Origin of the sequence: Methylobacterium sp. Leaf469, assembly GCF_001424745.1 — a bacterium.
Lineage (GTDB): Bacteria > Pseudomonadota > Alphaproteobacteria > Rhizobiales > Beijerinckiaceae > Methylobacterium.
This window is the reverse complement of the sequence record NZ_LMRE01000009.1, coordinates 1-57,321: the sequence shown is the minus strand read 5'-3', so window position 1 is coordinate 57,321 and position 57,321 is coordinate 1. Positions and strand designations below refer to the sequence as shown.

At 69.1% G+C, this 57,321-nt stretch carries 46 protein-coding genes, 1 tRNA gene, 1 pseudogene and 2 riboswitches (1 of these 50 only partly in view); of the genes and pseudogenes, 32 read left to right on the top strand and 16 right to left on the bottom strand.

The genetic code is table 11. The features are described from left to right. The 3 genes from ASG60_RS07240 to ASG60_RS07230 form a co-directional block, all read right to left on the bottom strand. A protein-coding gene (locus ASG60_RS07240) for a PAS domain-containing protein (RefSeq protein ID WP_244476602.1) crosses the window boundary here: on the bottom strand, positions 1-333 show its beginning. It extends 1,959 nt beyond the left edge of the window; 333 of the gene's 2,292 nt are visible here — the first part of the coding sequence; its start codon is at positions 331-333; the stop codon falls past the left edge of the window. Positions 334-477: 144 nt separating this feature from the next. Continuing rightward, on the bottom strand, positions 478-1,284 hold the full coding sequence (locus ASG60_RS07235; RefSeq protein WP_056169184.1) for a Crp/Fnr family transcriptional regulator: 807 nt from the start codon (positions 1,282-1,284) through the stop codon (positions 478-480). 224 nt (positions 1,285-1,508) lie between these two features. Then, positions 1,509-1,757 (bottom strand): hypothetical protein, encoded by a 249-nt coding sequence (locus tag ASG60_RS07230; protein WP_082478859.1) that lies wholly within the window; start codon positions 1,755-1,757, stop codon positions 1,509-1,511. A gap of 254 nt (positions 1,758-2,011) precedes the next feature. On the opposite strand from ASG60_RS07230, the gene ASG60_RS07225 reads away from it, so the two are divergent. Then, positions 2,012-2,230: a hypothetical protein gene (locus ASG60_RS07225; RefSeq protein ID WP_056169178.1), complete on the top strand. Its 219-nt coding sequence runs from the start codon at positions 2,012-2,014 to the stop codon at positions 2,228-2,230. A 53-nt stretch (positions 2,231-2,283) separates the two neighbouring features. Here the strand turns inward: ASG60_RS07225 and ASG60_RS07220 are convergent, their stop codons facing one another. The 4 genes from ASG60_RS07220 to ASG60_RS07205 all read right to left on the bottom strand — a co-directional run bounded on the left by ASG60_RS07220 (position 2,284) and on the right by ASG60_RS07205 (position 9,182). Further along, positions 2,284-3,057 carry an SH3 domain-containing protein gene (locus ASG60_RS07220; protein WP_244476601.1) on the bottom strand — a complete coding sequence of 258 codons (774 nt, stop codon included), beginning with the start codon at positions 3,055-3,057 and terminating at the stop codon, positions 2,284-2,286. Between the two features lie 95 nt (positions 3,058-3,152). After that, a complete protein-coding gene (locus ASG60_RS07215; protein WP_244476600.1) occupies positions 3,153-4,127 on the bottom strand; it encodes a hypothetical protein in 975 nt (324 codons plus the stop codon). 220 nt (positions 4,128-4,347) lie between these two features. Beyond that, a complete protein-coding gene (locus tag ASG60_RS07210) occupies positions 4,348-7,404 on the bottom strand; it encodes a transglycosylase domain-containing protein (protein ID WP_056384745.1) in 3,057 nt (1,018 codons plus the stop codon). Between the two features lie 143 nt (positions 7,405-7,547). After that, positions 7,548-9,182, bottom strand: a complete 1,635-nt coding sequence (locus ASG60_RS07205) for an AarF/ABC1/UbiB kinase family protein (RefSeq protein WP_056169167.1) — start codon at positions 9,180-9,182, stop codon at positions 7,548-7,550. A gap of 248 nt (positions 9,183-9,430) precedes the next feature. On the opposite strand from ASG60_RS07205, the gene ASG60_RS07200 reads away from it, so the two are divergent. Both ASG60_RS07200 and gyrB read left to right on the top strand, forming a co-directional pair. After that, complete coding sequence (locus ASG60_RS07200) at positions 9,431-10,075, top strand: MBL fold metallo-hydrolase (RefSeq protein WP_056263755.1); 645 nt, start codon at positions 9,431-9,433, stop codon at positions 10,073-10,075. Positions 10,076-10,249: 174 nt separating this feature from the next. Then, a complete protein-coding gene (gene gyrB / locus ASG60_RS07195) occupies positions 10,250-12,718 on the top strand; it encodes a DNA topoisomerase (ATP-hydrolyzing) subunit B (protein WP_056169161.1) in 2,469 nt (822 codons plus the stop codon). A gap of 6 nt (positions 12,719-12,724) precedes the next feature. On the opposite strand, the gene ASG60_RS07190 is transcribed toward gyrB, so the two are convergent. Both ASG60_RS07190 and ASG60_RS07185 read right to left on the bottom strand, forming a co-directional pair. Continuing rightward, the gene (locus ASG60_RS07190; RefSeq protein ID WP_056384743.1) at positions 12,725-14,140 is read right to left on the bottom strand and encodes a peptidase; all 1,416 of its coding nucleotides are present in this window, start codon (positions 14,138-14,140) and stop codon (positions 12,725-12,727) included. A 27-nt stretch (positions 14,141-14,167) separates the two neighbouring features. Continuing rightward, on the bottom strand, positions 14,168-16,345 hold the full coding sequence (locus tag ASG60_RS07185) for a TonB-dependent siderophore receptor (protein WP_056384741.1): 2,178 nt from the start codon (positions 16,343-16,345) through the stop codon (positions 14,168-14,170). A gap of 315 nt (positions 16,346-16,660) precedes the next feature. Then, positions 16,661-16,877: riboswitch (cobalamin riboswitch) on the bottom strand. A gap of 189 nt (positions 16,878-17,066) precedes the next feature. Here ASG60_RS07185 and ASG60_RS07180 point away from each other — a divergent pair. Continuing rightward, positions 17,067-17,276 carry a hypothetical protein gene (locus tag ASG60_RS07180; protein ID WP_056263763.1) on the top strand — a complete coding sequence of 70 codons (210 nt, stop codon included), beginning with the start codon at positions 17,067-17,069 and terminating at the stop codon, positions 17,274-17,276. A gap of 274 nt (positions 17,277-17,550) precedes the next feature. Further along, a complete protein-coding gene (locus tag ASG60_RS07175) occupies positions 17,551-18,150 on the top strand; it encodes a DUF2147 domain-containing protein (protein WP_056263765.1) in 600 nt (199 codons plus the stop codon). 91 nt (positions 18,151-18,241) lie between these two features. On the opposite strand, the gene ASG60_RS07170 is transcribed toward ASG60_RS07175, so the two are convergent. Both ASG60_RS07170 and ASG60_RS07165 read right to left on the bottom strand, forming a co-directional pair. Beyond that, a complete protein-coding gene (locus tag ASG60_RS07170) occupies positions 18,242-19,468 on the bottom strand; it encodes a serine hydrolase domain-containing protein (RefSeq protein WP_056384740.1) in 1,227 nt (408 codons plus the stop codon). A gap of 70 nt (positions 19,469-19,538) precedes the next feature. Further along, the gene (locus tag ASG60_RS07165) at positions 19,539-20,033 is read right to left on the bottom strand and encodes a DUF427 domain-containing protein (protein ID WP_056384738.1); all 495 of its coding nucleotides are present in this window, start codon (positions 20,031-20,033) and stop codon (positions 19,539-19,541) included. A 137-nt stretch (positions 20,034-20,170) separates the two neighbouring features. Here ASG60_RS07165 and otsB point away from each other — a divergent pair, with 137 nt between their 5' ends. From otsB to ASG60_RS07140, 5 genes are all read left to right on the top strand, one after another. Next, positions 20,171-20,926 (top strand): trehalose-phosphatase, encoded by a 756-nt coding sequence (gene otsB / locus ASG60_RS07160; RefSeq protein ID WP_056263815.1) that lies wholly within the window; start codon positions 20,171-20,173, stop codon positions 20,924-20,926. Positions 20,927-21,001: 75 nt separating this feature from the next. Then, the gene (locus ASG60_RS07155; RefSeq protein ID WP_056304285.1) at positions 21,002-22,012 is read left to right on the top strand and encodes a glucokinase; all 1,011 of its coding nucleotides are present in this window, start codon (positions 21,002-21,004) and stop codon (positions 22,010-22,012) included. Between the two features lie 8 nt (positions 22,013-22,020). Then, positions 22,021-22,545, top strand: coding sequence for a hypothetical protein (locus tag ASG60_RS07150; protein WP_056169137.1), 525 nt, complete (start codon positions 22,021-22,023; stop codon positions 22,543-22,545). Positions 22,546-22,727: 182 nt separating this feature from the next. Then, a complete protein-coding gene (locus ASG60_RS07145; protein ID WP_244476599.1) occupies positions 22,728-23,057 on the top strand; it encodes a hypothetical protein in 330 nt (109 codons plus the stop codon). Positions 23,058-23,313: 256 nt separating this feature from the next. Continuing rightward, complete coding sequence (locus ASG60_RS07140; RefSeq protein WP_056384736.1) at positions 23,314-24,156, top strand: porin family protein; 843 nt, start codon at positions 23,314-23,316, stop codon at positions 24,154-24,156. 123 nt (positions 24,157-24,279) lie between these two features. On the opposite strand, the gene ASG60_RS07135 is transcribed toward ASG60_RS07140, so the two are convergent. Next, positions 24,280-25,182: a polysaccharide deacetylase family protein gene (locus ASG60_RS07135; protein ID WP_056384735.1), complete on the bottom strand. Its 903-nt coding sequence runs from the start codon at positions 25,180-25,182 to the stop codon at positions 24,280-24,282. 213 nt (positions 25,183-25,395) lie between these two features. Then, complete coding sequence (gene purD / locus ASG60_RS07130; protein ID WP_056384732.1) at positions 25,396-26,679, bottom strand: phosphoribosylamine--glycine ligase; 1,284 nt, start codon at positions 26,677-26,679, stop codon at positions 25,396-25,398. Positions 26,680-27,130: 451 nt separating this feature from the next. Between purD and xseA the strand changes: the two genes are divergently transcribed. From xseA to ASG60_RS07070, 12 genes are all read left to right on the top strand, one after another. Continuing rightward, on the top strand, positions 27,131-28,774 hold the full coding sequence (gene xseA / locus ASG60_RS07125) for an exodeoxyribonuclease VII large subunit (RefSeq protein WP_056384731.1): 1,644 nt from the start codon (positions 27,131-27,133) through the stop codon (positions 28,772-28,774). Between the two features lie 145 nt (positions 28,775-28,919). Next, positions 28,920-29,147 (top strand): DUF4170 domain-containing protein, encoded by a 228-nt coding sequence (locus ASG60_RS07120; RefSeq protein WP_056169122.1) that lies wholly within the window; start codon positions 28,920-28,922, stop codon positions 29,145-29,147. Positions 29,148-29,308: 161 nt separating this feature from the next. Next, positions 29,309-30,253, top strand: coding sequence for a ribose-phosphate pyrophosphokinase (locus ASG60_RS07115; protein WP_056169120.1), 945 nt, complete (start codon positions 29,309-29,311; stop codon positions 30,251-30,253). Positions 30,254-30,440: 187 nt separating this feature from the next. Next, the gene (locus ASG60_RS07110; RefSeq protein ID WP_056169117.1) at positions 30,441-31,154 is read left to right on the top strand and encodes a DUF1013 domain-containing protein; all 714 of its coding nucleotides are present in this window, start codon (positions 30,441-30,443) and stop codon (positions 31,152-31,154) included. Positions 31,155-31,303: 149 nt separating this feature from the next. After that, positions 31,304-31,912 (top strand): hypothetical protein, encoded by a 609-nt coding sequence (locus ASG60_RS07105; protein WP_244473713.1) that lies wholly within the window; start codon positions 31,304-31,306, stop codon positions 31,910-31,912. Positions 31,913-32,191: 279 nt separating this feature from the next. After that, positions 32,192-33,922 carry a 30S ribosomal protein S1 gene (rpsA, locus tag ASG60_RS07100; RefSeq protein WP_056169113.1) on the top strand — a complete coding sequence of 577 codons (1,731 nt, stop codon included), beginning with the start codon at positions 32,192-32,194 and terminating at the stop codon, positions 33,920-33,922. A gap of 411 nt (positions 33,923-34,333) precedes the next feature. After that, positions 34,334-35,320: a signal peptide peptidase SppA gene (gene sppA / locus ASG60_RS07095; protein ID WP_056169111.1), complete on the top strand. Its 987-nt coding sequence runs from the start codon at positions 34,334-34,336 to the stop codon at positions 35,318-35,320. Positions 35,321-35,350: 30 nt separating this feature from the next. Further along, positions 35,351-35,668, top strand: a complete 318-nt coding sequence (ihfB, locus tag ASG60_RS07090; protein WP_056169109.1) for an integration host factor subunit beta — start codon at positions 35,351-35,353, stop codon at positions 35,666-35,668. 34 nt (positions 35,669-35,702) lie between these two features. Beyond that, complete coding sequence (locus ASG60_RS07085; RefSeq protein WP_056384730.1) at positions 35,703-36,077, top strand: lipopolysaccharide assembly protein LapA domain-containing protein; 375 nt, start codon at positions 35,703-35,705, stop codon at positions 36,075-36,077. A gap of 7 nt (positions 36,078-36,084) precedes the next feature. Further along, positions 36,085-36,747, top strand: coding sequence for a phosphoribosylanthranilate isomerase (locus ASG60_RS07080; protein WP_056304279.1), 663 nt, complete (start codon positions 36,085-36,087; stop codon positions 36,745-36,747). A 201-nt stretch (positions 36,748-36,948) separates the two neighbouring features. Beyond that, positions 36,949-38,190, top strand: a complete 1,242-nt coding sequence (gene trpB, locus ASG60_RS07075) for a tryptophan synthase subunit beta (protein ID WP_056263784.1) — start codon at positions 36,949-36,951, stop codon at positions 38,188-38,190. Between the two features lie 110 nt (positions 38,191-38,300). Then, positions 38,301-38,377: transfer RNA gene (locus ASG60_RS07070), tRNA-Met, on the top strand. 365 nt (positions 38,378-38,742) lie between these two features. On the opposite strand, the gene ASG60_RS07065 is transcribed toward ASG60_RS07070, so the two are convergent. From ASG60_RS07065 to ASG60_RS07055, 3 genes are all read right to left on the bottom strand, one after another. Continuing rightward, on the bottom strand, positions 38,743-39,285 hold the full coding sequence (locus tag ASG60_RS07065) for a TetR family transcriptional regulator (RefSeq protein ID WP_056384728.1): 543 nt from the start codon (positions 39,283-39,285) through the stop codon (positions 38,743-38,745). Positions 39,286-39,492: 207 nt separating this feature from the next. Further along, on the bottom strand, positions 39,493-42,612 hold the full coding sequence (locus ASG60_RS07060) for an efflux RND transporter permease subunit (protein ID WP_056384726.1): 3,120 nt from the start codon (positions 42,610-42,612) through the stop codon (positions 39,493-39,495). Continuing rightward, on the bottom strand, positions 42,609-43,694 hold the full coding sequence (locus ASG60_RS07055) for an efflux RND transporter periplasmic adaptor subunit (RefSeq protein WP_056384724.1): 1,086 nt from the start codon (positions 43,692-43,694) through the stop codon (positions 42,609-42,611). Before ASG60_RS07055 ends, ASG60_RS07060 begins: the two co-directional genes overlap by 4 nt. 353 nt (positions 43,695-44,047) lie before the next feature. On the opposite strand from ASG60_RS07055, the gene ASG60_RS07050 reads away from it, so the two are divergent. From ASG60_RS07050 to ASG60_RS07005, 10 genes and pseudogenes are all read left to right on the top strand, one after another. After that, positions 44,048-46,279 carry an ATP-binding protein gene (locus tag ASG60_RS07050; protein WP_244476598.1) on the top strand — a complete coding sequence of 744 codons (2,232 nt, stop codon included), beginning with the start codon at positions 44,048-44,050 and terminating at the stop codon, positions 46,277-46,279. Between the two features lie 3 nt (positions 46,280-46,282). After that, positions 46,283-46,744 carry a response regulator gene (locus ASG60_RS07045; RefSeq protein ID WP_056169090.1) on the top strand — a complete coding sequence of 154 codons (462 nt, stop codon included), beginning with the start codon at positions 46,283-46,285 and terminating at the stop codon, positions 46,742-46,744. Continuing rightward, complete coding sequence (locus ASG60_RS07040; protein WP_056264580.1) at positions 46,744-48,465, top strand: response regulator; 1,722 nt, start codon at positions 46,744-46,746, stop codon at positions 48,463-48,465. The genes ASG60_RS07045 and ASG60_RS07040 overlap by 1 nt, the downstream gene beginning before the upstream one ends. A 197-nt stretch (positions 48,466-48,662) precedes the next feature. After that, a riboswitch (cobalamin riboswitch) is annotated at positions 48,663-48,872 on the top strand. Between the two features lie 349 nt (positions 48,873-49,221). Further along, positions 49,222-51,366, top strand: a complete 2,145-nt coding sequence (locus ASG60_RS07035) for a TonB-dependent siderophore receptor (RefSeq protein WP_082531659.1) — start codon at positions 49,222-49,224, stop codon at positions 51,364-51,366. After that, positions 51,366-52,088: an ABC transporter ATP-binding protein gene (locus ASG60_RS07030; protein WP_056358893.1), complete on the top strand. Its 723-nt coding sequence runs from the start codon at positions 51,366-51,368 to the stop codon at positions 52,086-52,088. Before ASG60_RS07035 ends, ASG60_RS07030 begins: the two co-directional genes overlap by 1 nt. Next, complete coding sequence (locus ASG60_RS07025; RefSeq protein ID WP_056384720.1) at positions 52,085-53,473, top strand: DUF3526 domain-containing protein; 1,389 nt, start codon at positions 52,085-52,087, stop codon at positions 53,471-53,473. Before ASG60_RS07030 ends, ASG60_RS07025 begins: the two co-directional genes overlap by 4 nt. 29 nt (positions 53,474-53,502) lie before the next feature. Further along, the gene (locus ASG60_RS07020; protein ID WP_056384718.1) at positions 53,503-54,981 is read left to right on the top strand and encodes an ABC transporter permease subunit; all 1,479 of its coding nucleotides are present in this window, start codon (positions 53,503-53,505) and stop codon (positions 54,979-54,981) included. A 35-nt stretch (positions 54,982-55,016) separates the two neighbouring features. After that, the gene (locus ASG60_RS07015) at positions 55,017-55,289 is read left to right on the top strand and encodes a hypothetical protein (RefSeq protein WP_056384716.1); all 273 of its coding nucleotides are present in this window, start codon (positions 55,017-55,019) and stop codon (positions 55,287-55,289) included. Further along, entirely contained in the window at positions 55,286-56,455 is a 1,170-nt protein-coding gene (locus ASG60_RS07010; RefSeq protein ID WP_056384714.1) for a heparan-alpha-glucosaminide N-acetyltransferase domain-containing protein, read from the top strand. Before ASG60_RS07015 ends, ASG60_RS07010 begins: the two co-directional genes overlap by 4 nt. Before the next feature lie 189 nt (positions 56,456-56,644). Beyond that, positions 56,645-57,321 (top strand): annotated as a pseudogene (locus ASG60_RS07005) (undecaprenyl-phosphate glucose phosphotransferase); the annotation flags it as partial.

Below are 57,321 nucleotides of genomic sequence, written 5' to 3'. Positions count from 1 at the left end.
CGCCGGGACGACACGGTATTCACTGTCGAACTGACCGGTCCCGGCCGGATCGAGGGCGGCCTGCAGGGCGGCATCGACCCGCTCGCGATCTTCCGGGTGCAGACCTTGCAGGAAGGTCTCCGCATAGGTGACGGGCACGTCCGGAGCCACGCCGAACAGGCTGCGGGTGCGGGCGTCCCAGCGCAGGATCGTGGTGGCGAGGTCGTAGTCGAAGATGCCGATGCCCGTAGCCTCGACGGCCAGCCGCAGGAGCACGGCGCTCTCGGCCGGGTCCGCCACGTCGGGCGCCGCGCCGTCCGGGACCGGCGCCCTCGAGACAGACGTTTCGGCCACGGGCGTTTCGGCGGAGCCGGTCCGAGGTCCGGTCGCGCGCGGCACGGGAGGGGCGGCGTGGTTCGTCATCGGCGGGGTGGCGGCGTCCGGCTCGGATCGGGTGTTGTGGCGGGGATTCTATCCTGGGCGGGAAACCGCGGGATCTCAGGCCGTCTCCCGCTGGGCGTAGGGCCGCTCGGTGGGAACCGTTTCGTCGGGAGGCTCGACGCGGACGAGTCGGCCGAGACGATCGTAGCCCGCGCCGAGCACCGTCTCGTAATGATGCCGGACCACACCATGGCACTCGCAGGCCGCAGCCTCGACCTTGGCGCGGTCCCGGACCGTGATGCGGCCACGGCCGACCTCGATCAATCCCTGCTGCTGCAGGGTACGCAAGATCCGGGTCAGGTAGGTGCGCTGAACGCCGAGCATCGCCGCGAGCAGCTCCTGGGTGACCGGCAAAGTGTCGCTGGCGATCCGGTCCTGCAGCGTCATCAACCAACGCAGGCAGCGTGCCTCGATGGGATGCAGGGCGTTGCAGGCAACCGATTGCAGCACCTGGGCAAGGAGGCAATCCCCGTAACGGGCGAAGAGGTTGCGCAGGCTTTCCGAACGGCGCTTGGCTTCCTGGAAGCGCACCGCGTCCATGCGCAGGACCGGGCCGCCGATCTGGATCACGGCGTGCGTGGAGGCGGGAAGATAGCCCTGGCTGACTACACCGCCGACGGCGCCCTCGCGGCCGATGGTGGCGGTCTCGGCGCTGCGCCCATCCCGCATGGCGATGATCAGGGTCGCCACCGTCTGGCCACACGGAAAGGCGATGGTGGTCACCTCGGCGCCGGCTGCGAACAAGGTTTCCCCGCGCTGATGCACCGACCACTCGAGATGCGGCGCCAGCAAGGCGCGATCCTCGGTCCTCAGGGCCTTCAGAAGCAGATTGCCCTGGAAGAGTGGATCGGCGGCCGAAGGCATGGCGTGCGCTGCGTTCACGGTCTGTCTTCCCGCCACTAGCGCACGAAGCTCTGGCACGTCTGTCTAATAGTATACAGAAGCCGAACGATTTTGTCGTTTTGATGGGATGCGGCGGAACTTCTCATCACTTGGCAGCTGAAACTCGCCCGCATGAACGAATCGGTGATCCCGGACGCGTGCCGCAAGCTCCCCCATCGGAGTTCGGCAGAATCAGACAAATTCGATCAGGCTTGACCGGCTTCGTCGCCTTCGCCGACGCAGTCGAGGGCGCGCTCCACTGCCGTCACGGCATCGAGGAGGTTCCGCACGGTGCTGTCGACTTCGCGCCGGGGGCGGTTCATGGCCGCCGCGCGGGCGCCCACGGCCTGGAGATGCTCGAGGACCGCGAAGAGGTCGTCGGCGACGGCCACCACGTCGTGCACCGCCGGAGCGGGCGGGGAGGGGCGGCGACGGAAGGAAATGACGTTACTCATGACCACGATGTTTCGCGTGGTTCGGGGCCGGGCGCCAGAAGGCCGGGGGGTGATTTCGTGCGATCGGAGGGGTTGTCCGGGTCTCAAAGCGCGGCGTGGTGAGCGCTTCCGTGGCGATGCCCCATCACTCTGCGACGTGGCGGCGACGGTTCGTTATCCTTTCCCGGTTTGCCCCGGCGGCGCTTGACGCGGGACGCCCGGCGGGCCCACCTCCGCCGATCCATCTTGCAGGACAGACCCCCAGGACAGCCCCGATGCGCCTTCTTCCTCTCGCCCTCTCCACCCTCGCAATGGCTGGCCTGTGCGCCTGCAACAGCGCCGAGGGCCCGAATTCCCGCAGTGGGATCGCCGAGACCTTCGACACCAGCAACTACCGTCGCTCGTCCGACACCAACGGAACCCAGACCCGCCGCGACGTGAACCGCCTCTACACCCAGCCCTCGCTGCCCTCGATCTCCAGCCGCGGCAACTGACCTCGAACCTCATGGATCCCGCTCCGGTCGGGTTCCATGAGGTCAGGGAACCCTCAGGCGTAGGTCGCCTCGGGCTCCTCGACGCCCTCGTCCGAATCGAGCCCGTCGTCGAAACGTCCGTCGCCCGGCGGGGCGACCGGCACCAGGAAGGCGGCATGCAGGTGTCCGTCGATCAGGCCATCGTGGTTCAAGTCCACGCGTGCCCAGTCCCCATTCGGGCCGTCGAATGATTGAACCGTCAGTTCGCTCCCAGGGCCGATCGTCCGCAGCCGATCGAAGGTCAGCCCCGGCCCTGCCCGCAGGCGTAGACCGTCCCGGGCCGCCACCATGAAGCGGCCCACGGTCCCGGCCAGCGGCAGGGCGTCCGCCAGCCTGCGGCCCGACGCCACCGGATTGGCCCAACCCTTTTGCGCGGCATTCTGAAGCCATATCGGTGCATTCGCGACGTGCCCGCCTGCGCCCCAAACCAACTCGGACCGATCCCGCGGGGATGTGCCGAATCCAATGTGAAGCGTCGTCTTGCCCATGTAGTCGACGCCCGCCCCGATCCCGTTGGCGCCGAGGGCCGCGGCGGCGGTGACGAAAGCCTCGACGATGGGCAGATCATCGGGATCGGTGAAATCGAGGGCGCGACTGCCGTCGACGAGGAGTTGTAGGTCGGCGGCTCGGCCGTGATCATGACGCGTCGAGCCGGTGCGCTTGCCACCGGACCCTTTGGGCGCCTGCCCCCCGGAGGTGACCCGCACCAGGGCGACGCCCGCCACATCGGCCGCCCGGCTGAGGAGCTGCTTCAGCTCCGCCGAAATGGCCCGACACCGAATCTGCATTCGAGTGTCCTCACGAACCGTCGCCATGATCCAAGCCTCCTGATTCCACGAGAAATGTCGCGAAATCCCGGCAATAAATCAACCTCAGGTTTACTTCAGTTCTTGGCGAGGGCGTCCGCGAAGGCGGTCATGCGGTTGCGTGCGTAGGTGGGCAGGCCGGCGCTGATGGAGGTGCCGGTGTTGAACGACGAGTTGCCCATGAGCACCTGGGCCGGCAGCAGGTTCTTGAGCACGGGCACGCGGGCGTATTCCTGCTTGCGGTCGAGGACGTCGGCCTTGATGGCCAACGCCATATAGGTGGTGACCACGGTCTTTGCGGGATCGCCCGGCATCGGCTGAAACACGGCGAGGAACTTGCCGAAGCGCAGGATCTGGTTGACCCAGAAGATGGTCTGTTCGAGCCCCCCCGTCACCGGCGCGTCGATCTTGGTGAGCCCGGCGAGCGGCGCGGTCTCGGCGGGGGGAAGGGTGCGCAGCTCGCTCTGAAACGAGACGAACTCGGCGACCTTCTTCGACGCCCCGTCCTCGAGCTTGTTGGCGAGCTTCACGCCCAGCGGCAGCTTGCCCTCGAGGTCGTAGCGCGATTCGATGCAGACGGTGCCGAGATCGCACCACGGCCGGTCGGGGCGCTTCGCGAAGGCGGCGGCCGGGTCCTTGGTCGGCGTCACGTCGGCGGGGTTCAGGGTCCTGTGCTTGATGACCGGGTCCATCTTCGCCACGAAGCCGAGGGTGGCGTAGGAGGCGAGATCGATGGAGTCGGCGGGCCTCGGCACCACGAAGCGCCCCTGCGCCACGTAGACCTTGAGGGTCTCGTGCCGGCGTTTCGACACGCCGTTGAGGGTCTGCAGATAATCGGGCTCGGCGTAGCCCGGGTAGGGCGCCAGCGCCGCCCGCTCGGCCGGCCGGACCTGGCCCCAGTCGAGGTAGGGCACGAGGCCGTTCTCGGGCTTGGCCGGGGCGTCGCGATGGTCCGTGAACAGGATGGTGCCGGGCTTGAGGCCGGAAAGACCCACCGCCTCGATGGATGGCACATCCTTCACCCGGTCGGAGGCTGCGGGCTGTTGTTTCATGCCCTCCTGCGCGTGCGCGGGGAGGGACAGGGCCAACAGGGCGGCGAGACGGAGAAACGCGGAAGGGTGCATCGGCACGTCGAAGCCTTTGGTCGTTCGGGATAGGGGAGGTGGGGGTTGCCGGCCCGCGCTCGGCGCAGGCCGACGCCCCCTGGTCCCTCTCCACGGGGGAGGGAGACCCGCTCGTCGCCGGTCGGGCGAAGCGGGTCGGAATGACGGGTCAGTAGCGCGGGTCGTCCCCGAACAGGTAGTCGGGATCGCGGCGGCGCGGACGGGCATAGACCTCCTCGTCGCCGAAAGGCGAGCGCTGGGTGCCGGGCCAGACCGGATCGGGGTCGCGCTGCGCCCGGCGGCTCGGGGTCCGGCTCCGGGATTCGCCGAACGGGTCGAGGACATCGGGCTCCGCGCGCCGGCCCGGCAGGGAGCCGAAGAGGTCGCCGGCCACATCCGCCCCGTCCTCCGCTCCGCCGAGGTCGCCATCCTCCGCGTCGGGCCGCATGGCGGTCCGGGTCTCGCGCGGCAGGAGCTTGTACTGGGTGTCGGCCATGCGCCCGTTGGCGAGGCGGAAATGCTCGAGGAAGCCGCCGCCCGACACCTGTTCGCCGCTGCGGGCGTCGATGGGCAGGTCGGCCAGATACGGCCGGGCCTCGGCCGAGGGCGGCGCGAGGTTGGTGCGCGGCACGCCGTTGGCCCAGGCCGCCTGAAGGATCGACCCGGCGATGGGCACGGCGAGATGCCCACCGGTCTGACCACGCCCGAGGGTTTTTCGCGTGCCGTCGGCGTTGTCGTAGCCGACCCAGACCACGATGGTGATCTCGTTGGTGAAGCCGGCGAACCACGCGTCGTTCTCGTTCTCCGAGGTGCCGGTCTTGCCGGCGATGGCGGACGAGAACCGGCTCAGCGCCGCGGCCGTGCCGTGCTGGGTCACGCCCTGGAGCATGGTCTTCAGCTGGTAGAACGCCACCCGGTCGGCCGAGGCGATGCGCACGGGCTCGCGGGGGCTGCGGGTGTAGAGAACCTTGCCGTCTCGCTCCACGGATTCGAGGGCGTAGGGGGCCGGGCGCGCGCCCTCGTTGGCGATGGCCGCGTAGAAGGCCGCGAGATCCACCATCCGCACGGGCTGGGAGCCGAGCACGAAGGGGTAGTAGCGCTCGCACTCGGCGTAGAGCTGGGCTTCGAGGGCGAGGTCGCAGACCTTCTGCAGGCTCGCCGGCGCCTTGTCGGCGATGCCGCCCTGCAGCAGGCGCGCGGTGACGAGGTTCTTCGAGAATTCGAGGCCGCGCCGCAGGGTCGTGGCCCCGGCTCCACCCCCGTCGTAGTTCTTCGGCGACCAGGAATCACCCACCCCGCCGATGGGCGGGAGCGTCACGGCGGCATCCATCACCAGGGTGTTGGGCTGCAGGCCGGCATTGAGGGCGGCGAGATAGGTCACGGGCTTCAGGGTCGAGCCCGGCTGGCGCACGGTCTGGGTCACCCGGTTGAGCTGGCTCACGGGGTAGGAGAAGCCGCCCGCCATGGCGAGGATGCGCCCCGTGCGGTTCTCCAGCACCAGGGCGGCGCCCTGGACGCTCGGGCGCACCCGCAGGTCGGCGCGCGGGGTCTTGGCTGAGGGATCGCGCAGCTTCACCCGCACCACGTCGTAGGGGGCGAGCCGACCGCGCGCCGGACCGGGCTCCAGGCTGATCGTGCGCCCGTCGGCCAGACCCGCCTTCGCCGGACCGCCGCGGCCGGGATCGAGCACCACGGCCAGCGGCCAATGCACATCGTAGAGGACGGGCCGCGCGTTCTCCAGGGCGCGCTGCCAGGTGGGCTTGGGACCAGCCGGCTTCGGGGACGTCACCTTGGCGGCGGCCACAGCCGCGGCCCGTGCCGCCTTGCGCTCGGCCTTCGTGCCCGTGGGCACGGATTTGGAGGCCTCGGAGGGTTTGGTCTCGCCGCCGACGAGGAGCGGCACGGAGAGCGTCGAGCCCTCGGGGGCGGGGGCGGCCCCGTCGAGCTTGCGCACCGCCTCGGCGAGGTTGAGTTCCGGCCCCTCGTAGCGCTGGCGCCCGGTGGCGCGCTCGTAGCTGGCGAGTCCGTCCTGGAGGGCGGTCTCGGTGGCGGTCTGGAGGCCGGCGTTGAGGGTGGAGCGCACGGTGTGCGAAGCCGAAGTCAGTGAGTCGATCCCCGCGAAGGTCCGGGTCTCCCGGGTGAGGTGATCGACGAAGTAGAAACCGGAATCGCGCCGTGCCGCCTCCATGGAGGCGAGGCCGAGGGGCGCATTGGCGGCCTGGACGAGCTGGGCCTCGGTGATGACGCCCTCCTCTTTCATCCGGGCCAGCACGTAGGCGCGGCGCTCCCGGGCGCGATCGGGGTACTTGTCGGGATTGTAGAAGTTCGGCCCCTTGGGCATGCCGGCCAGAAGGGCGGCCTCCGGCACCGTGAGCTGGCCGACCGATTTGCCGAAATAGCTGCGCGCGGCCATCTCGATGCCGTAGGCGCCGCGCCCGAGATAGATGCCGTTGAGGTAGAGTTCGAGGATGCCGGCTTTCGGCAGGATGCGCTCGAGCCGGGATGCCACGATCATCTCGCGGATCTTGCGCTCGTAGGTGACGTCGTCGCCCACCGACAGGTTCTTCACCACCTGCTGGGTGATGGTCGAGCCGCCGGCCGGCCGGCCCGGGGAGGCGAGGTTGCCGATGAAGGCGCGGATCACCCCGCGCTCGTCGATGCCGTGGTGGGTCTCGAAGCGCTTGTCCTCCGCCGCCACGAAGGCCTTTTGCACCATCGCCGGCACCTCCGCGATGGGCACGCTGAGGCGCCGTCCGTTGGCCTCGAAGGCCTCGGCGTAGCGCTTACCCGCCCCGTCGAGGATGAGGCTGGCGCCCGGCAGCTTGCGCTCCTTCAGGGCCTCGGCCAAGGGCAGGTCGAGGACGGCCTTGTTGTAGAAGGCGATGACCTCGCCCGCATCGAAGGGGGAATCCTTGGGGTTCTCGCCCTTGCAGAACTGGCGGTAGCTGACGTTGAGCTCACCGATGTCGAGGCCGTGCAGGAGCTTCGGCGCGCTCGCGCCCGCGATGGCGGTCGGATCTTCCATCGCCGTGGAGATGAGCTCGTCGAGGTTGATGTCCTCGATGTCGAAGGCCTTGCGCATGTGGGCGCAGCCGTCGCGCAGGATCTGCACGACCTGCCCCCTGTCGGCCACCGGATCGAACTGGGTCTTCACCACATCCGGCCGCGTCGTGACCTGACTCAGCGTCAGGGCCGTCGCAAACAGCTTGATCAGAATGATGTTCATGAAAGCCGAGCAGGGGATCTTCGGGGCGCGGCGGGTCGGCGCGCGACTGCGGCCAAGACTGCGCCGCACAACGCGGCTGATTTAAGGTGGCGCTTGGGCCGACCCGGCCTCCGGGAAATCCAGATCGGTTCAGCGGTTTTCGCCTACTTGTTGCGCCCGAGCAGCACCAGCCAACCGATCCCGATTACGCACACCATCGCCCCCACGGTGACGAAGGCCGGGGTGCCGAGATCCATGAACCGGGGCGCCAGCTGCGTCGCGAAGGCGGCCACGATAAGCGCCACGGCGATGCGGGCGGCGGCGCGCTCGATGCCGCGGGTGAGCTTCTCGATGCCCTTCAGCTCGATCTCGACGGTGACGCGGCCCTGCTTCAGGCGCACCAGCATGAGGTGGATCAGGGTCGGCAGTTCGGAGGCCGCGCCGAACAGGCCGGCGCCCACCGCCTCCACCTTGCGGGTCAGGCCCTTGATGGAGAACTGCGAGGCGAGCTTGCGCTTCACCGTGGGGCCGGCGGCCGAGAACAGGTCAAAATTCGGGTCGAGCTGGCGCATCACCCCGTCGGCGGTCACCAGCCCCTTGAACAGAATGGCGAGGTCGGTGGGCATGGCGAGGTCGTTCTCGCGAGCCATGGTCATGAAGTCGGTGAGCAGGGCGCCGAAATCGAGGGATGCCCCGGTGTGGCGGGCGATGAAGGCCTGCGACGAGGCTTCGAGCTTGGTCAGATCCGGGTTGCTCGATCCGGTCCAGTCGAGGAGCACGGCCATAAGCCCGTCGGCATCCTCCTTCAGCATCGAGCCGATGAGCATGAGGAGCTGGGTGCGGCGGCGCTCCGACAGGCGGCCGATGATGCCGAAATCAATGAAGCCGATCCGGTCGCCGGTCATGATCAGCATGTTGCCCGGATGCGGATCGGCGTGGAACACGCCCTCGATCAGAGCCATCTGCAGGAAGGCGTCGGTGCCCTTCTGGGCAAGCACCACCTTGTCGATGCCGGCGGCGTCGAGGCGGGCGTGGTCATTGGGCGGAATGCCGTGGATGAACTCCTGGACGAGGACGCGCTCGGAGGTCCATTCCCAGTGGATCTTCGGCACCACGATGTCCTCGCGGTCGGCAAAGATCGCCGCGATGGTCTCGCAGTTGCGTGCCTCGTTGATGAGATCGAGCTCACCGTAGAGGCCGCTGGCCAGGTGCCGCATCTGCTCCTGCGGCTGGTAGCGCCCGAATTCCGGCCACTCGGTGACGACGACGCGGGTGGCATGGGCCAGGAGCCGCAGGTCGGCCTCAATGATCTTGCGCAAGCCCGGGCGCAGAACCTTGACCACCACCTCCTCGCCGGTGTGGAGCCGTGCCCGGTAGACCTGAGCGATGGAGGCGGCGGCAAGCGGCACCTTGTCGAACTCGGCGAAGACCTCGTCGGCCGGCGCCCCGAGGTCCTCCTCCAACTGCGGCTGGATTCGCTCCCACGGGATCGGCGCGACCTGGCTGTGGAGCTTCTCGAGCTCCTCGGTCCATTCCGGCGTCAGAAGATCGGGGCGGCTCGCAAGGATCTGCCCGAGCTTGACGAAGGTGGGCCCGAGGGCCTCGATGGCCCGGCGCACGCGCTGCGGCTGCGACAGGCGGGCGATATCGACACGGGGCGTGCGGCGCTTGGCGAAACGCGCCACGTGGGCGATGCCGAGGCGCTCGACCACCTTGGTGACCCCGTAGCCGATGAGCACGGAGGCAATCTCGCCGAGGCGTTGCCGGTCGCGCGCGGCGACGAAGGCTGTTTTCAGCATGTGCGCTTGGGACTCGACTGGGGAGGAGGCGGCGCCCTGACAACGAGCCTGGGCGTGGTACGGTTCGGCTAGGCCCTTGGCGAGGCCGAAGTTTGACGGCGGTGATCACGCGGCAGATTCGCCCAACCCGTCATCTCGCGCTAGACAGGCGGCTTCCCGCGCCCTTCCGGCGCAGGTGGAAGTTTTCCGCGCCTCTCGGGGCGCATGTGCAGTTTCCGCGCCCTCGAGGCGCATGTGCGAGAGACGCGATGCCAGGCACGCCCCGCGCCGGAATCATCCCGGTGACGCCCTTCCAGCAGAACTGCACCCTGATCTGGTCCGACGAGACCAAGATCGGCGCCGTGGTCGATCCGGGCGGCGACCTCGACCGGATCGAGGCGGCGATCCAGGCCCAGGGCATCACCATCGAGAAGATCCTGCTCACCCATGGCCACATCGACCACGCCGGCGGCGCGGACGAACTGCGCGAGCGCCTCGGGGTGCCGATCGAAGGTCCGCACGAAGCCGACCGCTACCTGCTCGACAGCCTACCGGAGACGGGCGCCAATTACGGGATCGACGGGGCGCGGGCCGTGACGCCCGACCGCTGGCTGGTGGAGGGGGACGCCGTCACGGTGGGGGGCCTCGCCTTCGACATCCTCCACGCGCCGGGCCATTCGCCGGGCAGCGTGGTGTTCGTGAGCCGGGACGCGCGCTTCGCGCTGGTGGGCGACGTTGTGTTCAAGGGGTCGGTCGGCCGCACGGACCTGCCGGGCGGGAGCCACGACCAGCTCATCCGCGCCATCAAGGAGAAGGTCCTGCCACTCGGCGACGACATCGCCTTCATCCCCGGCCACGGCCCGACGAGCACGCTCGGCGAGGAGCGTCTCACGAACCCGTTCCTGCAGGATTGACCCGACGCGACGACACCGTGGACGGGGCACCCGTCAGCCCCCGCCACGCACAGCGAAAGCAATGCTTTTTCAAGGCGGAAGGCTTATAAAGGCCGTTGACGCATTGCAGGCGTGTCCGGGGCTCGCGCCGGGGCACGAAGGATCACGCCCGGACCCGCCTGCCCGAGGAACTTCATGTCCGACACGACTCACAACAGCTCAGACGCCACCCACAACAGCGCGGCCGCGGCCTACGGCGCGGAATCCATCCGGGTCCTCAAGGGCCTCGATGCCGTGCGCAAGCGACCGGGCATGTATATCGGCAACACCGACGACGGCTCGGGCCTGCACCACATGGTCTACGAGGTGGTGGACAACGCCATCGACGAGGCGCTCGCGGGCCACGCGGACCTCGTCTCCGTCACGCTCAACGCCGACGGCTCGGTGACCGTCTCGGACAACGGCCGCGGCATCCCCACCGACATCCACAAGGAGGAGGGGATCTCGGCGGCCGAGGTCATCATGACCCAGCTCCATGCGGGCGGTAAGTTCGACCAGAACTCCTACAAGGTCTCCGGCGGCCTTCACGGCGTCGGCGTCTCCGTGGTCAACGCCCTGTCGCAATGGCTGCGCCTGCGCATCTGGCGCAATGGCAAGGAACACGCCATGGAGTTCCGCCACGGCGACGCAGTGTCGCCGCTGGTGGTGGTCGGCGACGGCAACGGGCGGCGCGGCACCGAGGTGTCGTTCCTCGCATCCACCGAGACCTTCACGAGCATCGAGTTCGACTACGCCACCCTGGAGAAGCGCCTGCGCGAGCTCGCCTTCCTCAATTCCGGCGTGCGGATCGTCCTCACCGACGCACGCCATGCCGAGCACAAGCGCGAGGAGCTGTACTACGAGGGCGGCGTCGAGGCGTTCGTGCGCTACCTCGACCGCTCGCGCAAACCCATCGACGGGATGGCCAAGCCCATCATGGTGCGGTCCGAACGCGACGGGATCCGCGTCGAGGTGGCGTTCTGGTGGAACGACTCGTTCAACGAGACCGTGCTGCCGTTCACCAACAACATCCCCCAGCGCGAGGGCGGCACCCACATGGCGGGCTTCCGCGCCGCGCTGACCCGCCAGGTGACGGGCTACGCGGAATCGTCGGGCATCGCCAAGCGCGAGAAGGTGACGCTCACGGGCGAGGATTGCCGCGAGGGCCTCACGGCCGTGATCTCCGTGCAGGTGCCGGAACCGAGTTTCTCCTCGCAGACGAAGGACAAGCTCGTCACGGCAGCCGTACGGCCAGCGGTGGAGAACGTCCTCAACGAGGGCCTGTCCAACTGGCTCGAGGAGAACCCCGCCCAGGCGAAATCCGTCATGGGCAAGGTGATCCTGGCGGCCTCGGCCCGCGAGGCGGCGCGCAAGGCCCGCGAGACGGTGACGCGCAAGGGCGTCCTCGACATCGCCTCCCTGCCGGGCAAGCTCGCCGATTGCCAGGAGCGCGACCCGTCGAAGTGCGAGATCCTCCTGGTGGAGGGCGATTCCGCCGGCGGTTCGGCCAAGCAGGGTCGCGACCGCACCTTCCAGGCGGTTCTCCCCTTGCGCGGAAAGATCCTCAACGTCGAGCGGGTGCGCGCCGACCGGATGCTGTCGTCGGACCAGATCGGCACGTTGATCACGGCGCTCGGCGCCGGCATCGGCCGCTCGTCCACGGACCGCGAGGGCTTCAACCCGGAGAAGCTGCGCTACCACCGCATCATCATCATGACCGACGCGGATGTCGACGGCTCGCACATCCGCACCCTGCTGCTGACGTTCTTCTACCGGCAGATGCCGGAGGTGATCGAGCGCGGGCACCTCTACATCGCCCAGCCGCCCCTCTACAAAGCCTCGAAGGGCAAGCGGGAAATCTACCTCAAGGACGAGCGCGCGCTCGAGGACTACCTCATCGACGCGGGCGTCGACGGGGCGGTGCTGCGCCTGGCCTCCGGCACCGAGTTCGGCGGCCAGCAACTGAAGGCCCTCGTCGAGGAGGCGCGCCAGTTCCGCGGCCTGATGCAGGCGCTCCACACCCGCTACGACCGCGCCGTGGTCGAGCAGGCGATGATCGCCGGCGCCTTCCGGGTCAATGTCGACGAGAACGCGGCGGAGGCCGAGGTTCTGGCCGACCGGGTGGCCCGACGCCTCGACCGGATCGCCGACGACATCGAGCAGGGCTGGGAAGGCTCCGTCAGCGAGGGCGGCTACGTCATGAGCCGGACCTTGCGCGGGGTGCGTCAGGTCGCGACCCTTGATGCCGGGCTCATCGCCTCGCAGGAAGCGACGCGGCTCGCCGACCGGGCCGAGGCCCTGCGCGAGATCTATCACGAGCCCGTCACCTACGCCCGCAAGGGCGACGAGACGACCCTGCACGGCCCCGTCGGCCTGTTCGAGGCGGTGATGGCGTTCGGCCGCAAGGGTCTCCAGCTCCAGCGCTACAAGGGTCTGGGCGAGATGACCGCCCAGCAGCTCTGGGAGACCACCCTCGACCGCGACGTGCGCTCGCTCCTCCAAGTGAAGGTCAAGGACACCCAGGACGCCGACGACCTGTTCGTGAAGCTCATGGGCGACGTGGTCGAGCCCCGCCGCGAGTTCATCCAGGACAACGCGCTCAGCGTCGCCAACCTCGACGTGTGAGGCGCGTCATCGAGACGGCGCGGGGCGGCGCAGACGCCGCCAGCCGAGCACGATCCCCGTGAGAGCGATGCCGGCGCCGAGCCCGTTCAGGGTCCACAGGACGAGGTCCCAGGCCGGGCGGTGGCGCGTCAGGATCGCGAAATCGAAGCGGTGGGGGGCGGAGAACAGCCAGCGGTTGGCCCGGCCACTTCGGTCGAGACGCATCAGGATCTCGCCCGTTTCCGGGTCGAGATAGGCCGAGGTCTCCGCCGGATCGTCGAACCGGACGCGCAACACCGGCAGCACCCGTGTCTCGTGGTGCGGGTACCAATAGGCGTCGTAGGCCGTCAGGGTCTCGGCCGCGACGACCTGCGCGCCCGGCAGGATGCGCGCCGCCGCCGTGCTCAAGGATTGCGGCGCCACAGGCGGTTCGACATGGCGTCGCCCGTCCGCATTGGTGGCGACCGCGTGGACCTGTTCGGCGATGCCGGTGAACCGAATCTCGACGGGACCGGACACGGCGACGGTGCGCAGGGCGTCGAAGCCGGGGAGGGGCGCTTCTCCCATGACGGCGCTCCGCATGGCGGGTGTTGGGCTCGGCCCGGAGAACCAGCGGTTCGGGTTCATCGACAGCCAACCGCTCGCGACCCAGCCGAGGAGCGCCACGCCGCCGACGATCCCGAACAGGTGATGCCAACGCATAACGCCGCGATAGGGCGAGACTCCCATAGCGTAGGGCCGGCGCAGGCGCAGGCGCCAGACCCCGAGGACGAAACCGCTCAGGACACCGGCCACGGCGATGCCGGAGATCCACAGCACCACGTCGCGCCACAGCTCGGCCCGGGCCCGCAGGGGCGTGAGGTAGATCCAGTGCGGGATCGACCCGAGCCAGTTCCAGCCGCGCGCGAACCGCGTCGTCTCTAAAACGACGGCGCCGGTGACCTGCGAGACGTAGCGCTCGGTGCCGGCGGAATCGTCGTGGGCGACGACGTGGAACGGGCGGAACGGATCGTAGCGCGCCGTCACGGTCCACTGGTCGCGCTGGATCGTCGTCACGCTGGGGTTCGGACCGGTCCCACCCCGGGCCCGAACGAGGGCCAGCGCTTCCACCCCCGACAAGGGTCCCAGCACCGCGCCGGTCTCGGCCGAGACCGTCCCGAGTTCGCCCGTCGGGAGGATGGTCCGGTAGACCGGCGCATCGCCGCGCATGCCGAGCGACAGGGCGAGGGGCAGGCGCGTCAGGCCGAGGGGCTTCAGCGCCGCGTCGGGGCCGAGCCGCACCCGATCCCAGGCGATGGGGGGCAGGCCGGCGAGCCGCGCCGCCTCCGTCAGGTTGGGGAAGGGGACGTACATCATCACCAGGCCCGATAGGACCCAGGTGGCGAGGAACATCCCCGTGGCGATGCCGAGCCAGCGGTGGCCGAGGATCAGCCACCGCTGCATTGGTTTCGGGAGGCGGCGCACGGCGCGTCAGAAGCTGACGCTGTAGGCGACCTCGAACGAGCGTGGCCGGCCGAGGAGCCAGTTTGTGCCGACCCCGTTCACGGCGTTGCCGCTGATGGCGTAGACCGTGTCGGCGAGGTTGTAGGCCCGCACCGACAGGCGCGAGGCCGGCCCGACCTGATAGTCGAGCCCGGCATTGAGCAGGGCGTAGTCCGGGCGCCGGGCCATGTTGCCGAAATCGCTGAAGGTCTCGCCGACATACTGCACGCCGATGCGCGCCTCCCAGGCCGGGGCGAAGGCCCAGTTCACCCAGAGGTTGGCGACGCGCTCCGGCACGTCGATGGGCTGACGACCGGCATAGGACACCACCGCACCAGCCACCGCCTGATTGAAATCGTCGTACTGGGCGTGGAGGAGGGCGACGTTGGCATCCACCCGCCAGGCGTCGAACAGGTGAAGGGACACGGCCGCCTCGACGCCCTGCGAGGATTGCCGGCCGACCTGGGTCGAGACGGTGGGCTGGCCCGGCACGGTGGAGACGAGGTTGTCCTTGACGATGCGGTAGCCGGCGAGCGTCCACTCGGCCAGCCCCCCGAAGGCGATGCCCTTGGCGCCGACCTCGACCTGCTGGCCGGTGGAGAGGCGGAAGTTCGCCAGACTCTGCGACAGGGTGATGAGGCTCCCCACCGGATCGGTGGCGGTGGCGTATTGGGCGTAGAGGGAGAGGTCGGGCGTCGGGGCGTAGACGGCACCGAAGCGGTAGCTCAGGGCCTGGAAGTCGCGCTGGAAGGTGGCGCCGGAGACGAGGTTCCGGCGGTTCAGGGTCGGGGCGTCGAAGCGCACGCCCGTCAGCAGCGAGAGCTGATCCGACAGGATCAGGCGGTTCTCGGCGAAGACCGAGGCCTGGTTGGTCGACGTGGCATAGGCGGGCGAGGCGCGGCCGTTGGCCGGGAACAGGCCGGGATCGTAGGCGAACGGATCGACGCTCGTGGTGAGACCGCCGCCCTCGGACTGGAAGTTGTTAGTGTGCCGGAAGGCGATGTGATTGACGTCGAACCCGGCCAGAAATTCGTTGCGGAACCCGAACAGGGTGCCCCGGACCGTCGCGTCGAGGCGGTTCCCGACCTGCTCCTGCTGGTGGTAGATTTCGGTGTAACTCGAACGGTCGATCAAGCCGGTGCCTCGGTTGAAGGCGTATTGCTCGACGTCGAGCCACTGGCGCCGGCTCTGGAGCCGGTAGGCGGTGTTGCGCACGGTGATGTCGGCGCTCGGGCTCCACTCGGTCCTGAGCTGGGTCCAGTTGTCCGTCCAAAAAATCTTGGCGTCGCGGACGTTGTAGTTGTTGAACCGGATGGAATCGAGGATCCGCCCGTTGACCAGCGGCGTACCCCAGTAGCGGGCGGGCTCCTGGTAGCCGAGGTCGTGGCTGAGTGTGAAGGCGAGGTCGGGGGCCGCCTGCAAGGTCAGCGCGCCGGAGACCGCGAGGTTGCGAAAATCTCCGTCGGGCTGCATCCAGCCGCCGGACCGGTTGCCGCTGATGTTGAAGCGGTAGGCCAGGGCCTCACCGATGGGGCCGCCGGAATCGAGGGCGAGGCGGGCGAGACCGTCCGAGCCCAGGGCCGCGCGGGCCTCGTTGATGGGCGTGAACACCGGCTTCTTCGTCACCACGTTGACGACGCCGCCGATGGCCCCGTCGCCGTAGAGTACCGAGGCCGGGCCGCGCAGGACCTCGATGCGCTCGACGTTCCAGGTGTCGAACGGGAAGGTGACGGTGCCGGCGCCCACGTAGAGGCGCGTGCCGTCGTAGAGCTGCTGGATCGAGTTCGGGCCGGCGAATCCGCGCGCCGTGAAGGCCCCATTGCCGTTGCCGGGGGCCGCCACGGTGGTGATGCCGGTGGCGTTCTCTGTCACGGCCTCCGCGACGGTGTTCTGGCCACGCCGGCGCGCGGTCTCGCCCGCGATCACGTCGACGCTGGCCGGCGTCTCCAGGGGCGTCAGACCGAGGCGGCTGGCGCCGCGATCCACCGTGCGCAGGTTGAGCCCGGCGGGCGCGACGCCGGAACCGGCCACCGACAGGGTGTCGAGGGTGACGGCCGGCTCCTGCGCCGAGGCCGCGAGGGGAGCGAGGACAAGGAGAAGACATCCTCCGACGATCCCGGGACCGGGACCGGGATGATGCGCGAGGCAGGAGTGTGGAAACAGCATGGCGATGCGAATTGTCCGAGGGCGCGCGACGTACGCGACGACGCTTCCACCACGCCTAAAACGAATGTTATAGTGTTACAATCGTTCAGTCCTGGCCAAGCCCTTTCGTGCGACGACGCATGAGCTCGACGGCCGCACGGGTGCGGTACGCGATCACGATCGATAGGCAATGAAGGCAGTGGTTCGGGCGGGCGCATGCGGAAACGGCGGGCGCGCACGGGGCGCGGTGTGGCACGTCACCGCGAACGAGGCCGATCCGTTCGCGGCATGCGAACGCCCCGACACCCATCAGGACACCCCGCCCGATGCGTTTCGCGTGTGACCACGACTGACGGCAGGTCTCCTGGCTCGCGGGTCACCGCCCTCTCATCGTCTTCCCAGGCCGGGATCTTGGCAGATCCGGAAGACCCAGTGACGTGTTGATGATGGGCTCGCCGCTTACAGTTGCGGGGGCAGCCGCGGCATCGGGGCAAAGCCCTCACCGCGTTCCCTTTTGATCCTCCGGAGAGGAACCGTCACGGTTACGCTAGGACTTCGCCGATCACCCCGTCAAGCCGAAGCGCGGATCGTGACGGTCGATCCAGCGGCAAAGCGGAATTCCAGGCACACCAACGAACCGACGACGACCAAGCACCGAAAACGACGTTGACGCTTGATTGGAGTTATTCTAATTAAGAACGGCACGGGTGGAGCGACTGCCCATCCGACCGGGAGAGACACGATGACCAGCAACCACAGCATCGCCTGCGAGAGCTGCCGCTTCTTCGACGATCACAAGCTCAACGGCGGCGCGGCAGCCGGCGATGCGGGCCTGTGCCGCTTCAATCCGCCCGTGAGCCAGCCGGAGCCGAAGTCCCCGGGCCTTTGGCCGGTGGTGGCGTCCAAGGATTGGTGCGGTCACTTCACGGCCGAGATGACCGCTGCCGAATAAGCGCGCCCCCATCACGAAGCCCCAAGAGCTGGCGCGAAAGCGCCGGCTTTTTGCGTTCGGGCCCGGACCGACGACCTGGGAGCCGGATTCCGGCAATGGCAGGGCGTCGTGGTCATGATCCGGTCACCTTCGCGTCCGAAGGCGGGGCATCACCGCACGGGGCGACGACCGCGTGTGGCCCGGTGACGGTCGTCCGGCGCGGCTCCGGCGGGCCGACACGACACGGCTGATGGCGCCGCCCGGCAGGTTTTCGAAGTTTGAGGATGTCCAACAGATGATCGACCGATCGACCCTCGCCGCTCTGGCCGGCCTGACCCTGGCCGCGCTGCCCGGGTCCGCCCTGGCCGCCACGCCCAACGACGCGACCGGGACCTACCTCACCGAGGATGGCCGCGCGAGAATCCGCGTCGAGAAATGCGGTCCGCAGAACACCAACCTGTGCGGCTACGTCGTCTGGCTGAAGGTGCCGTTGAACGACAAGGGCCAGCCCCGCGTCGACTTCAAGAATCCTGACACCAAGAAGCAGGCACGCCCGTCGCTGGGGCACCAGCTCATCATGGGTCTGAAGCCGGATGCCGACGCCCGTTACGCCGGGAAGATCTACAACGCCGACGAGGGCAAGTTCTACGACGTGACCATGTGGGCCGATCAGCCCACCGAATTGTCCGTGCGGGGCTGCATGCTCGGGTTCCTGTGCGGATCGCAGACCTGGAGCAAGGTCAACGACGTGGTTCCGGGCCAGCTCACCGCGGCGACGAACCAGCCCGGCGGCCCGCGTTCCGACGCCGAATGGGCGCCCAAGCCCGCGGCCCCGAAGCCCGGCGCGAAGCCGGCCGCTCCCGGAACCGCACCCGCCGCCCCCGCGGCGGAGTAGGATCGCGCGTCGCCCGCATCGGGCGGCAGGACTCATCGGGAAAATTTCGAGCCGGCTTCGCCCAGCGGAGCCGGCTTTTTGTAGCTCTGGATCAGTCCACCAGGGCGGTGTAGATCAGCACCCGCAACTCCCGGCGGATCGGCAGGGCCGAGGACGGGATGAGCTGGGCGAGGAGCACCACCGCGAGATCCTCGGCCGGGTCGACCCAGAAGGCGGTGCTGGCGAGCCCGCCCCAGGCGGCCTCGCCGGGCGTTCCGACGATCTGCGCACGGGCCGGATCGAGCATCACCGAGAAGCCGAGCCCGAAACCGATGCCCGTATAGGCCGTCTCGGAGAAGCGCGGCTGGCCCATGGCGGCCAGATCGCCGCCGAGGTGGTTCGTGAGCATGAGATCGACGGTCTTGCGCCCCAGCAGCCGCACGCCGTCGAGTTCTCCGCGCGCCAGGAGGAAGCGGCAGAAGCGCATGTAGTCCCCCGCCGTGGAGACGAGGCCGCCGCCGCCGGAGGCCACCACCGGCGGACGCGCGAACCGGCTCCCGACGCAATCGTCGTAGAGCTTCAGGCTGCGCTCGCGAAACAGACTGTAATTCGCCGCGAACCGCTCGACCTTGTCGGGTGGAACGAAGAAATCCGTGTCGAGCATGCCGAGCGGCGCCAGGACGCGCTCCCGCATGAACTCCGCGAAGTCCTGGCCGGACACGACCGCGACGAGGTAACCGAGGACGTCCGTGGCGACGCTGTAGTTCCACTCGGCCCCGGGCTGGGCCAGCAGGGGCTGGCGGGCAAGGCGCTCCACCACGGTGGCGAGGCTGTCGGTCTGCGCCTCGCCGAAATCGACGCCGTTCTGGCGGTAGAGGCCATCGACGAGGGTGGCCTCCATGAAGCCGTAGGTCAGGCCGGAGGTATGGGTGAGGAGGTCGCGGATGGTGATGGCGCGCTGCGCCGGCTCGCTGTCGAACTTCACCCGGTTGCCGCCGGTGAGCACCCGCATGTCGGAGAAGTCCGGCAGGAAACGGGTGATGGGATCGTCGAGCTGGAAGCGCCCCTCTTCGTAGAGCATCATCACCGCCACCGAGGTGAGCGGCTTCGTCATCGAATAGATGCGCGCGATGGTGTCGGGGGCGAACGGCTTCTCCCGGGCGATGTCGGCGAGACCGTGGGTGCGGAAATACGCGGTCTTGCCCGCCCGCGCGACCATCACCGAGAGGCCGGCGAGCTTCCCGTCGGCCACCAGCCGCTCCATCCAGCCGTCGATCCGCCCCAGGCGATCCGGGCACAGCCCCACCGCCCGTGCCTCGACGTCGATCTCACCGTGCATGCCATCGCTCCATCACACCGTGACGGCATGTAGCCGGGCCTGGCGGGGACGCAACCCCGGCGCCATGGCCCTACCAACCCATGGAGCCGGGACCACCCTTGAACGGGCCGACGAGGCCCGGCGTGATCCAACCGCCGTAGAACCCGCCGGGCTGCGGCGTGGCGCGGACATCGCCGACGAAGCAGCCGTCCATCGGTCCGGCATAGAAGGCGAGGTATCCGGTAATGGCGCGAAAATCCGCTGTGGGATCGGGATAGGCCCAGGCCGCCCCCTCGGCGCGGCGCCCGCCGGCCGAGACGTCGTGGAGCACGGCGCGGCCCTTCCACTCGCAGAGGCCGGCCCGGCGCGGCGGGCCGAGCACGCCCGGGGCCACGTCGGCGGGCGGGATGTAGTAGGTCGGCGGATGGCAGGTCTCGAGGACGCGCCAGCCCACCACCGTGCTGGCGATGGTCTCGCCCGAGAACACCACCCGCAAGCGCCGGGCGACGCGCTCCAGGCGGGGCGGCCGCGGGTAATCCCAGACGCTCTCCTCGTCGGGACCGGGGTGAATCGGTGTCGGCCACATGCGCAGCGGGCTCCTGGCGTCGGGATACGGATGCGTGAGTTAGGGCACGGCGTGGGCCGCGCCCCGTTTTCCACTGGCGCGCGTCATGCTAGCGCAGGCCGGTCTTGGATGGAGGGACGCGAAGCGTGACCGAGAGCGTGACCGAGCCGACCGACTTCGCCCTCTACCTCGACTTCGACGGGACCCTCGTGGAAATCGCCCCCCGGCCCGATCTGGTCCGGGTCGATCCGGCCCTGCCGGGCGCCCTGGAGCGGCTGCGCACCCGCCTCGGCGGCGCGCTCGCCGTCGTCACCGGTCGGCCCATCGGGGTGATCGACGATTTCCTGGCGCCGGCCCGGTTCGATATCGCCGGCCTGCATGGGGTCGAGCGGCGGGTCGACGGCGTCGTGAGCGGGGGAGGCGCCGAGAACCATCCGGAACTGCGTGCCCGCATGGCCGGCCTGACCGCGGCCGTCGCCGGGCTCGATGCCGTTCTGATCGAAGACAAGGGCGCGTCGGTGGCGGTGCATTGGCGCCTCGCCAGTCCGGCCGACGCGGCGCTCGCGGAAGCGGCGGTCAAGATCACCGCCGATGCCCTGGGTGCCGCCTACCGGCTCCAGCTCGGCAAGGCGGTGGGTGAGATCGTGCCCGCCTCGGCCACCAAGGGCCAGGCCATCCGGGTGTTCGCGCAAGCCCCGCCCTATGCCGGCCGCCGGGCGATCTTCCTCGGCGACGACCTCACCGACGAGAAGGCCTTCGCGGTGGTCAACGCGAGCGGGGGCGTCAGCGTCCGCATCGGCGCGGCCGAAACCATCGCCACACGGCGCCTCGCCACCCCGGAGGACGTGCGCCGGCTGCTCTACGCCTGGGCCGACGGGGCCCCCATCGATCCCGACGCCCTGCCGCCGGCCTGACCCGGCCGCACCCAGAACGGCCACACCCGCGTCACCCACACCTGAGAACCCGGCCTTTTTCGAAAAGGAGCGCGCATGTTCGAATTTCCGGTCCTCGTCGGCGATATCGGCGGCACCAACGCCCGCTTCGCCGTGGTGCCGAAGTCCGGTGCACAGCCGCGCCTTCTCGCCCATGTCGAGACGGCCGGCCATCCAGACCCTAGCGCCGCGATCCGGGCGGCGCTCGCCGAAGGTGGCGGTCCGCCGCCGCGCTCGGCCATCCTGGCCGTCGCCGCGCGCGTCGATGGCCCGGCGGTACAGCTTACCAACGCCCATTGGGTGATCGAAGGCGCGCGGATCGGCCGGGATTTCGGCCTGTCGCGGGCGGTGATCGTCAACGACTACGTGCCGGTGGCGGCGGGCGCGGCCGAGATCAGTCCCGGCGAGTTGACCCCGGTGGGTCCCCATCGCGAGGGTGGGATCAAGGGTGATCAGGGCGCCCGCCTCGTCCTCGGCCCCGGCACGGGTTTCGGCGCGGCGGCCCTGCTGCCCGTGGGGGATCGCCTCGCCATCGTCTCGACGGAGAGCGGGCACGTGGATTTCGGCCCGAGCGACGCCGAGGAGCACGCCCTGTGGCCGCACCTGGAGCGGATCGAGGGACGGATCACCGTCGAGGCGTTGCTCTCCGGGCCAGGCCTGTCGCGCCTGCACGCCGGTCTGCATCGTCTGCGCACTGGAGAGGACGGCCCCAGGCTCGATCCCGCCGCGGTCACCGAGGCAGGACTCGGCGGCACGGACCCGGATGCGGCGGCCGCCCTCGCGCTCTTCGCCAAGCTGCTCGGCCGGGTCTGCGGCGACCTCGCCCTGACGTTCCTCGCCACCGGCGGGGTCTACATCGGCGGCGGCATCGCCCCCCGGATCATCGATGTGCTGCACCAGGGTGGCTTCCGCGCCGCCTTCGAGCACAAGCCGCCCTTCGTGGCGCAGATGGAGGCGATTCCCACCAGCGTGATCGCCCTCCACGACCCGGCCCTTTCGGGCCTCGCCGCCCTGGCGAGCCGGCCGGACGTGTTCGTGTATCACGGTCAGACCTGGACGGCGGACTGAGCGCGGGGATGCAGCTGCATCACCCCATCGTCGTACCCGATCTGGTCGAGGCCTGGATCCTCGACCGGCTGTCCGTGGCCCCGACAGGAGACGGCGACCGGCCGAGCCTGCGCTTCTTCCGGGATCGCACCGTGGCAGGCCTCGTCGCCCAGGCGATGCAGGACCGCCGGGACGACGGTGCGGCGGGGCTCACCGCCCGCGATGTTCGGCAGGGTGCCGTCCTGGCGTTCGACCGTACCACCCTGTCCTCCGCGACCCAGCTGATCTCCGTGCGGGAGGCCCGCGACGACCTGCGCGAGGACGAGGTCGAATTGCGCGCACGCACCGATCTGCTTCGCCTCCGCCAGCGAATCCGGACGATCCACCTCGGCGACGAGGAGATCGACTTCTGGATCGAGGCCTATGCCGGCGGGCATCCCGGCGACGACGGGACCGGACGCTGGACCAAGGCCGTCCTCGGGGCGCTCGACGACCTCTACGGCGACCCGCGTCGGATTCCCGGCGACCTGGCGCCACCCGAGCGGGAACACTGAGCGAAGAGTCCAAGGCGATTTTACACAGGCGTAAACGCTCGCCTAAGATGCGGGGCATGCGCACCGGACGGACACGATCACGGGCGAGCGGACGCCCCTTCAGCGCGGCGCTTCTCGGAGGCGTGTGCACCGTCTTGTGCGCAGCCGCCCTGGCCCAGGGTCCGTCACCCATCAACAACTGGATGGATCTTCGCACCGCTCTGGCCGCGTGCTGGTCGGTGCCGCCGGGGACGGAGGGATCGTTGATCGCGTTCCGCTTCGGCCTCGACAAGACGGGCGCCCTGCGAGGGCCGCCCCTCGTCACCGCCCGGCGGCTGAACGGCGACGGGGAAGCCCGCAAACGCTACGAGGACGCTGCCACCGGCGCCCTGTCACGGTGCCTTCCGATCTCCGTCACACCGGCCTTCGGGGCGATCCTCGGCGAAAGTCCTATCCGCCTGCGGTTCGTCAACACGCCGCCCGCCCCCGCCTATCAGCTCAATAGTAACATCACGGTGTTCGCGCCGCGCTGAGGCTCACGCGATCACCCGGGCCATTCGGGTAAATCCTAAAAAAGCGACCCTATCGCGGAACCGAATGGCAAACCCTGCGTTATCGCCTCCACTCAAACAATTAATGTAAACACAAAGTAAAGGACTGGTCTTTTCCATTGATGATGCGATCTAATCTCGGTGTTGCCGAAATACACTAGAAGCGTCGTGCCAAGCCTTGCTAAGCCCAGGTCACGCCGCACCGAGAGTGCGCCTCAGCTTTTCTGGCAGTCACACAATGTTCAAGACGCTCTTCCTCGCCAGCACCGCCGTCGACCTTCCGCGCCGTGCGGCTCCGCCGGTGTTCGTGCCGGTGCCGGTGTTCACCTGGACGGGCTTCTACGCCGGTTTCAACGCCGGTTACGGCTTCGACGCCTCGAACCGCGACACCAACGTCTACAACAACGTGTTCCCGAACCTGGTCCGCGGCGGCGCCGCTGGTCTCGCCGGCGCCGGTGGCCCCTCGCAGGTCGCCTACTCCGACCGTTCGAACGAAGGTTTCACCGGCGGTGGTCAGATCGGCTACAACTACCAGTTCACCCCGGGCTCGGGCGTGGTCGTCGGTATCGAAGCCGACGCCCAGTACGTCGACTTCGGCCGTAGCCGGAACAACTTCGTCCTGACCCCCGGCTTCGCTCCCGTCGCCGGCGTCACATTCGTCGATCCCCGCGGCACCGCCAGCCTCGACTACTTCGGCACCGTCCGCGGCCGCCTCGGCTACGCCTTCGACCGCACCCTCGTGTACGGCACCGGCGGCTTCGCCTACGGCGCCGGCAGCGAGGAGCGCTCCTTCGGCGGCTTCCGCGGCAACGACAGCTTCCGCACCGGCTGGGCCGCCGGCGGTGGCATCGAGTACGCCCTCCCCACCGACTCGTTCTTCAACTTCTTCAAGTCCTCGGCCGTGACGTTCAAGGTCGAAGGCCTGTACGTCAACCTCGACCAGAACAACCGCAACGCCGGCGTCTACGCCGTCGACACCAACAACGTCGTCTACCGTCAGCCCGGCTTCGCCGGCCGCAACTCCGGCACCGAGTTCGCCGTCGTCCGCGCCGGCCTGAACTACAAGTTCGGCTCGTACTAGGACCTGCGGGACCTTCAGGTTCGGCCTGAGCGTCCCCAGCCCCGATCATCTGGCCGCTTTCGTCGAGGCGACACCCCGAGGAGAAATCCTCGGGGTGTCGCTGTTTGGGGGTCGCGAAACGCGTTATTCGTTCACGGCGGGCGCCCCGTCGGTCATCGCGTAAACATGGTCGGCGATGGCACCGGCGGTGGTGAGCCAGACCGCGTCCCGGTGCGCCGCGATGTGCTCCAGGGCCGCACGCAAGGGCTTCAGGCGGTGTGGTTGGCCGACGATGTAGGGATGCAATGCGATCCCCATGACCAGGGGGGCATCCCGAGACTGGACCAGCATCTCGTCGAAGCCATCGACGAGGGCTTCCGCGAACTGACGGCCGGTGTCCTTACGGGCGACGATGGCCGGGATATCGTTCAGTTCCTGCGGATAAGGCACCGAGAGGATGCGCCGCCCTCCGCGCGTCGCGAACCACACCGGCTGATCGTCATGCGCCCAGTCGAGAAGGTAGCGGTACCCGGCCTCGGCCAGGAGATCTGGCGTCACCCGCGATTGCGAGATCCAGGGGCCGAGCCAACCAGCCGGCGGCTCGCCCTCGTGCCGGGCGAGGATCTCCGTCGCCTCGGCGATGAGGCGCCGCTCAGCGGCCTCGTCTAGGGTTCCCTGACGCTCGGCATTGGTGCGGCCGTGGCCGACGATCTCGTCGCCACGGGCCCGGAACGCTTCGATGAGTCCCGGGCAATCCGCATAGAGCCGACTGTTGACGAGCACGCTCGCCGGCAGGGCGAGACTGTCGAGCATCGCCTTCATCCGCCACGCGCCGACGCGGTTGCCCCAATCGCGCCAAGCGTAGTTCAGCACGTCCGGTTGGGGGCCTCCGGGCGCGAGCTCGGCGCCGAGCCCAGATCCGAAATCGAAGGTTTCGAGGTTGAGGGCGACGTACACGGCCAAGCGCTTGCCCCCCGGCCAGTCGTAGACCGGCCGATCGGGCAGCGCGCTGTAGCCGTATCGGCCATGGCCTGCCGATGTATCCATGCTGATGCCTTTGCGCTCGAGGTCGGGGCTCCGTGCCTCCCGAGATAGGTCACCGCCGAGCCTTTGGCCTCCCCGGCCCGAATCGGATGGCTACGCTCCGCGAGGCGAACGCCAGAGCATCGCCCCGAAATGCTGAGACCGGCCTTCGGCGAAAGTCTCGCGACAACGACGGGAATTTGGAGCGTCGCCCTCAAACGGACGAAGGACAGCGCTTCAGATCCCCCCGCCGGCGACCTCGCGGGCCACGGCGCGGCGGCCGATGTCCCGGCGGCAGAACCCTTCCGGCCAGTCGATCCGGGCGATGGCCGTGTAAGCGCGGGCCTGGGCTTCCATCATACTGGCCCCCAGGGCCGTCACGGTGAGCACGCGTCCGCCATCGGCGAGCAGCTGCCCGTTCTCGATGCGGGTGCCGGCCTGGAACACGATGACGTTGTCGCTCGCATCCGCCGCGTCGACCCCCCGGATCACCGAGCCGCGCATCACCGCGCCGGGATAACCGGCCGCCGCCATCACCACGGTCAGCGCCGCGCGACTTTCGTCGAACGGGAGATCGACGCCGGACACGTTGCCGTCGCAGGCCGCGATCAGGGCCGGGAGGAGGTCTCCGGCGAGGCGCGGCATCAGCACCTGCGCCTCGGGATCGCCGAAGCGGGTGTTGTACTCGATGAGTTTCGGCCCATCGACCGTGAGCATGAGGCCGGCATAGAGGATGCCGGTGAACGGCGTTCCACGGGCGCGCATGCCGGCGAGGGTCGGCGCGATGATGGTCTCCATCACCGTCCGTTCCAGGGCGGGGGTGAGGATGGTGGCGGGCGAGTACGCGCCCATGCCGCCGGTGTTGGGACCGCGATCCCCGTCGAACACCCGCTTGTGGTCCTGGGCCGTACCGATGGGGACGGCGCGCGTTCCGTCGCACAGGGCGAAGAAGCTTGCCTCCTCGCCGAACAGGCACTCCTCGATGACGATTTCGGCGCCGGGCTCGGTCAGCATGGCCCGCACGGCGGCCTCGGCCTGATCGAGGGTCTCAGCCACCACGACGCCCTTGCCGGCGGCGAGGCCATCGGCCTTCACCACGATGGGCGCACCGCGCTCGGCAAGGTAGGCGAGGGCGGCATCACGATTCGTGAAGCGCGCGAAGGCAGCGGTGGGAATGCCGTACGCGGCGCACAGATCCTTGGTGAAGCCCTTCGAGCCCTCGAGTTGGGCGGCGGCCTTCGTCGGACCGAACGCGCGGATGCCGGCCGCGGCGAGGTCGTCCACGAGGCCGGCCACGAGGGGCACCTCGGGTCCGATCACCACGAGGCCGATGGTGTTCTGCGCGCAGAACGCCTGGACGGCGGCGTGGTCGGCGACGTCGAGGTCCGGTCGATTCTGACCGAACGCCGCGGTTCCGGGATTGCCCGGCGCGGAAAACAGACGCTCGCAGAGCGGGCTCTTGGTCAGCGCGTAGGCGAGGGCATGCTCGCGCCCCCCGGAGCCGATGAGGAGGATGTTCATGGGCCAAGCTCTTCCCCAAAAGAGCGCCCTTGAAAAGGCGGATTCGGACAGTCCGCGCGGCTTTGCACGGGATGGAGCCCCAACGCACGCCCAACCCGATCTTCTCGACAGGACATCGGGAACCCGGTGCCCGTTCCCGAGTTCTAGATGGATCATGCCAGGATGTCGCAAATCCGTCTCTTATTCGATGGCTTCGCCCAGATTCCAGGGCGTCAATGCCGCGCGGTATGTGATCAGCGGGCGGATGCCGATGCGGGCGTGCAACGACAATCGCCGCTCACACAGCGCACCGAGCTGGTACTGGGCCTTGGCCGTCGGCGCTTTCCCCACCGCCTGCGTCGCCCTGCTTCTCTCCATCTTACTATAGTCGACCTCAGAGCGGCCTGACGCTCGAACGCCCTCAGGGTGCCGCCCTTTACCTGCACGGCACCCCACACTAGCGTTCGCCGCCATGGCTGTTCCTCCCCCGCCTTCCGCCGTTCCGAGATCCGGCGTGCCCGTCTCGAACGTCCCCGAATGGTCTGTCGGCGACCTTGCCTCGGCCCTGAAGCGGACCTTGGAAGACGCCTTCGGCCATGTCCGCCTACGAGGTGAGATATCGGGCTTTCGCGGCCAGCACGGCTCGGGCCACGCCTATTTCTCGCTGAAGGATGGCACCGCCCGCATCGATGCGGTGGTGTGGAAGGGCACGTTCGCCCGCCTTCGCCAGAAGCCGCAGGAGGGGTTGGAGGTCGTCGCCACGGGCCGGATCACGACGTTTCCGGGCAAATCCTCGTACCAGATCGTCATCGAGACCCTGGAGCCCGCGGGCATCGGCGCCTGGATGGCGTTGCTGGAGGAGCGCAAGCGCGTGCTCGCCGCCGAGGGTCTGTTCGCGGCCGAGCGCAAACGGCCGATTCCCTACCTGCCGCGCGTCGTCGGCGTGGTGACTTCGCCCACGGGGGCGGTCATCCGCGATATCCTCCACCGCCTCGCCGACCGCTTCCCCCGTCCAGTCCTCGTCTGGCCCGTGCGGGTGCAGGGGGAGGGGGCGGCCGACGAGATCGCCACCGCAATCCGGGGCTTCAACGCGCTGCTCCCCGGTGGGGCGATCCCACGCCCCGACGTGCTCATCGTGGCACGCGGCGGCGGCTCCATCGAGGATCTGTGGGCCTTCAACGAGGAAGTGGTGGTGCGTGCCGCCGCGGACTCGACCATTCCGCTGATCTCCGCGGTGGGCCACGAGACCGACACCACCCTCATCGACTTCGTCTCCGACCGGCGGGCGCCGACTCCCACGGGAGCCGCCGAGATGGCGGTGCCGGTGCGCGCGGACCTCATGGCCGAGGTGACCGACCTCGCTCGGCGACAGCGCGAGGCCGTCGAGCGCAAGCTCGACCGGGAGGGCAGCGATCTGCGCGCCCTCGTCCGGGCGATGCCTGGGGTCGACACCTTCCTGGCGGGCAAGCGCCAGCGCCTCGACCTCGCCGAGGCCCGTCTGGGGCCGGCGCTGGCCGGCAATGCCCGCGTGCATCGTTTGAGAGTGTCACGCCTCGTGGAGCGCTTCGTACGGCATCCGCCGACCCTCGCGCTCGCCACCGCACGGGGACGTCTGGCCCGCATCGGTGACCGGCCGGGCGCGGCGCTCCGCCATGGCACCCGCCACAGGGGCGAAGCCCTGGCCTATCTCGGCCGCCGTCTCGTCGTGGCGCGCGACGCCACTTTAGCCCGAGCCGATGTCGAGGGCGCACGGCGCCGCGACCGGCTCGATGCCCTCCAGGGCCGCCTCGACCGGGCCGGCGGCCGACTCACGGAGCGCCGCCGCGACCGCCTCGGGACCCTGGCGAGCCTCCTCGCTTCTCTGAGCTACCGCGCCGTCCTGGCGCGCGGCTTCGCCCTGGTTCGCGACGGGTCGGGCGCGGCCCTGCGCAGCACCGTGGCCGCGTCGGCGGCCGAGCGCTTCACCCTGGAATTCGCCGATGGCACCCTGGCGGCGCGGGCCGAGACCGCCGCCGCATCGGGCGAGGAGGGCGTTCCGGCACCGGCGCGTCCCAAGCGCGCCCCACGGAAAGCGGCGGCCAAGGCCCTCGTCCAGGGCTCCCTGTTCGAAGGCTGAAGGCTCGGCCTCGCGAACGGCCCCGGCTGTGCCGCGCACGCCTGCCCGCCCGTGGGTTGACGAACGGGGCCGCGTTTGCGAACCGCGGCACGGCGCATGCCTGAGCCAGCCCCCAAGGCAGGCCGCACGATACGAAGGAGCCGCGATGACAACCACGATCGACAGCGCCCAGAAACTGCACCTGGTCTTCGGTGGGCAACTGGAAAGCCTCGACGGCGTGAACTTTCGCGACGTGAAGGACCTCGATATCGTCGGCATCTATCCCGACTATGCGTCCGCCCAGAGCGCCTGGAAGGCCAAGGCGCAATCCACGGTCGACAGCGCCGAGACGCGCTACTTCATCGTGCACCTGCACCGGCTGCTCGAGCCCTGATCTGTGCAGGGCGCAGGGGCAGAGTGCGTGAAGGCATTGTGACGCCCCCCCGTCGGCTGGTATGGACCGGCCCGACAAACCGCTCCGGGTTTCTACGATTTGGTTCGTGACCCTGGTTGGACGGCTCGGCGGGCGAAGGATCGCGAGATGAAGACCCCGGCATGACGTCATCGATCAAGATCATCGCCGGCAATGCCAGCCGCCCGCTCGCCGAGGCCATCGCGGCCTACCTCGAGTTGCCGCTGGCGAAATGCATGGTCCGGCGCTTCGCCGACATGGAAATCTTCGTCGAACTGCAGGAGAACGTCCGCGGCGAGGATGTCTTCATCGTCCAGTCCACGTCGTTTCCAGCCAACGATCATCTGATGGAACTGCTCATCATGATCGATGCGGCCCGGCGCTCCTCGGCCCGGCGCATCACGGCGGTGATCCCGTATTTCGGCTATGCCCGCCAGGACCGGCGCACCTCGGGCAGGACCCCGATCTCGGCCAAGCTCGTCGCCAACCTCATCACCGAGGCCGGTGCCGACCGCGTCATGACCCTCGATCTGCATGCCGGCCAGATCCAGGGCTTCTTCGACATCCCCACCGACAATCTGTTCGCCGCCCCCGTGAAGGTGCGCGACATCAAGGAACGGCTCGACCCCAAGGACTGGATGGTGGTCTCGCCCGACGTCGGCGGCGTGGTGCGCGCCCGCGCCATCGCCAAGCGCATCGACGCGACGCTCGCCATCGTCGACAAGCGCCGCGAGCGCCCCGGCGAATCTGAGGTGATGAACATCATCGGTGAGGTCGAGGGTCGATCCTGCATCCTCGTCGACGACATCGTCGATTCCGGCGGCACCCTGGTGAACGCCGCCGAGGCCCTGCTCAACGCCGGTGCCAAGGACGTGTCGGCCTACATCACCCACGGGGTGCTCTCGGGCGGCGCGGTCTCGCGCATCGCCGCCTCGCGGATGAAGGAGCTGGTCATCACCGATTCGATCCAGCCTACGCAGGCGGTCAAGCTCGCGCGCAACATCCGGGTCGCCACCATCGCGCCGCTGCTGGGCGAGGCCATCGGCCGGACCGCGACGGAATCGAGCGTGTCCAGCCTGTTCACCTGATACCGTGCTGAGCGGGACGGGATGCGCGCGATCGCAATTGCGCATCCCCCTCCGCAACCTGTATAGACGCAACTCCCCTATTGCAGCGTTGAGACGGGATGCTGCCGGCCAGTCCCAGGCCGGAGCGAGCGGCGCCACGTCGGCGGCGCCCCGACGCCCGTCCCGCCCCAACCGTTGGAGTTGCCCGATGACCCAAGGCCCGTTGATGCCGAAGGCCACAGCCGTGTGGCTGGTGGAGAACACCTCCCTGGCCTTCGAGCAGATCGCTGAATTCTGCAAGCTGCACCCCCTCGAGGTGAAGGGCATCGCCGACGGCGAGGTCGCGGCCGGCATCAAGGGTCTCGACCCGATCACCACGGGCCAGCTCACCCGCGACGAGATCGAGCGCGCCCAGCGGGTGCCGAACTACAAGCTCAAGGTCGCCGTCTCGAAGGTGAAGCTGCCCGAGGTCAAGCGCACCACCAAGGGTCCGCGCTACACCCCGCTCTCGCGCCGCCAGGACCGCCCCAACGCCATCCTCTGGCTCCTGCGCAACCACCCCGAGCTCAAGGACGCGCAGGTCATCCGACTCGTCGGTACCACCAAGTCGACGATCCAGCAGATCCGCGAGCGCACGCACTGGAACTCGGCCTCGCTCCAGCCCATGGACCCGGTGACCCTCGGCCTGTGCACGCAGATCGACCTCGACTTCGAAGTCCAGCGTTCGGCCAAGGATCGGCCCGCCGTGCTGCCGACGGACGGTGGCGCCACGCTGCTGCCGACGGAAGTCTCGACGGCGACGGACTACACCGAGACCGACGAGCATCACCGCTCCGTGCGCGACGAGAAGCTCAACGCCGATTCCGTGTTCGCCAAGCTCAAGGGCATGCGCAACACCGACACGGATGACGACGAGGACTGATTCTCGCCGTCAGATCTGGACGAACCCGATCCGCACCGGAGCTCCGGTGCGGATTTTTTCGTCCGGGCTTCGGTGTTGCCCTCAGGATGGCGTCGAACGGCACGATAACGAGACATGGCGACTGATCCCAGGTCGCCAAATCCAAGAAAATGCGCAATATTGCCGACCCTCGCTGGCCGAGGCAGCATTTTCCGGGGATCACGATGATCGCGTTGGGTACCGGACATGAGATGGGAACGGTCGCCGATCCAGTGGGCCTGACGGACTTGCCCCTGTCGTCTGGCCAGACCTCATCGGTGCCCGACCTCTGGGCTTCCGAACCCGTGACCCTCGCAGAATCTCTCATGGCCGAAGCCGGGTGGAGCCCGGCGAATTTTGGCGATGCCGGCCCGAACCCGCCCTATCTGCGCATCGGGGGCAAGCTCTGGGTGACGCTGACCGAATTCGAGCCATGCTTCTCGTCGTTCCACCGCGACCGGGTGCTGTTCCGTTCCAAAGTCTCCATGGCGGATCACCTGTCACGCTACGACCAGATCATGGTGGATCCGCTTGCATTCGAGGAGTGCTTCGGCCCGCTGGAAGGGACCGATGCCACCTTTCCGTTCGGCGTCTGGCTCGCCATTCGCGAAGTCCGTTTCACCGGCATCGAATTGCTGGGCAAGCGACACGGACCGGTGGTGCTGCCCCTCGAACCCCTGGCCGTTGCCTCGGCGGTCTGGCTGCGCAACACGCGCCGCCCTGGCCGGCCTCCGGCGTGATGGCCGCGCCGAACCTCATCGCGCGTCATATTGCCGAAAGCGGCGCGATCCGGTATGGAACCGCCGTTCTCCGATTGGAATCGACGAGGCGTGGGCGTGTTTCGCGTCGCTCCGTCCCGTTGGAGAATGGCCCTCGACCATCGTTTCAGAATGCGTCGGCCCTCCTTCCGGGGGGTGAGCCCGTCCGGTCCCCCGGGGATCGCGGGCGGCGATCGCCGAGGGTGCCCCGTCACACGAACCGCCGACGCCGGCCTCCGATGAGGCCTGTCAGGAGACAGAATGACCGCTGGTAACGCCCTGCAGCGTAACCCGAGCCGCGACGATTTCGCGGCTCTCCTCGAGGAGAGCTTCCTCGAGCACGAGATCACCGAAGGGTCCGTCGTCAAGGGTCGCGTCGTCGCGATCGAGAAGGACGTGGCCGTCATCGACATCGGCGCCAAGACGGAAGGCCGTGTCGCCCTCAAGGAATTCAACGGTCCCGGCCGCGAAGGCGATCTCGCCGTCGGCGACGAGGTCGAGGTCTATGTCGACCGCATCGAGAACGCGCTGGGCGAGGCCGTCATCTCGCGCGACAAGGCGCGCCGCGAGGAGAGCTGGGTCAAGCTCGAGAAGGCCTTCGAGGCCAACGAGCGCGTCACCGGCGCCATCTTCAACCAGGTCAAGGGCGGTTACACCGTCGACCTCGACGGCGCCGTGGCGTTCCTGCCGCGCTCCCAGGTCGACATCCGCCCCGTGCGCGACGTCACGCCCCTGCTCGGCACGCCCCAGCCGTTCCAGATCCTCAAGATGGATCGCCGCCGCGGCAACATCGTCGTGTCGCGTCGCACCGTCCTCGAGGAGAGCCGCGCCGAGCAGCGCTCCGAGCTCGTGGCCAACCTCGAAGAGGGTCAGGTCATCGACGGCGTCGTCAAGAACATCACCGAGTACGGTGCGTTCGTGGATCTGGGCGGCATCGACGGCCTGCTTCACGTCACCGACATGGCGTGGCGCCGCGTGAACCATCCGTCCGAGGTCGTGACCATCGGCCAGACGGTCAAGGTCAAGATCATCAAGATCAACCACGAGACCCACCGCATCTCGCTCGGCATCAAGCAGCTGCTCGCCGATCCGTGGGAGGGCATCGCCCAGCGCTACCCCGTCGACGCCAAGCTCAAGGGCCGTGTCACCAACATCACCGATTACGGCGCCTTCGTGGAGCTGGAGCCGGGCATCGAGGGCCTGATCCACGTCTCCGAGATGTCCTGGACGAAGAAGAACGTCCACCCGGGCAAGATCGTCTCCACCTCCCAGGAAGTGGAAGTGCAGATCCTCGAGGTCGATCCGGTCAAGCGTCGCATCTCGCTCGGCCTCAAGCAGACCCTCCAGAACCCCTGGGAGGCCTTCGCCGAGCAGCATCCGGTCGGCTCCGAGGTCGAGGGCGAGGTCAAGAACAAGACCGAGTTCGGCCTGTTCATCGGCCTCGACGGCGATGTCGACGGCATGGTCCACCTGTCGGATCTCGACTGGAACCGTCCCGGCGAGCAGGTCATCGAGGAGTTCAAGAAGGGCGACATGCTGCGCGCCCAGGTTCTCGACGTCGATGTCGAGAAGGAGCGCATCTCGCTGGGCGTGAAGCAGCTCGGCGGCGACCCCTTCACGGAGGCCGGTGAGCTCAAGAAGGGTCAGATCGTGACCTGCGAAGTGACGGAAGTGAAGGATTCGGGCGTCGACGTGAAGATCGTCGACACCGACCTCACCACCTTCATCCGCCGGGCCGAGCTCGCCCGCGACCGCGGCGACCAGCGCCCCGAGCGCTTCGCCGCCGGCGAGAAGTTCGACGCCCGCGTGATCCAGTTCGACCGCAAGGCGCGCCGGGTCCAGCTCTCCATCAAGGCCCTCGAAATGGCCGAGGAGAAGGAGGCGATGGCGCAGTTCGGCTCCGCCGATTCCGGCGCCTCGCTGGGCGAGATCCTGGGCGCGGCCTTCAAGAAGGCCCGCACCAGCGACGACAAGGACGACGCCCAGGATTAATCGTCCCGGCGCGACACCCCGGGATCCACGATGGCTCCCGGGGCCCTGAACTGAAGACGCCCGTGCGGGGATCAAACCTCGCGCGGGCATTTTTGCGTCTGGCGGCGCGATATCCGTGCGAGAACTGGCATCCCGCACCGCGAAGACTTGCCGGAGATGACTTGTCCGGGCTGCGAGGACTTGCGAATTCCGCCCGCTTCCGCCGCCCGCCCCCTCTTGCCGGTCCGTGGCGGGCAAGGCTAGAACACCCACGCCGAGGATGCGAGGCGGGGCAAGGGCTTGAGTCCATCCGGCGACGGATGGCACAGGGTCCTGGGCACTGCCGCGAACCGCGGCGAAGCCGGGCGGCGCGAAGCTCGGACAACCCATCACGGCCGGGAACGGTCGGTGCGCGAGGGAGCGAACCATCGCATGGCCGCTGACGCCGAACTCCTGATCGATCGCAGGCGCCTGCGCCGTAAGCTTTCCCTATGGCGGGTGGTGGGGATCGGCGGTCTCGTTCTCGCCGTCGGCGCGGTGGGTCTGCGCATCCGCAGCGGCACCGAACCCCTCGGCTTCGGAGCGGTCAAACCCCAGATCGCGCGCATCTCCATCGGCGGCTTCATCGCCGGCGCCGAGGCCACCACCAAGCTCATCGAGCGCGTGCGCGACGCTGGTGCGGTCCAGGGCGTGGTGGTTTCGATCTCCTCGCCCGGCGGCACCACCACCGGCTCGGAGGAACTCTACCGCAACCTGCGCGCGCTCGCCGAGAAGAAGCCCATGGTGGCCTTCGTCGACGGCACTGCCGCATCCGGCGCCTACATCGCCGCCATCGCGGCCGACCACATCGTCGCGCGGGAGACGGCGCTCGTCGGCTCCATCGGCGTCCTGTTCCAGTATCCGGACCTGTCCGGCCTCCTCGACAAGGTCGGGGTGAAGGTCGAATCGGTGAAATCCTCGCCCCTCAAGGCCGAGCCGTCGGGCTTCACTCCGACTTCGCCGGAGGCGCGCGCGGCCCTCGCTGCCGTGGTCGGCGACACCTACGCCTGGTTCAAGGGACTCGTGTCCGAGCGCCGCAAGATGAACGACCGCGAACTCGCCACCGTCTCCGACGGGCGGGTGTTCAGCGGGCGCCAGAGCGTCCCCCTGAAGCTCGTCGATGGGATCGGCGGCGAGCGCCAGGCCATCGCCTGGCTCGAATCCGAGCGGGGCGTCGCCAAGAACCTGCCAGTGCTGGATTGGAAGCCGAAGGCCAAGAGCGACTTCCAGATTTGGTCGGCGCTCGGCCTCGGCGCCGATCTCGTGGGCCTGGACGGGCTCGCCGCACATCTCCGCCTGATCGGCGACGAGACGGCGGGCGCGGCGCAGGGCGGGCTCCTGGCCGTTTGGCGGCCCAGCCCCGCCGAAGCCGCCCGCTGAAACCGTTCATGACGTCGTGAAGGCCGCAGCATGATCAAATCGGAGCTCGTGCTCAGGATCGCCGAGCAGAACCCCCACCTCTACCAGCGCGACGTCGAGACCCTGGTCAACGCGATCCTCGACACCATCGCGGATGCCCTCGCCCGGGGCGACCGGGTCGAGTTGCGCGGCTTCGGGGCGTTCTCGGTGAAGCGACGGGATGCACGGCGCGGGCGCAACCCGCGCACGGGTGCGGCCGTTGCCGTCTCCGAGAAGGCCATCCCGGTGTTCAAGACCGGCAAGGAGATGCGCCTGCGCCTCAACGAGGCCGGCATCGGCGAGGAGGCGGCCACCGCCGCCGCCTCGTGAACCGCCGGACTACAGATTCGATCGGAGTGCTTCGATGATCCGCTTCTTCAAGGGTTTGGTCCTGCTCCCGGTGGCGGTCGTCGTCGTCGCCCTGGCGGTGGCGAACAGGGACGCCGTGCGCCTGTCGTTCGATCCGTTCTCGCCGGACATGCCGGTCTTCAGCGTGACCCTGCCGCTGTACGTGATCCTGTTCATCGCCGTCGGGCTCGGCGTGCTCCTCGGCGGCTGCGGCGCCTGGCTCGGTCAGTCGGGCACCCGGCGCACCAGCGCCGAGCGCCGCCGCGAGATCCGCCGCCTCGAAGGCGAGACGGCACGCCTGCGCACCGCCGCGCCGAATCCGGTCGGGGAGGGGCTCCACGGCCTGTCGCGCGGCCCCTCCGAGCGCGTCGCCCTGCCGGCCCCGCGCTGAGAACCCGATGTCCGCTATCGCCATCAAGATCTGCGGACTGAGCACCGGGCCGACCCTCGGGGCAGCCCTCGACGCCGGCGCCGACCTCGTCGGCTTCGTCCATTTCCGGAGGAGCCCGCGCCACGTCGACCTCGCTGTGGCCAGTGACCTGTCGGAGCGGGCCCGGGGCCGGGCGCAGCGCGTGGTCCTCCTCGTCGATCCCGACGATGCGCTCCTCGCCGCCGTGGTCGCCGCCACCGATCCCGACTGGGTTCAGCTCCACGGGCGCGAGACGCCGGAGCGCGTCGCCGCCATCCGCCACCTGTCCGGACGCCCGGTGATGAAGGCGCTCGGCATCGCGACGCGGGCCGATCTCTCGGCAGTCCAGACTTACGCGGACGTGGCCGACCGCCTCCTCCTCGACGCCAAGGCGCCCCTCGGCGCGGCCCTGCCGGGCGGCAACGGCCACGCCTTCGATTGGGACCTCCTTTCCGGCGCTCTCCTGCCGGAAGGCACCATGCTGTCGGGCGGCCTCACCCCCGAGACCGTCGGCGCTGCCCTCGCCCGCACGGGTCTTCGCGCCGTCGACGTCTCGTCCGGTGTCGAGAACCGCCCCGGAGAGAAGGATCCGGTGCGAATCGCCGCCTTCATCGCCGCTGCGCGCGCTCGCTGCACGGTGGCGGCGGCCTGACATCCAGCGTCCGAATTCGGGAAACGGCGGGTTGGCCGCATTGTCGCCCCCCCTATGCAGGTCTAGATCAGGCGCTTGTCTCGCCGCAGGCGAACGGCATGGCCGAGACCGCTCCATGGAGTGGACCATCCGTTCCGTCGTCGCATCTGCCCTGGCCGCCCAACCCCAGGCCGCACGCAAAGTCATCCAAGGACGCCGCCCGTGACCCTCGCTCCCCCTCCGAACTCGTTCCGCAACGGCCCGGACGAGCGTGGCCGCTTCGGCATCTTCGGCGGACGCTTCGTGGCCGAGACGCTGATGCCGCTGATCCTCGATCTGGAGGCGGCCTACGAAGCGGCCAAGGCCGATCCGGCGTTCCAGGCCGAGATGGACAGCCATCTGACCCATTACGTCGGCCGCCCGAGCCCCCTCTACGAGGCCGAGCGCCTGACCGAACACCTGCGCGCGAAAGCGCCCTCCGGCCATGGCGCCCGGGTGTTCTTCAAGCGCGAGGAACTGAACCACACCGGCTCGCACAAGGTGAACAACGTGCTCGGCCAGATCATGCTGGCGCGCCGCATGGGCAAGCCACGCATCATCGCCGAGACGGGGGCGGGCCAGCACGGCGTCGCGACTGCGACGCTCTGCGCCCGCTTCGGCCTCAAGTGCGTGGTCTACATGGGTGCCGTTGATGTGGCGCGTCAGGCCCCCAACGTCTTCCGCATGAAGATGCTCGGCGCCGAGGTGATCCCGGTCCAGTCCGGCACCAGGACCCTCAAGGACGCCATGAACGAGGCCCTGCGCGACTGGGTCACCAACGTCGCCGATACGTTCTATTGCATCGGCACCGTCGCCGGCCCGCATCCGTATCCCGCCATGGTGCGCGACTTCCAGTCGATCATTGGCCGCGAGACGAAAGAGCAGATGTTGGAGATGGAAGGGCGCCTGCCCGATTCGCTCATCGCCTGCATCGGTGGCGGCTCCAACGCCATGGGCCTGTTCCACCCGTTCCTCGACGATTCGAGCGTCGAGATCTACGGCGTCGAAGCCGCCGGCCATGGCATCGCCTCGGGCCTCCATGCGGCCTCCCTGTCGGGCGGCAAGCCGGGCGTGCTGCACGGCAACCGGACCTATCTGCTCCAGGACGGGGACGGCCAGATCGCCGACGCGCACTCGATCTCGGCCGGTCTCGATTACCCGGGCATCGGCCCCGAGCACGCTTGGCTGCACGAGGCCAAGCGCGTCACCTATCTCTCGGCCACGGACGAGGAGACCCTGGAGGCGTTCAAGCTGTGCTCGCTGCTGGAAGGTATCATTCCGGCCCTGGAACCGGCCCACGCCCTCTCCAAGGTGTTCGAGATCGCGCCGACGAAGCCGGCCGACCACCTCATGGTCCTCAATCTCTCGGGCCGCGGCGACAAGGACATTCCGCAGGTCGCCGAAATCCTCGGCACCCAGCTCTGACCACCGGGTTCCGGCGGTTTGCCCGTCGAAACCCCGTTGACACCGCAAGGCGGATTTCCTATTCCGCCGATCTCGCCGCCGCAGCGGAATTCCCGCAGTGGCGGTGACTTGGCGGGGTAGCTCAGTTGGTTAGAGCAGAGGAATCATAATCCTTGTGTCGGGAGTTCAAATCTCTCCCTCGCTACCAAGTTTCTTAGTCGTGCGAACGACTTAGCTGAGAAGCCCTGGACCGATGGTCCGGGGCTTCTTCGTTTCCCGGCCCTCTTCTGTACATGTCCGTCGTGAAGGCGATCCGAGGTCCGTTCCCGATCGCATTGAGAGCCGCCCCCGACCGTTCGGCCATCGCCACGGCTACGCAGGGGACGGGGGTTTTTTAGAGAGGCGGGTCGGCGTCGACGCGGCCGGCTTCGGACCTCGAACGATGATCGGACGCGCCTCAGCACCGCGTCGCACCGTAGGGCACGCGAAAATCCTGCGAGCGGGACGATCCCGTGCGGCAGATCCCGGCCCGGATCACGTTCGTGAAAGTTCGGGGGCGTGTGCCGATGCGTCTCAGGCCGTGGCAGCGGCTTGTGCCGCCTGGATCAGGTCGTTCGCCAGGGTCTCGTCGTCGATGGCGCGGGCAAGGACGACGGCCCCGACGAGCGTCGCCAGCGTCGCCAAGGCACGTTGCCGTCGGCGCTCCCGGGACGCCTTCGGCGTCAGGTCCGCCAGGATGGAGGCGAGACGCTCGACCCCTTGCGTGAACCGCGCCCGGATGGGGCTGCCCGGTGCCTCCCGGGAGACGTCGTTCGCCAAGGCCGCGAGGGGGCAGCCCTTTCCAGGGGAGCGGACGTGCGCCAGGGAAAGATAAGTCACCACGATCGCGTCCACCTCCCCGCGCCGATCCTCGGCGAGGGCGGAATCGAACGCTTCGGCCGCCAGGGCATCCTTGTTCGCGAACTGGCCGTAGAACCCGCCATGGGTGAGGCCGGCGGAGGCCATGATGTCGGCGACGCCGACCCCGTGCAGGCCCCGCTCACGGAACAGGGCCGCCGCGACCTCGACCACGCGCTGGCGGTTCAGCTTGGCCTGTTCCTGCGAAACTCTCGGCATGCACTCATCCTTCGACGACTCGACCCGACATATAAATGCGTTCTGTCATCTAATGAAGCGCTGGCTGCCCCGGCCGACCGCACGAAGCCGACGAGGAACGACATTCGACCGGCCTGCACGAGGGGGCAGGAGTTGCAGGCCGGTCGTCGTACCGCACGTCCCGTCGACGGCGTACGATCCGTGTATGCCCCCGATCGGGGCACGTTCTCATCCGGCCGGGCCCGCGGCCTCGGCCTGAATCGTGCCTCGTACGCCTCCCGATGCGACGGTGCGGCGCGGCTCCCGCGCGACCCGGAACCACAGGGCGTACAGGGCGGGCAGGAACAGCAGGGTCAGCAGGGTGCCGACGCCGACCCCGCCGATGAGCACGTAGGCGAGCGCCCCCCAGAACACCGAATGGGTGAGCGGGATGAAGGCGAGCATGGCCGCCGCCGCCGTCAGGATCACGGGCCGCGCCCGGCGCACGGTGGATTCCACGATGGCGTCGTAGTTCGACAGGCCCGCCGCCCGGTCGTGGTGGATCTGGTCCACCAGGATCAGGGTGTTGCGCATCAGGATGCCCGACAGCGCGATCAGCCCGAGGATCGCGTTGAAGCCGAAGGGCTGGTGGAAGAGCAGCAGGGTCGGCGCCGCTCCCACGAGGCCGAGCGGCGCGGTGGCGAACACCATGAACATCGTGGCGAACGAGCGCACCTGGATCATGATCACGGTGAGCGTCACGATCAGCATGATCGGGAACACCGCCACCAGCGACAGCATCGCCTTCTCGCTCTCCTCCACCGCACCCGCCGTGTCGATGCGGTAGCCCGGCGGCAGCTTCGCCTTGATCGGTGCCAACAGGGGGAAGACCTGGGCGTGGATGTCCGGGGGCTGACGGCCGTCGAGCACGTCGCCCTGGACCCGGATGTAGGTCTCGCGGTTGTAGCGCTTCAGCACAGCGTACTCGGTGCGGGTCTCCAGCCGCGCCACCTGAGAGACCGGCACCTGGCGCCCGTCCTTCGTCGCCAGGGTCAGGTCGCCGATCTCGCCGAGGGAGCGCCGCTCGGGGCCGGGGCTGCGCAGCAGGACATCGACGGAGCGCAGGTTCTCGCGCACCTGGGTGGCGGGCGTACCGTTGAGGTAGCTCTGCAATTGCTGACCGGCCTCCTTCGGAGTCAGACCGATCAGGCGCAGGCGCTCCTGGTCGAGGGCGAGGTGCAGGCTCGGGGTCCTGTCGCCCCAGTCGAGGTGGACGAGGCGCATGTTGGCGTTCGCCGCCATGACCTCCCGCACCCCGGCGGCGATGCCGCGGATGACGTCGAGGTCGGGCCCGACCACCCGGAAGGCGACGGGGAAGCGGATGGGCGGCCCGAACACGATCTGCTGCACCCGCACGCGGGCTTCGGGGAAGCGGCCCTCGTCGACGAGCTTTCGCACCTTGCCCCGCAGGGCATCGCGAGCGGCGGCGTCGGCGGTCTGCACCACGATCTGCGCGTAGGCGGGGTCCGGCAACTCGGGATCGAACGAGAGCACGAAGCGCGGCATGCCTTGGCCGATGTAGCTCGTGATCTCACCCGCCTCGGGCAGGTCGCGCACGGCCGTCTCGATCCGCTTGACGCTGGCTTCCGTCGTGGCGAAGGCCGAACCGGCCGGCAGGGACACCTCGACGATGAGTTCGGGCCGTTCGGAATTCGGGAAGAACTGCTGCTCGACACGGCCCATGGCCACCACGGCCAGGGCGAAGAGCCCGACCGTGATGCCGGCGGCGAGCCACTTGTGGTCGACGGACAGGCGCACGAGGCGGCGCAGGCGCTCGTAGTTCTTCGTGGCGTAGATCGCGTCGTGGCCGCCTTCGACCTTCTCGATATTCGGGAGCAGCTTGACGCCGAGATACGGCGTGAAGGTCACGGCCACGATCCACGAGATGATCAGCGAGAAGGCCACCACCCAGAAGATGTTGCCTGCGTACTCGCCCGCCGTGGAAGCGGCGAAGCCGACTGGCAGGAAGCCCGCGATGGTGACCAGGGTGCCGGTCAGCATCGGCGCGGCCGTGGCGCTCCAGGCATGGGTCGCCGCCTCGATGCGGTCGGCGCCTTCCTCCATGCGCACCACCATCATCTCAATGGCGATGATGGCGTCGTCGACGAGGAGGCCGAGCGAGATGATGAGCGCACCGAGGGTGATGCGGTCGAAGTCGCGGCCCGTGACCATCATGACGACGAACACGGCCGAGAGGGTGAGCGGCACGGCCAGCGCCACCACGATGCCGACCCGGAAGCCGAGCGCCACCAGGGACACGAAGATCACCACCCCAAGTGCCGTGAAGAACTTGACCATGAACTCGTGGATCGCGTCGTCGATGACCTTGGCCTGATCGGTGATCTTGGTGAAGCCGATGCCGAGAGGCGTCTCGTGATGGATCGCCACCTCCTCGGCGTTGAGGGCTGCGCCGAGCTTGAGGCCGTTGAAGCCGGGCTTCATCACGAGTCCAAGCATCAGGGCGGGCTCGCCGTCGTTGCGGATCTCGAAGCTCTTCGGGTCCTCGTAGCCGCGCTTGACCTCGGCGATGTCGCCGAGCTTGAGGCTGCGGTCGCCGGCCGCGACCGGCAGGTCGCGGATCGCGTCGAGCCCGTCGATGGCCCCGTCGAGGCGCAGGTAGACGCGCGGACCCGCCGCCTCGACGAAGCCGGCCGGGGTCACGTCGTTCTGGTTGGAGAGCGCCGCCAGGAGTTGCTGGCCGGTGATGCCGAGGGTGGCGAGGCGTTGGTAGGAGATCTCGACGAAGATCTTCTGCGCCTGCTCGCCCAGGATGTTGATCTTCTCGACGCCGTTCACGCGCAGCAGACGCTGGCGCAGGTCCTCGGCGCGCAGCACCAGCTGGCGGTGGGGCAGGCCCTGGGCCTGCACGGCGTAGAGAGCGAAGTAGATGTCCGAGAACTCGTCGTTGAACAGAGGCCCGAGCACCCCGCGCGGCAGGCTCGAAGCCTGGTCGGAAAGCTTCTTGCGGGTCTGGTAGAACTCCGATTGGAGCTTGGCCGGGGGCATGTTGTCCTTGAAGATGACCTTGGTCACCATCAGGCCGGGGCGTACCGTGGTCTCGGCCCGGTCGTAGTAGACGAGCTCCTGCAGGCGCTTCTCCAGGGGGTCGGCGACCTGACGCTGCATCTCTTCCGCCGTGGCGCCGGGCCAGGCGGCCGAGACCGTCATGACCTTGACGGTGAAGGCCGGGTCCTCCGCCCGCCCGAGCTTGCCGAAGGCGAAGAAGCCGGCCCCCGTGAGTGCGATGATCAGGAACAGGGTGACCGCCCGCTCGCGGACCGCCAAGGCGGAGAGGTTGAGGCCGTTCATCGCACGGCCCCGGTCAGGCTCGGAGGCGCTTGGCGCACCTTCTGGTCGGCTTTGAGGAGATGGGCGCCGAGCGCCACGATCCGGTCGCCGGCGCTCAGACCCGTAACGATCTCCGCGCGTTCCTCGCCCATGCGGGCGACCTTGACGGCCTGCGGGCGCACCGTCTCGGTGGCGGCGTCGTAGCGCCAGACCGCCGTGCCGTGCCCCTGGTCGAACAGCGCGCCCAAGGGAACTTCCACCCGCTCGGAACGGACCGCATCGAGGGCTTTGAGCTGCAGGGTGACGGTGGCACCGAGCGGCGCGTCCTCGCCGCCGCCGGACAGGATGTACCGCGCCCGGTAGGTGCGTGTGGCGGGATCGGCGGTGGCCGACAGCTCGCGCAGTCGCGCCGGGTAGGTCGCCTCACCCTCCGCATAGAGCGTCGCGGAAGCCTCGCCCTGCGCCAGGCGCCGGCTGCCCTCGGGCAGGAACACCTCGGCCTCACGGGATCCGTCGCGGGCGAGCCTCACCACCGTCTGACCGGCCGCAACCACCTGGCCGGGCTCGGAGGGTACCTCCATCACCACGCCGTCCGCATCGGCCTTGAGCTCGGAATAACCGGCCTGGTTCTCGATCTGGCCGGCCTGGGCCTGCGCATTGGCGAACTGGGCGATGGCGGAATCGGCGGCACCCTTGTTCTGATCGTAGGTCTGCTTCGAGGTCCAGCCGTCCGATACGAGCTTGCGGCTGCGCTCCTCGTCGGCCCGGGCCTTGATCATCTGCGCACGCGCCGCTTCGACGGAGGCGCGCGCGGCATTGAGCGCGAGGGTGAAGTCGGTCCGATCGAGGCGCATCAGCGGCTGGCCACGCGTCACCCGGTCGCCCGGATCGACGAGGCGCTCGAAGATCTTGCCGCCGACCCGGAAGCCGAGGTTGCTCTCGGTGCGGGCTCGGATCACCCCGGTGTAGCGGGCGACGCCCCCCACCCCGGGCACGACCGCGACGGTCTGCACCAGCGGTGGCTCCGGAGACACGGCGGTCTCGGCCGGCGAGCAGGCCGCGAGCGCCAATGCGCCCAGCCCAAGCACCCATCTCGCATTCATGCCCGCCTCCTCGCACCGAACCGGCACGTTTTAAATTATGTTCGACATTTATTATGGCGCGACGCTGCCGTCAATGGTCGCTGCGCGCGCTTCCGGGACTGCGACGGAGCGGCGGCGCGGCGCGTGCTCCCACGAAAGCCGGAACCTCCGATCGCAGCGACCGGATGGCGGTCCCGGTCGAGCTCGGTCGGGCCCATCGCACGGATGTGACTTTTGAGCCCTCACAAACGGACCGATCCGTGGCGTTGGCGCGTAGGCGGGGAAGTTACGCAGTGTTACATGATCCCAAACCTCCGGCTCCGACGAGCCGCCATCGCGGGAGACTGTTCCGGTTGAAGCCACGGATGGACACGATGCCGAGGATCGACCTCACGGCCTGCGACCGCGAGCCCATCCACATCGTCGGCAGCGTGCAGCCCCACGGCTTCCTGCTGACCCTGGACGCAGCGAGCCTCGTCGTGGCGCAGGCTAGTGCGAACGCGCCGGCTCGGGTCGTCGCCGGCGCGAGCCTCGATGCTGTCCTGCCCGAGTTGGTCGCGGTGGTGCGCCGTTACCTCGACGCTGCGCCGGCCGAGGACGGGGCCCACTACCTGCGCACGGTGACGCTCGGCCCGGCGGGTGCCCGGCAGACCTACGAGGTCGCGGCACACCGGGTCGACGACCTCGTCGTGCTCGAACTCGAAGAGGCGGATGCCTCCGTCGAGGAGGGGCTCGATGCCCTGACGCCACGGCTGCGTGCCTTCGTACAGCGTCTGCGGGTGGCCCGCTCCATCGAGGAGCTTTGCGACATCGTCGCCGAGGACATCCGGCACATCACCGGCTTCGATCGGGCGCTGGTCTACCGTTTCGACCGGGACTGGCACGGCACCGTGCTGGCCGAGAACGGAAACGGGGTCCTGCCGTCCTACCTCGATCTGCGCTTTCCCGCCTCCGACATCCCGGCCCAGGCGCGTGAACTCTACCGCCGCAACCGCCTGCGCATCATCCCGGATGCCGGATACGCGGCGGTCCCGATCACGCCGCCCCTGACGCCGGCGGGTACGCCCCTCGATCTCAGTCAATCCGTCCTGCGCAGCGTCTCGCCCGTGCACGTCGAGTACATGCGCAACATGGGCACGATGGCGTCCATGTCGGTGTCGATCCTCGTCGACGACACGCTCTGGGGCCTGATCTCCTGCCACAACCGCACCCCGCACCGGGTGCCCCTGCAGGCGCGCAACGCCTGCGACGTCCTCACCCAGATCTTCGCCCTGCAACTCTCCGCCCGCGAGCGGGGCGCCCAGGCCGAGCAGCGCTTGGCACTCGGGGCGGTCCAGGCGCGGCTCCTCGGGTTCATGGCCGAGGAGGACAGCTTCGTCGACGGTTTGTTGAAGCATCCCGACGACGTCCTGGCGCTGGTGAACGCGGCGGGAGCCGCCATCGTCACGGGCGACCATTGCCGCATCATCGGCACGACGCCTTCCGAGGCCGAGGTCCGGACCCTGTACGACTGGCTCTCGGTCGAGGGCGATGCGGCGGAGGTCTTCGCCACGGAGTCGCTGTCGGAGCTTCTGCCGGCGGCCGCGGCCTTCGCCACCGAGGCCAGCGGCCTGCTCGCGATCTCGGTTTCCAAGAAGTACGCGAGCTACATCCTCTGGTTCCGGCCGGAGGTGGTGCGGACGGTGAAGTGGGGCGGCAATCCGGTCAAGCCGGCGACGCCCGATCCGGAGGGCGGCCCCGACCGCCTGCATCCGCGAAAGTCGTTCGAGATTTGGAAGGAAACGCTGAAGGGGCGCGCGCTCCCCTGGAGCGTCCCGGAGATCGAGGCGGCCAAGGATCTGCGCGCCTCGGTCCTCGGGATCGTGCTGCGCCGGGCGGAAGAACTGGCCGCGCTGAGCGAGGAGCTCCAGCGCTCCAACAAAGAGCTGGAGGCATTCTCCTACTCGGTCAGCCACGACCTGCGGGCCCCGTTCCGCCACATCGTCGGCTACTCGAACCTCCTGAAGACCCGCGAGGGCGCCAACCTGTCGGACAAGGGCCGGCACTACGTCGACACCATCATCGAGGCGGCGTTCTCGGCCGGAACCCTCGTGGACAACCTGTTGGCCTTCTCGCAGATGGGCCGCAACGCCCTGAACCGGGTATCGGGCGACATGAACGCCCTGGTTGAGGAGGTCCGGCGCAAGGTTCTGCGCGATGCGGCGCCCGCACACGTCGTGCGCTGGGAGATCGGGCCCCTGGGCCGTGCCTACGCCGACCCGTTCATGCTGCGCCTCGTCATCGAGAACCTGCTTTCGAACGCGCTGAAGTACAGCCGGAACCGACCCGAGGCGGTCATCGAGATCGGACGGCTTCCCCCAAAAGACGGCGAGGCCGTCTTCTTCGTCCGCGACAACGGGGTCGGCTTCGACATGACCTATGTCGACAAGCTCTTCGGCGTGTTCCAGCGCCTGCACCGAGTCGAGGAGTTCGAGGGCACCGGCATCGGGCTCGCCAACGTGCGCCGCATCGTCGAGCGCCATGGCGGCCGGACCTGGGCCGAGGGCCGGCTCGGCGAGGGCGCGACCTTCCACTTCACGCTGCCCTTGCGGGGCGAGGCACCCTGAGAGATGGCCAACCTGAAACCGATCCTTCTCGTCGAAGACAATCCCAACGACATCGAGCTCACGCTCGCGGCACTGGAAGCGGGTCAGCTCGCCAACGAAATCGTCATCTGCCGGGACGGGGCGGAGGCCCTCGATTTCGTCTACAGGCGCGGCGCACACGTGAACCGGGCGTTGCAGGACCCGGCCGTGATCCTGCTCGACCTGAAGCTGCCCAAGGTCGATGGCTTGGAGGTCCTGGCCAAGGTGAAGGGCGATCCGCAGACCCGGTCCATCCCGGTGGTGATGCTCACCTCCTCGCGCGAAGAGACCGACGTGGTGCGCTCCTACGACCTCGGGGTGAACGCATTCGTGGTGAAGCCCGTTGGGTTCAACGAATTCTTCTCGGCCATCCAGGAACTCGGCGTGTTCTGGGCCGTCCTGAACGAGCCGCCGCCGCACAAGGGAGGCTGGCCATCGAACACCTGATGGACGCCGACGACGCGATCCGCATCCTCCACCTGGAGGACAGCGATCTCGACGCCGAACTGGTGGAGGCCGCCCTCGACGGCATGGGGCGCCCCTACGTGATCGATCGGGTGATGGACCGCCCCGATTTCGCCGCCGCCGCCCTACCGGGCCGTCATGACTTGATCCTCGCCGATTTCGTCCTGCCGACCTTCGACGGCATCAGCGCCCTCGCCGTCGCCCGGGAGCAGTGCCCGGACACGCCGTTTGTCTTCGTGTCCGGCACCCTCGGCGAGGAGACCGCCGTCGAGGCGTTGAAGAACGGCGCCGTCGACTACATCACGAAGCAGCGCCTCGAGCGTCTTCCACGCACCGTCCTGCGGGCGTTGGCGGAGGCCCAGGCGAAGGCCGACAAGCGTCGGGCGGAGGCCGCGCTTCAGGCCCTCAACGATACGCTGGAACTCCGCATCGCCGAGCGGACGCGGGAACTCGCCACCTCGAACGCCGAATTGCAGATGCAGATCGTCGAGCGCGAGCGGGTGGAAGAGGCCCTGCGCCTCGCCCAGCGCCTGGAGGCCGTCGGGCAGCTCACGAGCGGTGTCGCGCACGACTTCAACAACCTGCTCACCGTCATCTCGGGCAACATCGAGTTCCTCGGGCGCGAAGTCTCGACCGAGCGCTCGAAGCGTCGGCTCGCGATGATGAAGGGAGCGGCGGATCGGGGCGCGAATCTCACGGCGCAGCTCCTCGCCTTCTCCCGCCGCCAGAGGCTGGAGCCCACCCCGGTCAGTCTGAACCAGACCGTCGCCTCCATGCGCGACCTGCTCCAGAGCTCCATCGGCGGCGCGGTGCGCATCGAGACGACCCTGCAGCCCGACCTGTGGCCGGCCTTGGTGGATGCGACCCAGATCGAACTCGTCATCCTCAACCTCGCCATCAACGCGCGCGACGCCATGGTGGTCGGGGGATGTCTGACCATCGAGACGGCCAACGTCACGGTCACCGGCCCCCAGACGCGCCCCGAGCAGCCGATGCCGGGCGAGTACGTGATGGTGGCCGTCAGCGACACGGGAACGGGCATGCCGCCGGAGGTGGTGGCGCGCGCCTTCGAGCCGTTCTTCACCACCAAGGAGGTGGGCAAGGGTTCGGGGCTCGGGCTCGCCCAGGCCTACGGCTTCGTGAAGCAGTCAGGCGGCGGCATCCGCATCGACACGATCGTCGGGGAGGGGACCTCGATCCGAGTCTACCTGCCCCGCGTCGAGGACGGAACGAGCGCCGTCCACGAGGCCCCCCACATGACCGCATGCGGGCTTGGCCGCTTGCCGGGCGGACAATCGGTCCTGCTCGTCGTCGATGACGACACGGCTGTGCGTGAGGTCACCACCACCCGCCTCGCGGAGGCCGGTCACGCGGTGCGCGAGGCGGGCTCGGGCCTCGCGGGACTGGCGTCCCTCGAGGCGGACCCTTGCGTCGATCTCGTGGTGCTGGACTTCGCGATGCCGGGCATGAATGGGGCCGAGGTCGCCACCGAGATCCGCAAACGCTGGCCCAGCCTGCCGATTCTGTTCGTCACCGGCTATGCGGACACCACGGCCCTGATGAAGGTCGGCGCGGTCGGCGCCGACAGTATCGTTCAGAAACCGTTCCGGGACGGCGAGTTGGAACGCAAGGTCGGGGAGGCCATCGTGAATCGACCCGCGCCCGGTCTGCGCCTGGTCTCGGGCGGCTCCTCCGGCAGCTGAATCGATCGTCCGCCCCGGATCCGCGGGTTTCGAGGAAGACAGCCGGCTGGCGTCCTGGACCTCGCCGCCTTCGTCCTCGGTGTGCGCGGCGCCGGGGCTCGCCACGATCCTGCGTGTCTCGGCCCGGCAGGTCTCGCGCCGTGACGTTCCAATCGGCGGCCGAGGGCGCTCGGCCTTGACTTCTCCGGACCCGGATGGAACCGTACAGCCGTCAAGGTTCTCGCGGTCCTCGGATCGCGAGCTAAGAGGGAATTCGGTCGAGCCCATCCGGGCGATGCCGAAGCTGCCCCCGCAACTGTGAGCGGTGAGCCGCTGCCGAGAACGGTCACTGGTGCCATGCACCGGGAAGGCCAGGCAGGGGCGTCGATCCGTGAGCCAGGAGACCTGCCTTGGCGACGAACGTCTCTCGGGCGGGGTGCTCCGGTGGGTCGCATGATCGACGTCGGCCCGTCATGGTCGGCGCGCGCCCGTGCTGCTCTGCCTGACACGTCCAGAACCATTTGGATGGTGTTGATGGCCGCGATCGATCACCCCTTCCCCGAAAGCGTTCCCGCTCAGAACCGGCCCGGCGACACGGAGCCCGTGCCCGAACTCGGCTTGCTTGATTTCGGCGTGCAAGGTTTCAGCTTGCATGGCCAAGCTTCGCAACGTAATAATGTTTCAAACGCCATTCAGGCTCCTGAGCCGGTGCCGGGGGGCGTCCCCTCATCGGGCGACGGGCTGGAGCGGCGCTCATCCCGTTCGAGACCCGATACGATGCTCCTGAAAAACGGCCTGCGCCTCGGCGTCGCCCTCGCGGCCCTGTCCCTGACGCCGTCGGTCCGTGCCGAGGAGACGGCGGTCACCCTGGACACCCTCACGGTGGAGGGCACCGGCATCGGCCTCAACGTGCCGGAAGGCGCCATCGGGTTGATCGGACCGACGCCGGGTTTCAGCGCGGCGCGCGCCGTGAGCAGCACCAAGACCGACACGCCCCAGCGCGACGTGCCCCAGGTCGTCACGGTTGCCTCGCGCGAGGTCATCACCGATCTGGCCGCGACGCGAGTCGACCAGGTGTTCAACTACACCCCCGGCGTCGCCCAGCAGAACAACTTCGGCGGCCTGACGGTCTTCAGCTACGCCGTGCGCGGCGTGACCACGTCCGAGATCTTCAAGAACGGCTTTGCCATCAACCGAGGGTTCCCGCCGCCGCCCGACACCCAGAACGTCGAGCGTATCGAGGTGCTGAAGGGCGCGGGCGGCGCCCTGTTCGGGCGCAGCGATCCCGGCGGCGTGGTCAACATCATCACCAAGCAGCCGACGGCCGAGCGCTTCGTCGAGATGGGCGGCCTCTGGGGCAGCTTCGAGCAGTTCCGCGGCACCGTGGATGCCGGCGGCGCCCTCAACGAGGACAAGACGGTCCAGTACCGCTTCAACTTCGCGGGCGGGCGCCAGAACAGCTTTCGCGATTTCGTCGACGGCGACCGGCTGTTCGTGGCGCCGTCCATCAGCTGGCAGATCACGCCTGACACCAAGGTCACCGTCGAGACCGAATTCGTGCGCAACCGCATCGTGTTCGACCGGGGCGTGATCGCCATCAACCGGCAGCTCGGCTTCCTGCCGATCTCGCGCTTCCTCGGCGAGCCGGGCCAGAGCACCGAGCAGACTTCGAACACCCTGCAGGTCCGCTTGGAGCACCGCTTCGACGCCGATTGGCAGATGCGGCTCGGCGCACATTTCAACACCGGCACACTCGAGGGCGAATCCGCCGAGGTCCGCGCCATCGCGGCCGACAACCGCACGGTCTCCCGCGACCGCAACTTCCGGGACTACCGGTGGGACACCGCCATCGGCCAGGCCGAGGTGGTCGGCCGCTTCGCCACCGGGCCCCTGGCGCACACCCTGCTCCTCGGCTTCGAGCGCGAGAGCACCGACAGCCGCACGGTCTATCTGCGCTCGAACGTCCGGCAGAACTCGTTTTCCATCGACATCTACAACCCGCGCTACGGCCAGCCCCTGCCGCCGCTCACCATCCCGCGCAACAACCTCGAGCGGGTGACCAATACGGCCCTCTACGCCCAGGACCAGATCGCGCTCAGCCCCGAATGGAAGGCGCTGCTCGGCGTCCGGTTCGATTTCTTCGAGCAGTCGTTCCGCGAGCGCATTCCGCGCAGCGACGTCGAGCAGTCGCGGGCCGCCGCGACGCCCCGCGCCGGACTCGTCTATCAGCCGCTCCCCGAACTCTCCCTCTACACCAATGTCGGCACGAGCTTCCGGCCGAACATCGGCCCAGATGCGGCGGCGGCCTCGCGCGGGGTGCCGTTCGCCCCCGAGACGGGCATCGGCTACGAGGTCGGCGCCAAGCTCGACCTCTATGGCGGGGCGCTCGGCCTCACCGGTGCGGCGTTCCATATCGAGCGTGAGAACGTACTGACGCCCGACCCCAACAACAGCGGCTTCTCCCTCGCGGCGGGCGGGGTGCGCAGCCAGGGCTTCGAACTCACGGCCACGGGCCAGATCTCGCCGGAGCTGCGCCTCATCGGCGGCTACGTCTACGCCGACGCCGTAGTGACGAAGGACAACGTCCTGCCCGTGGGTGCCCCCCTCATCAACATCCCCAAGCACAGCGGCAGCCTGCTCGCCGTCTACGAAGTCCAGTCCGGCCCCTACGCGGGCCTCGGGATCGGGGGCGGCGTGCGTGGGGTCGGCGAACGCGCCGGCGACGCGGGCGGCACCGGTTTCGTCCTGCCGGCCTACGTGGTCGCCGACGCGCTGGCGTATTACCGCTACGAGAACATCCGCTTCGGCTTCAACGTCGAGAATATCTTCGACAGTGAGATCTACGAGAGCTCGCTCAACGTGTTCCGGGTCTATCCCGGCGCACCGCGACGCTTCACCGGCACCGTCTCGGTGCGGTTCTGATGCTGGAGTCGCACGAACCGGTCCTGGCGATCGGCGACGTCGTCATGACCTTCGGCGGTCGCAGGGCCCTCGACGGCCTGACCCTGACGTTACATGCGGGCGAAGTCTTCGCCCTGCTCGGCCCCAACGGGGCCGGCAAGACCACGACCATCAACCTCATCCTGGGTTTCCTGAAAGCGGAGAGCGGGACGGTCCGGGTCTGTGGAATCGATGCGGGCGCCGCCCCCATCGCGGCGCGGGCGGCCATCGCCTACATCCCCGAGCAGGTGGCGCTCTATCCCACGCTCTCGGGCCGGGAGAACCTGCGCTACTTCACGACGCTGGCGGGGCTCGCCCTGTCTCGCGACGCGGCCGACCGCCTGCTGGCGCAAGCCGGTCTCGCGACCGAGGCGCACGCGCGCAAGGCCGCGACCTATTCGAAGGGCATGCGCCAGAAGGTCGGCATCGCCATCGCCCTGGCGCGCCGGGCCCGGCTGCTGCTCCTCGACGAGCCGACCTCGGGCCTCGATCCGAGCGCGTCGGCGGATTTCTCGGCCGTGGTCCGGGCGGCCGCCGCCCGCGGCACAACCGTGCTGATGGCGACCCACGACCTCTACCGGGTCAAGGAGGTCGCCGACCGGGTCGGCGTGCTCCAGACCGGACGCATCGTCGAGGAGATCAGCCCGGCACACCTCGACCATGCGGCGTTGGAGCGCCTCTACATCGAGCGGCTCGCGTCGTGAGGCTGGTCCGGGCCGAACTCGGTCAGCTCCTGCGCGACGCCCGCCTGCGCTGGATCGGTGCCGTCCTGGTGGTGCTCCTCGGCGTGGCCCTCGCCGGAGCCTGGCGACAGGCCGTGCGCGATGCCGGCGATGTGAGAGCGATCGCGCAGGCCGAGCGCGGACGCTGGCTCGGCCAGGACGCCAAGAACCCGCATTCGGCCGATCATTACGGGCTGTGGGTGTTCAAGCCGTCCGCGCCGCTCGCGATCCTGGATCCCGGCATCGAGCCCTATACCGGCCGCATGGTCCGCATCGAGGCCCACCTGTTCAACGATGCGGTCTTCCGGGCGGTCCAGGACGCCAACCCGCTCGCGCGCGCCGGCCTCGGCAGCGTCGCCGACATCGTCCAGCTCATCGTGCCCCTGGCCGCGATCCTCCTCGGCTTCTCCGCCTTCGCCGCCGACCGCGAGCGCGGTACCCTGCGGCTGGCACTCGGCAACGGCGCTGCGCCAGGCCGGCTGTTCATGGCCCGCCTCGGCGCGCTCCTCGCCGCCCTGGCCCTCCTCGTCGGCCTGCCGTTGCTCGTCCTCGGCGGCCTCGCTGCGGTGAGCCTCGACGCGCCCGGCTGGGAGGTGTGGCCGCGCCTCGTCCCGTGGGTGGCCGCACAGCTCACCTATGCGGCCCTGTTCCTCGTTCTGGCCATGACCCTGTCGCTGACGGCCCGCACGGCCCGCTCGGCGCTGGCGGCATCGCTGCTGGCCTGGGTGCTCGTCTGCGTGGCCGCTCCCCGCCTCGCCACCGTCGCGGTGGACGCCACCACACCGGCGCTCTCCTACGGCGAGACCCGCGCCCGGATCGAGGAGACCTTCCGGGGGCACCGCACCGCGGAAGCGAACGACGACCGGGCCAAGGCCGTCCTCGCCCGCTACGGCGTCACCGACCCGGACGCCCTGCCCGTCGACCTGCGCGGCCTGATGATGAGCGAGAACGAGCAGCACAATTTCGCGGTGTTGGATGCCGCGTTCGGCGCCTTCTTCGACAGCCTGCTGCGCCAGGAGCGGGCCTATGCCTGGACTGGGCTCCTGTCCCCGCGCATCGCCCTCCAGGCGCTCTCCGCCGCCCTCGCGGGAACGGACTTTGCCCAGCATGTCCGCTTCGTCTGGGCCGCCGAGCATTACCGCCGGGGCATCTCGCGGCGGATGAACCAGGCGATCATCGACAATCCGCAGGGCGGAGAGCGCCGCTACACCGCCGACCACGACCTCTGGGAGACGGTGCCGCCCTTCGATCATGGCCCGATGCCCCTGGCAGACGCGGCCTGGGCCGTGCCCCTCGCCATCCTGGCGACGTGGCTCGCCGTCCTGGGCGGAGCCGCCGTCCTGGCGGTCCGGCGGCTGACGCCATGAAGCTGACGCCATGGAGAACGGATCACGCCGTGAGGCGCGCCCTTCGCCTCCTCGCCGCCGAGACCGGCATGGTTCTGCGCGAGCGGCTGACCTGGGCGGTACTGGCGGCCCTGTTCGCCGCCCTGCTGCTCGGCGCCCATACGGGGGCCGTACGGGTGGAGGCCGAGCGCGCCGCCCTCGCGACGCTGGCCGCGGAAGAGGGGCGGGCCATCGTCGCCGCCCGCGAGGCCTACGCCCGCTACGCACGGGCGACGCCGGTGAAGATCAACTACTGGCAGGATCCGACCAACGCCTTCGGCTACATGACGCAGTTCCTCACCGTCCACGCCGTGAAGCCGCCGACCCCGCTCGCTGCCCTGGCCACCGGGCAGTCCGACGTGCAGCCCTCGTTCATGCGCGTGAGTTTCGGGTCGAGCACCGTCTTCGACGATGTCGCGTACGAACTCGGGTCGGCGGCGCGGCTGAAGCTCGGAGCCTTCGATCTCGCCTTCGTACTCGCCGTGCTCGTGCCGCTCGCCATCATCGCGCTCGCCGGCACCCGCCTCTCGGTGGAACGGGATTCCGGCACGCTTCGGCTCATCGCGGCCCAGCCCATCGGGCCGCGTGCCGTGGCGGGGGCGAAGTTCGGGGCCGTGGCCGGGATCCTCGTGGTGGCGGTGCTCGGGCAAACCGGTCTCGCCCTATGGCTGACCGGCGCGATCCGGTCCCTCGCCGGCTCGGGCGTCACACTGGGGCTGCTGGCGGGCGCGCTCGCCGCCTACATCCTCGTGTGGGTCGCGGCCTGCGCCCTCGTGGCGACCCTGTGGCGGGGCTCCGTGGCCGCCCTGTCGATCCTCGTCCTCGCCTGGACCCTGTTCACGGTGGCGGTCCCGGCAGCGGCCTCCATCGCGGTCGATTGTCTCACGGACAGGCCCTCGCGCATCGCCGCCATCGATGCGAGCCGGCAGGTGCAGGACGCCTTCGCCAACGGCGGCGCGGGACCGCGGCTCACGGCCCAGTGGTTGGCCCGGATCCCCGGTGCGGCGGGGCGCACCGACCTCGTCGAGGCGCCCGAGATCAAACGTCTCGCCCGCGACGCCCATTACGACGTACAACTCGATGCGCGTCGCGAGAGCTTTCGCGCGCACGACCGGGAGAGCGCCGCGCTGAACCGGTGGCTCGCCCTGGCCTCGCCCGTCACCACCTTCGACTTCGCCCTCCAGGGGGCCGCCGGCACCGATGCCGGGCGGCACGCCGCCTTCCTCGCCTCGGCCGCTGCCTACCGGCGGACCCTGCGGGCTTTCTTCGAGCCGCGCATCGTCGCGCAGGCCCTGAACCCGGTGCCGGTCTGCGCCGGCTGCCAGGCCCGCCTCGATTTCGACGCCTACGACGACGTGCCCCGCTTCCAGCCCAGCATCGATCTGACAGCCGGGCGCCGGGGCGCCCTCATGGCCCTGGCCTGGCTCATCGTCCTCGCGGGCGGTCTCGCGCTGTCCGCCCGGGCCCGGCTGAAAGCCTGGCCGGCGTGAAGCGGACTGCCCGGCGTTCCCTGCCCGCACACCCCATGGACCCCATGCCCGAGACCTCCGGTGCCGGCCCGCGACCACGCCGTTGCGGCGATGCCGGGCGGCGCGCCGCCATCGCCCGGGCACGGGGATTCGCGCGCGGCCTCGCGCCGGTCCTGCTGGAGATCCAGGCAGAGGGATTCACGACGCCGAGCGGTATCGCCCGGGCCATGACCCGGCGCGGGGTCCGCAAACCGCGCGGCAGCACCGTCTGGGCGGCGAGTTGCGTGCAGAAGCTGCTGCGCACACTGGGGGAGGGAGCGGAACGATGACGATCTCCGGTCCGGCGCGGCCGACAGGGCGCATCGCCGCCATCGACGCCCTGCGCGGGCTCGTGATGCTGCTCATGCTCGTCGATCACGTGCGGGAGTTCTTCTTCCTGCACGCCCAGGTCCGCGACCCCATGGATCTCGCGGCGACGGAGCCCGGCTTGTTCTGGACCCGGACCGCCTCGCACATCTGCGCGCCGGTCTTCGTCCTGCTCACCGGCCTGTCCGCCAGCCTCTACGCGGCCAAACAAAACACCGGCAAGCACGGGGATCGTGCGAAAGCCTCGGCCTTCATGCTGAAGCGGGGCCTGATCCTGGTGCTCCTCGAAGTCACCCTGGTGAACGTCGCCTGGACGCGCAGCCTCCTGCCGCCGATCCTCTACCTCCAGGTGATCTGGGCCATCGGCATCAGCATGATCGCCCTGGCCGGACTGCTGTGGCTACCCCGCGCGGCACTCATCGGCGTCGCCCTGGCGATCATGCTCGGGCACAACCTGCTGACGTCCTTCGCCCTCGTGCCGGGTGAGACCGGCTACATCCTGTGGACGATCCTGCACCAGCGCGGCTTCATCGACCTGCCGTGGGGTGTCGCGCGCACCTCCTACCCCGTCCTGCCCTGGATCGGCGTCATCGCGGCCGGCTACGCTCTCGGGCCGTGGTTCGTCGGAACGATGCCGGGGCCGACGCGCCGACGCCGGCTCCTCGGCCTCGGGGCGGCGGCGCTCGCGGGCTTCGCGATCCTGCGCGGCCTCAACGGCTACGGCGAACCGGTGCCGTGGCAAGCCGGCGCCTCCTGGGACGCGCCGCTCAGGGCGTTCCTGAACCTGACGAAGTACCCGCCCTCGGCCGATTTTCTCCTGGCGACCCTCGGCCCTGGCCTGATTCTGCTGGCATGGCTGGAGGCGGTTCCGCCGCGTCGGCTCGCCTGGCTCTGCACCTTCGGCGGCGTGCCGCTGTTCTTCTACGTCACGCACCTCTACGCCCTGCGCCTGCTCCACGACGGACTCCTCTGGGCGGGCCTTGCCGGCTCCGCCGGGCGGATCGAGGCACCGGGTCCGGGCTATCTCTGGCTCATCGCCGCCGCCCTGAGCCTCGCGCTCTACCCCGCCTGCCGCTGGGCGGTCCGGTTCAAGCGCCGCAGCACCGCGCCCTGGGTCAGCTACTTCTGAGGGCGTATCCCCAGATCCGACGCGATGAGCTCCGATCCGGCGGATCGCGTTAAACGTTCCGTGAGGCGGTCATGCCAGGGGTTGTGGGTCGCGTTTCCCCTCGTGAAACGCCCCCTGCGCCCTGTTGTCCGGTTTCAGAACCGGGCGTGGCGCGGGGCACGCCGCATGCCCTGAGATCTGGAGGCTTCGATGCCTGCCTTCGACGTCCGCGATTTGTTGGAGGCGGCGGGTCAGACGGACCGGCAGGCCGCCGCTCCCACGACCCAGCCCATCGGGGCAACCGAGGCGCAGGGACGGGGGAATGCGGGGAGGGGGGAGCCGCTGTCCCCGGTGGTGCTCGTCGATTGCGTGCGGGCCGGCGAGTTTCTCCTCATCCTCACCCTCGGCGTCGCGGTCCGGCACCTGTCCGCCACCTGCCTCGCCCCACTCTCGTTTCGACAGTTCGCGGCCGCCTTCGGTGTCGCGGTTCTGGCCGTCGGTCTGTTCCAGGCTGCCGGCGCCTACCGCATTGACGCCGTACGCAGCCTGCGCACGGGCCTGCGGCTGGGCCTGGCCTGGACGGCGACGGTCCTCGTCGTCGGCACCGGCCTCGTCCTGGCCGAGGCCGACGATCCATGCACCCGGGCTTGGCTCGCGAACCTCTTCGCCCTTGGCCTCGGCCTTCTCCTCGCCGAACGCTTCGCCGTCGCCCGCATCATCCGCACGCGGATGCGGCGTGGCCGGTTCGACCGGCGCACGGCCATCGTGGGCGGCGGGCCCGTGGCCGAGGACCTGATCCGCGCCCTCGACGCCCAGGCCGAGTCCGGCATCCGCATCGTCGGCGTGTTCGACGACCGCGGCGACCGGCGCTCCGACACCGTCGTGGC

What these genes read in the sequence shown, in the direction of transcription:
- ASG60_RS07235 (WP_056169184.1), bottom strand. Translation starts at nt 1,284, where the DNA reads ATGCCTTCGGCCGCCGATCCACTCTTCCAGGGCAATCTGCTTCTGAAG.
- ASG60_RS07230 (WP_082478859.1), bottom strand. Translation starts at nt 1,757, where the DNA reads ATGAGTAACGTCATTTCCTTCCGTCGCCGCCCCTCCCCGCCCGCTCCG.
- ASG60_RS07225 (WP_056169178.1), top strand. Translation starts at nt 2,012, where the DNA reads ATGCGCCTTCTTCCTCTCGCCCTCTCCACCCTCGCAATGGCTGGCCTG.
- ASG60_RS07220 (WP_244476601.1), bottom strand. Translation starts at nt 3,057, where the DNA reads ATGCAGATTCGGTGTCGGGCCATTTCGGCGGAGCTGAAGCAGCTCCTC.
- ASG60_RS07215 (WP_244476600.1), bottom strand. Translation starts at nt 4,127, where the DNA reads ATGAAACAACAGCCCGCAGCCTCCGACCGGGTGAAGGATGTGCCATCC.
- ASG60_RS07210 (WP_056384745.1), bottom strand. Translation starts at nt 7,404, where the DNA reads ATGAACATCATTCTGATCAAGCTGTTTGCGACGGCCCTGACGCTGAGT.
- ASG60_RS07205 (WP_056169167.1), bottom strand. Translation starts at nt 9,182, where the DNA reads ATGCTGAAAACAGCCTTCGTCGCCGCGCGCGACCGGCAACGCCTCGGC.
- ASG60_RS07200 (WP_056263755.1), top strand. Translation starts at nt 9,431, where the DNA reads ATGCCAGGCACGCCCCGCGCCGGAATCATCCCGGTGACGCCCTTCCAG.
- gyrB (WP_056169161.1), top strand. Translation starts at nt 10,250, where the DNA reads ATGTCCGACACGACTCACAACAGCTCAGACGCCACCCACAACAGCGCG.
- ASG60_RS07190 (WP_056384743.1), bottom strand. Translation starts at nt 14,140, where the DNA reads ATGCAGCGGTGGCTGATCCTCGGCCACCGCTGGCTCGGCATCGCCACG.
- ASG60_RS07185 (WP_056384741.1), bottom strand. Translation starts at nt 16,345, where the DNA reads ATGCTGTTTCCACACTCCTGCCTCGCGCATCATCCCGGTCCCGGTCCC.
- ASG60_RS07180 (WP_056263763.1), top strand. Translation starts at nt 17,067, where the DNA reads ATGACCAGCAACCACAGCATCGCCTGCGAGAGCTGCCGCTTCTTCGAC.
- ASG60_RS07175 (WP_056263765.1), top strand. Translation starts at nt 17,551, where the DNA reads ATGATCGACCGATCGACCCTCGCCGCTCTGGCCGGCCTGACCCTGGCC.
- ASG60_RS07170 (WP_056384740.1), bottom strand. Translation starts at nt 19,468, where the DNA reads ATGCACGGTGAGATCGACGTCGAGGCACGGGCGGTGGGGCTGTGCCCG.
- ASG60_RS07165 (WP_056384738.1), bottom strand. Translation starts at nt 20,033, where the DNA reads ATGTGGCCGACACCGATTCACCCCGGTCCCGACGAGGAGAGCGTCTGG.
- ASG60_RS07155 (WP_056304285.1), top strand. Translation starts at nt 21,002, where the DNA reads ATGTTCGAATTTCCGGTCCTCGTCGGCGATATCGGCGGCACCAACGCC.
- ASG60_RS07150 (WP_056169137.1), top strand. Translation starts at nt 22,021, where the DNA reads ATGCAGCTGCATCACCCCATCGTCGTACCCGATCTGGTCGAGGCCTGG.
- ASG60_RS07145 (WP_244476599.1), top strand. Translation starts at nt 22,728, where the DNA reads ATGGATCTTCGCACCGCTCTGGCCGCGTGCTGGTCGGTGCCGCCGGGG.
- ASG60_RS07140 (WP_056384736.1), top strand. Translation starts at nt 23,314, where the DNA reads ATGTTCAAGACGCTCTTCCTCGCCAGCACCGCCGTCGACCTTCCGCGC.
- ASG60_RS07135 (WP_056384735.1), bottom strand. Translation starts at nt 25,182, where the DNA reads ATGGATACATCGGCAGGCCATGGCCGATACGGCTACAGCGCGCTGCCC.
- purD (WP_056384732.1), bottom strand. Translation starts at nt 26,679, where the DNA reads ATGAACATCCTCCTCATCGGCTCCGGGGGGCGCGAGCATGCCCTCGCC.
- xseA (WP_056384731.1), top strand. Translation starts at nt 27,131, where the DNA reads ATGGCTGTTCCTCCCCCGCCTTCCGCCGTTCCGAGATCCGGCGTGCCC.
- ASG60_RS07120 (WP_056169122.1), top strand. Translation starts at nt 28,920, where the DNA reads ATGACAACCACGATCGACAGCGCCCAGAAACTGCACCTGGTCTTCGGT.
- ASG60_RS07115 (WP_056169120.1), top strand. Translation starts at nt 29,309, where the DNA reads ATGACGTCATCGATCAAGATCATCGCCGGCAATGCCAGCCGCCCGCTC.
- ASG60_RS07110 (WP_056169117.1), top strand. Translation starts at nt 30,441, where the DNA reads ATGACCCAAGGCCCGTTGATGCCGAAGGCCACAGCCGTGTGGCTGGTG.
- ASG60_RS07105 (WP_244473713.1), top strand. Translation starts at nt 31,304, where the DNA reads ATGCGCAATATTGCCGACCCTCGCTGGCCGAGGCAGCATTTTCCGGGG.
- rpsA (WP_056169113.1), top strand. Translation starts at nt 32,192, where the DNA reads ATGACCGCTGGTAACGCCCTGCAGCGTAACCCGAGCCGCGACGATTTC.
- sppA (WP_056169111.1), top strand. Translation starts at nt 34,334, where the DNA reads ATGGCCGCTGACGCCGAACTCCTGATCGATCGCAGGCGCCTGCGCCGT.
- ihfB (WP_056169109.1), top strand. Translation starts at nt 35,351, where the DNA reads ATGATCAAATCGGAGCTCGTGCTCAGGATCGCCGAGCAGAACCCCCAC.
- ASG60_RS07085 (WP_056384730.1), top strand. Translation starts at nt 35,703, where the DNA reads ATGATCCGCTTCTTCAAGGGTTTGGTCCTGCTCCCGGTGGCGGTCGTC.
- ASG60_RS07080 (WP_056304279.1), top strand. Translation starts at nt 36,085, where the DNA reads ATGTCCGCTATCGCCATCAAGATCTGCGGACTGAGCACCGGGCCGACC.
- ASG60_RS07065 (WP_056384728.1), bottom strand. Translation starts at nt 39,285, where the DNA reads ATGCCGAGAGTTTCGCAGGAACAGGCCAAGCTGAACCGCCAGCGCGTG.
- ASG60_RS07060 (WP_056384726.1), bottom strand. Translation starts at nt 42,612, where the DNA reads ATGAACGGCCTCAACCTCTCCGCCTTGGCGGTCCGCGAGCGGGCGGTC.
- ASG60_RS07055 (WP_056384724.1), bottom strand. Translation starts at nt 43,694, where the DNA reads ATGAATGCGAGATGGGTGCTTGGGCTGGGCGCATTGGCGCTCGCGGCC.
- ASG60_RS07050 (WP_244476598.1), top strand. Translation starts at nt 44,048, where the DNA reads ATGCCGAGGATCGACCTCACGGCCTGCGACCGCGAGCCCATCCACATC.
- ASG60_RS07045 (WP_056169090.1), top strand. Translation starts at nt 46,283, where the DNA reads ATGGCCAACCTGAAACCGATCCTTCTCGTCGAAGACAATCCCAACGAC.
- ASG60_RS07040 (WP_056264580.1), top strand. Translation starts at nt 46,744, where the DNA reads ATGGACGCCGACGACGCGATCCGCATCCTCCACCTGGAGGACAGCGAT.
- ASG60_RS07035 (WP_082531659.1), top strand. Translation starts at nt 49,222, where the DNA reads ATGCTCCTGAAAAACGGCCTGCGCCTCGGCGTCGCCCTCGCGGCCCTG.
- ASG60_RS07030 (WP_056358893.1), top strand. Translation starts at nt 51,366, where the DNA reads ATGCTGGAGTCGCACGAACCGGTCCTGGCGATCGGCGACGTCGTCATG.
- ASG60_RS07015 (WP_056384716.1), top strand. Translation starts at nt 55,017, where the DNA reads ATGGACCCCATGCCCGAGACCTCCGGTGCCGGCCCGCGACCACGCCGT.
- ASG60_RS07010 (WP_056384714.1), top strand. Translation starts at nt 55,286, where the DNA reads ATGACGATCTCCGGTCCGGCGCGGCCGACAGGGCGCATCGCCGCCATC.